The organism is Comamonas sp., assembly GCF_009360615.1.
Taxonomy (GTDB): domain Bacteria; phylum Pseudomonadota; class Gammaproteobacteria; order Burkholderiales; family Burkholderiaceae_C; genus Comamonas.
This window is the reverse complement of sequence record NZ_SPEY01000051.1, coordinates 112794-159815: the sequence shown is the minus strand read 5'-3', so window position 1 is coordinate 159815 and position 47022 is coordinate 112794. Positions and strand designations below refer to the sequence as shown.

42 protein-coding genes are annotated in these 47022 nt (G+C 59.8%); 30 read left to right on the top strand and 12 right to left on the bottom strand.

The features are described 5' to 3' along the window. The coding region (locus E2583_RS15305; RefSeq protein ID WP_291597063.1) for an AMP-binding protein at positions 1-1462 on the bottom strand (1462 nt) is incomplete at its 3' end. 186 nt (positions 1463-1648) lie between these two features. Between E2583_RS15305 and E2583_RS15300 the strand changes: the two genes are divergently transcribed. Continuing rightward, positions 1649-2632 (top strand): alpha/beta fold hydrolase, encoded by a 984-nt coding sequence (locus E2583_RS15300; RefSeq protein ID WP_291597061.1) that lies wholly within the window; start codon positions 1649-1651, stop codon positions 2630-2632. On the opposite strand, the gene E2583_RS15295 is transcribed toward E2583_RS15300, so the two are convergent. The 4 genes from E2583_RS15295 to hppD all read right to left on the bottom strand — a co-directional run bounded on the left by E2583_RS15295 (position 2572) and on the right by hppD (position 8694). Then, a complete protein-coding gene (locus E2583_RS15295; RefSeq protein WP_291597059.1) occupies positions 2572-5019 on the bottom strand; it encodes a DUF3772 domain-containing protein in 2448 nt (815 codons plus the stop codon). The genes E2583_RS15300 and E2583_RS15295 overlap by 61 nt on opposite strands. Positions 5020-5260: 241 nt before the next feature. Next, positions 5261-6139 carry a phenylalanine 4-monooxygenase gene (gene phhA, locus E2583_RS15290; RefSeq protein ID WP_291597057.1) on the bottom strand — a complete coding sequence of 293 codons (879 nt, stop codon included), beginning with the start codon at positions 6137-6139 and terminating at the stop codon, positions 5261-5263. 112 nt (positions 6140-6251) lie between these two features. Next, positions 6252-7331 carry a tripartite tricarboxylate transporter substrate binding protein gene (locus tag E2583_RS15285; RefSeq protein ID WP_291597055.1) on the bottom strand — a complete coding sequence of 360 codons (1080 nt, stop codon included), beginning with the start codon at positions 7329-7331 and terminating at the stop codon, positions 6252-6254. A gap of 241 nt (positions 7332-7572) precedes the next feature. Continuing rightward, positions 7573-8694, bottom strand: coding sequence for a 4-hydroxyphenylpyruvate dioxygenase (gene hppD, locus E2583_RS15280; protein WP_291597054.1), 1122 nt, complete (start codon positions 8692-8694; stop codon positions 7573-7575). Between the two features lie 219 nt (positions 8695-8913). Between hppD and E2583_RS15275 the strand changes: the two genes are divergently transcribed. The 10 genes from E2583_RS15275 to E2583_RS15230 all read left to right on the top strand — a co-directional run bounded on the left by E2583_RS15275 (position 8914) and on the right by E2583_RS15230 (position 18063). Then, entirely contained in the window at positions 8914-9396 is a 483-nt protein-coding gene (locus E2583_RS15275; RefSeq protein WP_003050977.1) for an Lrp/AsnC family transcriptional regulator, read from the top strand. A 131-nt stretch (positions 9397-9527) separates the two neighbouring features. Further along, entirely contained in the window at positions 9528-10250 is a 723-nt protein-coding gene (locus tag E2583_RS15270) for a GNAT family N-acetyltransferase (protein WP_291597053.1), read from the top strand. Positions 10251-10438: 188 nt separating this feature from the next. Continuing rightward, positions 10439-11320, top strand: a complete 882-nt coding sequence (locus E2583_RS15265; protein ID WP_291597052.1) for an HlyC/CorC family transporter — start codon at positions 10439-10441, stop codon at positions 11318-11320. 152 nt (positions 11321-11472) lie between these two features. Continuing rightward, entirely contained in the window at positions 11473-13116 is a 1644-nt protein-coding gene (gene lnt, locus E2583_RS15260) for an apolipoprotein N-acyltransferase (RefSeq protein ID WP_291597050.1), read from the top strand. A gap of 218 nt (positions 13117-13334) precedes the next feature. Then, positions 13335-13859 (top strand): bifunctional 3-hydroxydecanoyl-ACP dehydratase/trans-2-decenoyl-ACP isomerase, encoded by a 525-nt coding sequence (gene fabA / locus E2583_RS15255; protein ID WP_291597049.1) that lies wholly within the window; start codon positions 13335-13337, stop codon positions 13857-13859. Continuing rightward, a complete protein-coding gene (gene fabB / locus E2583_RS15250) occupies positions 13856-15079 on the top strand; it encodes a beta-ketoacyl-ACP synthase I (RefSeq protein ID WP_291597046.1) in 1224 nt (407 codons plus the stop codon). The genes fabA and fabB overlap by 4 nt, the downstream gene beginning before the upstream one ends. A 77-nt stretch (positions 15080-15156) precedes the next feature. Beyond that, positions 15157-15744 carry an HAD-IIIA family hydrolase gene (locus E2583_RS15245; RefSeq protein ID WP_291597044.1) on the top strand — a complete coding sequence of 196 codons (588 nt, stop codon included), beginning with the start codon at positions 15157-15159 and terminating at the stop codon, positions 15742-15744. 131 nt (positions 15745-15875) lie between these two features. Then, a complete protein-coding gene (locus E2583_RS15240; protein ID WP_291597043.1) occupies positions 15876-16616 on the top strand; it encodes a 1-acyl-sn-glycerol-3-phosphate acyltransferase in 741 nt (246 codons plus the stop codon). A 13-nt stretch (positions 16617-16629) separates the two neighbouring features. Then, positions 16630-17613: a M48 family metallopeptidase gene (locus tag E2583_RS15235; protein WP_291597041.1), complete on the top strand. Its 984-nt coding sequence runs from the start codon at positions 16630-16632 to the stop codon at positions 17611-17613. Positions 17614-17646: 33 nt separating this feature from the next. Then, entirely contained in the window at positions 17647-18063 is a 417-nt protein-coding gene (locus E2583_RS15230) for a rhodanese-like domain-containing protein (protein ID WP_291597039.1), read from the top strand. A 24-nt stretch (positions 18064-18087) separates the two neighbouring features. Here E2583_RS15230 and galE read toward each other — a convergent pair whose 3' ends face one another. Further along, positions 18088-19098 carry a UDP-glucose 4-epimerase GalE gene (gene galE, locus E2583_RS15225; protein ID WP_291597037.1) on the bottom strand — a complete coding sequence of 337 codons (1011 nt, stop codon included), beginning with the start codon at positions 19096-19098 and terminating at the stop codon, positions 18088-18090. A 78-nt stretch (positions 19099-19176) separates the two neighbouring features. Beyond that, positions 19177-19647 (bottom strand): peptidoglycan-binding protein LysM, encoded by a 471-nt coding sequence (lysM, locus tag E2583_RS15220; RefSeq protein ID WP_291597035.1) that lies wholly within the window; start codon positions 19645-19647, stop codon positions 19177-19179. A 170-nt stretch (positions 19648-19817) separates the two neighbouring features. Here lysM and E2583_RS15215 point away from each other — a divergent pair, with 170 nt between their 5' ends. The 5 genes from E2583_RS15215 (at position 19818) to rfbC (ending at position 24087) form a co-directional block, all read left to right on the top strand. Then, a complete protein-coding gene (locus E2583_RS15215; RefSeq protein ID WP_291597033.1) occupies positions 19818-20591 on the top strand; it encodes a type III pantothenate kinase in 774 nt (257 codons plus the stop codon). Positions 20592-20638: 47 nt separating this feature from the next. Then, positions 20639-21709, top strand: coding sequence for a dTDP-glucose 4,6-dehydratase (gene rfbB, locus E2583_RS15210; RefSeq protein WP_291597031.1), 1071 nt, complete (start codon positions 20639-20641; stop codon positions 21707-21709). Continuing rightward, positions 21706-22587, top strand: coding sequence for a dTDP-4-dehydrorhamnose reductase (gene rfbD, locus E2583_RS15205; RefSeq protein ID WP_291597030.1), 882 nt, complete (start codon positions 21706-21708; stop codon positions 22585-22587). The genes rfbB and rfbD overlap by 4 nt, the downstream gene beginning before the upstream one ends. A 61-nt stretch (positions 22588-22648) precedes the next feature. Continuing rightward, positions 22649-23539 (top strand): glucose-1-phosphate thymidylyltransferase RfbA, encoded by an 891-nt coding sequence (rfbA, locus tag E2583_RS15200; protein WP_291597028.1) that lies wholly within the window; start codon positions 22649-22651, stop codon positions 23537-23539. Beyond that, positions 23536-24087, top strand: coding sequence for a dTDP-4-dehydrorhamnose 3,5-epimerase (gene rfbC, locus E2583_RS15195; RefSeq protein ID WP_291597026.1), 552 nt, complete (start codon positions 23536-23538; stop codon positions 24085-24087). Before rfbA ends, rfbC begins: the two co-directional genes overlap by 4 nt. On the opposite strand, the gene E2583_RS15190 is transcribed toward rfbC, so the two are convergent. Continuing rightward, positions 24084-24950 (bottom strand): LysR substrate-binding domain-containing protein, encoded by an 867-nt coding sequence (locus E2583_RS15190; protein ID WP_291597024.1) that lies wholly within the window; start codon positions 24948-24950, stop codon positions 24084-24086. The two genes, rfbC and E2583_RS15190, sit on opposite strands and share 4 nt — an antisense overlap. Before the next feature lie 345 nt (positions 24951-25295). On the opposite strand from E2583_RS15190, the gene E2583_RS15185 reads away from it, so the two are divergent. From E2583_RS15185 to E2583_RS15170, 4 genes are all read left to right on the top strand, one after another. Beyond that, on the top strand, positions 25296-26345 hold the full coding sequence (locus E2583_RS15185; protein WP_291597022.1) for a putative 2-aminoethylphosphonate ABC transporter substrate-binding protein: 1050 nt from the start codon (positions 25296-25298) through the stop codon (positions 26343-26345). Positions 26346-26546: 201 nt separating this feature from the next. Beyond that, a complete protein-coding gene (locus E2583_RS15180) occupies positions 26547-27623 on the top strand; it encodes an ABC transporter ATP-binding protein (RefSeq protein WP_291597021.1) in 1077 nt (358 codons plus the stop codon). Then, positions 27620-29377: a putative 2-aminoethylphosphonate ABC transporter permease subunit gene (locus E2583_RS15175; RefSeq protein ID WP_291597019.1), complete on the top strand. Its 1758-nt coding sequence runs from the start codon at positions 27620-27622 to the stop codon at positions 29375-29377. The genes E2583_RS15180 and E2583_RS15175 overlap by 4 nt, the downstream gene beginning before the upstream one ends. Positions 29378-29470: 93 nt before the next feature. Beyond that, positions 29471-30586 (top strand): TIGR03364 family FAD-dependent oxidoreductase, encoded by a 1116-nt coding sequence (locus E2583_RS15170; RefSeq protein WP_291597018.1) that lies wholly within the window; start codon positions 29471-29473, stop codon positions 30584-30586. A 106-nt stretch (positions 30587-30692) separates the two neighbouring features. Here E2583_RS15170 and E2583_RS15165 read toward each other — a convergent pair whose 3' ends face one another. The 3 genes from E2583_RS15165 to E2583_RS15155 all read right to left on the bottom strand — a co-directional run bounded on the left by E2583_RS15165 (position 30693) and on the right by E2583_RS15155 (position 33401). Beyond that, positions 30693-31787: a TFIIB-type zinc ribbon-containing protein gene (locus E2583_RS15165; protein ID WP_291597016.1), complete on the bottom strand. Its 1095-nt coding sequence runs from the start codon at positions 31785-31787 to the stop codon at positions 30693-30695. 88 nt (positions 31788-31875) lie between these two features. Next, positions 31876-32259 (bottom strand): VOC family protein, encoded by a 384-nt coding sequence (locus tag E2583_RS15160; protein WP_291597014.1) that lies wholly within the window; start codon positions 32257-32259, stop codon positions 31876-31878. A 29-nt stretch (positions 32260-32288) separates the two neighbouring features. Continuing rightward, positions 32289-33401 (bottom strand): SPFH and helix-turn-helix domain-containing protein, encoded by a 1113-nt coding sequence (locus tag E2583_RS15155; RefSeq protein ID WP_291597012.1) that lies wholly within the window; start codon positions 33399-33401, stop codon positions 32289-32291. 388 nt (positions 33402-33789) lie between these two features. Between E2583_RS15155 and glyQ the strand changes: the two genes are divergently transcribed. The 6 genes from glyQ (at position 33790) to E2583_RS15125 (ending at position 41447) form a co-directional block, all read left to right on the top strand. Continuing rightward, entirely contained in the window at positions 33790-34728 is a 939-nt protein-coding gene (gene glyQ, locus E2583_RS15150; RefSeq protein WP_003068041.1) for a glycine--tRNA ligase subunit alpha, read from the top strand. Between the two features lie 87 nt (positions 34729-34815). After that, positions 34816-36930 carry a glycine--tRNA ligase subunit beta gene (glyS, locus tag E2583_RS15145; RefSeq protein ID WP_291597006.1) on the top strand — a complete coding sequence of 705 codons (2115 nt, stop codon included), beginning with the start codon at positions 34816-34818 and terminating at the stop codon, positions 36928-36930. A 142-nt stretch (positions 36931-37072) separates the two neighbouring features. Next, entirely contained in the window at positions 37073-38341 is a 1269-nt protein-coding gene (locus tag E2583_RS15140) for a flippase (protein ID WP_291597004.1), read from the top strand. 13 nt (positions 38342-38354) lie between these two features. Continuing rightward, positions 38355-39419 (top strand): hypothetical protein, encoded by a 1065-nt coding sequence (locus E2583_RS15135; protein WP_291597003.1) that lies wholly within the window; start codon positions 38355-38357, stop codon positions 39417-39419. Then, positions 39416-40375, top strand: coding sequence for a glycosyltransferase (locus tag E2583_RS15130; RefSeq protein ID WP_291597002.1), 960 nt, complete (start codon positions 39416-39418; stop codon positions 40373-40375). The genes E2583_RS15135 and E2583_RS15130 overlap by 4 nt, the downstream gene beginning before the upstream one ends. 13 nt (positions 40376-40388) lie before the next feature. Next, entirely contained in the window at positions 40389-41447 is a 1059-nt protein-coding gene (locus E2583_RS15125; protein WP_291597001.1) for a DUF1972 domain-containing protein, read from the top strand. Between the two features lie 6 nt (positions 41448-41453). Here the strand turns inward: E2583_RS15125 and E2583_RS15120 are convergent, their stop codons facing one another. Further along, positions 41454-42563 carry a glycosyltransferase gene (locus E2583_RS15120; protein WP_291597000.1) on the bottom strand — a complete coding sequence of 370 codons (1110 nt, stop codon included), beginning with the start codon at positions 42561-42563 and terminating at the stop codon, positions 41454-41456. Positions 42564-42713: 150 nt separating this feature from the next. Between E2583_RS15120 and argB the strand changes: the two genes are divergently transcribed. The 4 genes from argB to slmA all read left to right on the top strand — a co-directional run bounded on the left by argB (position 42714) and on the right by slmA (position 46990). Beyond that, on the top strand, positions 42714-43613 hold the full coding sequence (gene argB, locus E2583_RS15115; RefSeq protein ID WP_291596999.1) for an acetylglutamate kinase: 900 nt from the start codon (positions 42714-42716) through the stop codon (positions 43611-43613). A 157-nt stretch (positions 43614-43770) separates the two neighbouring features. Beyond that, positions 43771-44490, top strand: a complete 720-nt coding sequence (locus E2583_RS15110; RefSeq protein ID WP_003051054.1) for a response regulator transcription factor — start codon at positions 43771-43773, stop codon at positions 44488-44490. Positions 44491-44619: 129 nt separating this feature from the next. Beyond that, positions 44620-46119, top strand: coding sequence for a sensor histidine kinase (locus E2583_RS15105; protein ID WP_291596998.1), 1500 nt, complete (start codon positions 44620-44622; stop codon positions 46117-46119). Between the two features lie 175 nt (positions 46120-46294). Next, positions 46295-46990, top strand: a complete 696-nt coding sequence (gene slmA, locus E2583_RS15100) for a nucleoid occlusion factor SlmA (protein ID WP_291596997.1) — start codon at positions 46295-46297, stop codon at positions 46988-46990. The last annotated feature ends 32 nt before the right edge of the window (positions 46991-47022 follow it).

The window sequence follows — 47022 nt, the reverse complement described above, 5'->3', positions numbered from 1 at the left end:
TGACGTTTTCCAGCTCGTTCGGATAGACGTTGAAGCCGCTGACCACCATCATGTCCTTTTTGCGGTCGATGATGCGGGTGTAGCCCTCGTCGTCCAGCACGCCGATGTCGCCGGTGCGCATATAGCCGTCGGCCGTGAAGGCCTTGGCGGTTTCTGCCGGCTGGTTGTAATAGCCCTGCATGACGTTGGGGCCCTTGATGCACAGCTCGCCCGCCTGACCGTTGGGCAGGTCGCGGCCCTCATCGTCCTTGATGGCGACCGAGATGCCGGGCAGCGGCAGGCCGATGGTGCCGGTGAACTCCTTGTTGGTCACGGGATTGTTCGTGCCGATGGCGCAAGTCTCGCTCATGCCCCAGCCTTCGATCATGGCGCAGCCCGTGGTCTGCTGCCACTGACGCGCCGTGCCTTCGGACGCCGCCATGCCGCCGGCCTGGGAGATGAACAGTTGCGAGAAATCGAGCTGGCGAAACTCGGGGTTGTGGAGCAGGGCGTTGAACAAGGTGTTCACGGCGGGCAGCACGTGGAAGGGGCGCTTCTTGAGCACCTTGACGAATTTCGGGATATCGCGCGGATTGGGGATCAGGCTCAGGCTGCCGCCCAGTCGCATGGCAAACAGGCTCACGGTGAGCGCGAAGATGTGATAGAGCGGCAAGGCCGCCACGATATGGGTTTCGTTGGCCCTGACCCGGCCTTCCAGCGCCGGGGTGAACCAGGTGTGGGCCTGCAGCGTGGCGGCAACGATATTGCGGTGGGTCAGCACCGCACCCTTGGACAGGCCCGTGGTGCCGCCGGTGTATTGCAGAAAGGCCACCGTATCCAGCGTGGCCGTGCTGGCGACGAGCTTGCGTCCTGCGCCCTCGGCCAGGGCCTTGTTGAACAGCGTGACCTGGCGCGTCAGACCGGCACCGTCACTCAGAGGCAGATCGAAGGCCGGAACCATCTTGGCCAGATGGCGCACGGCAAAGGTGATCCAGCTGCCATACAGGCCGCCGAGCAGATCGCCCATGCCGGTCAGGCAGATATGGCGGATGGAGCTGCGCTCCAGCACCTGGCCCAGGGTGTGGGCGAAGTTCTCCAGAATGATGATGGCTGTGGCGCCCGAGTCCCTGAGCTGGTGTTCGAGTTCGCGCGCCGTGTAGAGCGGGTTGACGTTGACGCAGGTGAATCCTGCGCGCAGCACCCCGGCCATGCTGACGGCGAACTGCGGCACATTGGGCAGCATGATGGCCACGCGCGCGCCCGGCTCCAGGCCCAGGCTCTGCAGCCAGGCTCCCATCTGTGCGGAGAATCGGTCCAGCTCGGCATAGCTCATCCAGCGGTCCATGCAGACGGAAAAAGGTCGTTCAGCATGCTGGGAAAAGGCTTCTTCGAGCAGATGTACCAGGGAGCGGTACTGCCCGGGCTGTACATCGTGCGGCACATCGGGCGGATAGTTCTTGAACCAGGGTGCGGCAGCGTCCATGGAAGAGTGACCTTGCAGAAGCCGCCCGTCGTCCAGGGAAGAGGGGCGGCGGGTTGAACAACGGGAGCCAGCGTGCGAAACCTGCGCTGCGGATGATTCTGCGGATGCGGTCTGCCAGGGTCTACGGGGGCTTGTCCTAGGCGTGGACCGCCATGCTTGCTACGCTGCGCATGAGGAGGTGCCGCTTTGAATACCTGGTTCTGGCGCTGTGTGGTGACGGGCAGCTGGCTGGCGCTGCTGCTCTGGTGCAGCTATTGGTGGCCGCGCTCGGCCACCGTGGCCTTGGCGGGCGCGATGCTGATTGCGAGCGGAGCCGGTCTGCAACTGGGCACGCAGATGCTGATGATGCGGGCGGTGCTGCGCAGTCGGGGCGTGCCGCTGCCGCCTGCCAAGGTCGCGCTGCAAGCCTGGCTGTCGGAGTGGCGCTGGGCCTGGCGGCTGTTCGGCTGGCAGATTCCTTTTGGCGAACATGCCGAGCCCGATGGAGTGCCTGCGGATTGCCGGGGCGAGTCCATGCGAGGGCAGGTGGGCGTGGTGCTGGTGCACGGCTATTTCTGCAACCGTGGCGTGTGGGCCGTCTGGCTGCGCGGTCTCAAGGCACGCGGAATTCCCTGCATGGCCATGACGCTGGAGCCCGCGCATGGCAGTCCTGTCGATGCCATGGTGGACGATCTCGACAGATGCGTGAAGGAGATTGTCCAGCGCACGCATCGTGCTCCGCTGCTGGTCGCGCACAGCATGGGCGGTCTGGTGGTGCGGGCCTGGCTCAAGCGGCTCGATGCCGACGAGCGTGGGCGCCATGCGGCCCATGTGGTCACGGTGGCCACGCCCCATGGCGGAGCCTGGCTGGCTCGGTTTGCGCAGCGCCTGCCTGCCGTGGACATGCGCGAGGGCAGCGACTGGCTGCGGCGGCTGGGGCCGCCGCCCCCGGATGTGTCTTTCAGCTGCTGGTGCAGCAGCAGCGACAACATCGTCTTTCCTCCCGACCTGGCGATCCTGCCGGATGCGCAGTGCCACCAGGTCGACGATGCTGCGCATATGCAGTTGCTGTTTGACCCGCGTGTCTGGCAGCACTGCCTGCAGCTGCGGGCTGCGCTGCAGGAGTGTCATCAGGCTGCCGAAGGCGGTGCCTCCGCAGCCGGCCCCGGAGCACGGGGCTGCGGGTCCTGAATCAGGTGGATGTCGGTGGCGGAAACGAGGGCGATCTTCTGCTCGGCACAGCGCTGCAGCAGGCCGAACAGCAGGTCGCTGCGCGTGCTGTAGACATTGCGCGAGCTGGAGACATGGCCGAAGCTGGTGATGTTGACCACGCTGCCGTTGATGGAGTCCACATACATGGATGGTGCAGGGGTGCTCAGTACGGCCTCGTGCTCGGCATACAGGCCCAGCAGCACCTCGCGCAGATGGACGATGTCGGTGTTCAGCGGCACCGAGAACGCGATCGAGATACGGCCCAGCGCACCGTCCATGGTCAGGTTCTGCACGGATTTGGTGATGAATTCCGAGTTCGGCACGATGACGGTGGATTTGTCATCGGTCTGGATCTCGGTGGCGCGCACGCTGATGCGGCGGATATCGCCGACCTGGTCGCCGATGCGCACGCGGTCCCCGAGCTTCACGGGGCGCTCGGCCAGCAGAATCAGGCCCGAGACAAAGTTCTGCGTGATGGCCTGCAGACCAAAGCCGATGCCCACCGACAGGGCGCTGGCCAGCAGAGCCACCTTTTCAAAGCCTATGCCCAGGGCGGCCAGTGTCCAGAGGCCGGACAGCAAAATGCCCGTATAGCGTGCCACGGTGCTGATGGAGTTGCGTGCGCCTATGTCCAGCTCGGTCTTGGGCAGAAAGGTCTCCACCAGCCAGTGCTGCAAGGCACCGAACAGCGTCAGTCCGGCCACCAGCACCAGCAGGCCGCGCAAGATCGTCATCGGACGCAGGAAGGAGTCGCCCACGGGCAGCCCGTTGGTCAGCGTATCGGCCAGCACGATCAGGCTGCTGGAGTTGCCAAAGGGTGCGATCAGCGCCATCAGCCCCAGCAGCAACAGACAGACACGCGTGAAGGCCGACAGCAGAACGCCGATCTGTTCCAGACGCGACTGCTTGAGTCCCGTGCCTGCAGCGAAGCCCTGTCCGATACGGCTCTCGCTGGAGCACAGCCAGGTGAAGAGGTCGTCGGCAAACTTCATCAGCAGCGAGGTCGCCAGCACCACCACGGTGATCCAGACCATTTGCGTGGCTGCGAAGACCGAAAAGTTCAGGTAGCCGATCAGCGCCGCGATGAGCGCGGCCAGCACCGTCAGGTGTCCGCCCAGCCAGGCCAGCATCAGCCAGCGGCTGGTGGCCGCAGGACGGTAATCGTCACCATGGTGGGCGGCTTTTTCGCGCTCAGCCTGTTGCTGGCGCTTGCGTTGCTGGTTGATGACCATCAACACCGACATGATGAGCACGGCATAGATCAGTGCGATCAGTCCGTCCAGGGCCACGCTGCTGACGGCGCTGGTGCGTGCGGCTATGTCCACCGCGTTGAGCATCATCGAGAACCAGGTCAGGCCGGCGGCCCCCCAGGCGAAGCGTGTGAGTGACGGGGCGGCGATGTCGTCGATATTGAGCAGGCGCCAGGTGGGACGTTTGGGCACCAGCAGGCAGGCGCTGACGGAGAGGAAAAAGGCTGCGACAAATGAGGATTGAATCCAGGCGTCGGCCACGGTTTGCAGTCGCGGCGCAATCGCGTCGATGGAGCGCAGGCTTTCGATGAACACCAGACTGGCCAGGCCCGGCAGCGCCGAGCCGACCACCAGCATCCATACGGCCAGGCCGGTCCGGCGCAGCCGCCCGTTGGGTGCGTGCTCGGAGGCTGCAAATTTGCGACCGGCATAGCGCAGGCCGATGCGCAGCGGAAACATCACGAACAGCGCCAGGGCAATGCCGGCCAGCGTGGCTGACCAGCCATGTTCGGCAATGGCCGCGCCAAAGCTGGCTCGACCCTGGCGTGTCAGCGCCGCAATGCGTTGAAGGTCGGTGGGCAGATGCTCGGCAAACTGTTTCCACAGCGAAGGCGACAGCGGCGACGCCACCTTGCGTGCAATCTGCGCATTGAACTGCTGCGTGCGGATTTTCTCGATGCTGTCCGTGGTCTGCTTGGCCTCCATGGACAGCAGCTTGCCGCGCTTGAGCGCGGAGTCCAGCTCGCTGTGCTGTTGGGCCAGATCCTTGCGCTGCAGGGTCAGCTCCGGGGATTCCTCGCTGCCTTCGGCCACCGGCCCCAGCTGGGCAATGCGGGCATCGATCTGCTTGAGCAGCGGCTCCAGCGCCGTGACGGCACTGTCGGCGTCGCGTTTGGACTGCAGCGCTTTCTCGGACAGGGCCTGCAGGGTCTCGGAGGTGTCGGCATCGTCCAGCGACTGGCGTACCTTGTCCAGCGCGGTCGATGCCTGTTGAATCTGGGCGATGGACGTGGTCTGGATGTCGCCATTGGCAGGCAGCTCGGCCGCAACGGCCAGACCTATGCAAAGTTGGAGCGCTAAAAGCCAGCGCAGCAGTGGGTTGCAGCGGTAATGCATTGTGAAGAAGTGAGTGGGCGGCAGTTTGCCTCTGGCGCTCACTATAGGTGCAATGCAGCGGGCAGGGTTTCAGGGCGCAGCCGGAAGGAGCCGTGCCTGCGGCCTGGGTGCCCGGCTTCGAATGCTACTGAAAATGGAGCGATATGCGCTTCATCGACAAGGCATGAGGCCGAATTTCCATCCGGAAACCCGGCGCAGGGACTCGCGCTGTGCGGGGCGCGCTTCGGTATACATCCGCTGACTAAATCAGCTGTTCGCCGGGCAGCAACTCCTTGGCGCCGATGGTGGGCAACTGGCGCAGTTGTTCGTACAGCGGCGCAAAGTCGGTATCCGCCAGGTTCAGCAGATGGGGCATATCGTCGATCACGAAATAGGTCTGCTGATAGGTGTCGATCTTGTAGAGCGTGCGCATGGCGCGCTCCAGCTGCAGCGGAAGTCGATGGGGCTGCGGGCTGTTGACGCTGTACTCCAGCTCGCCCACGGAGCTGAGAATGCCGGCGCCATAGGCACGCACGCCGCCGTTCTCGCGGATCAGGCCGAACTCCACCGTATACCAGTACAGGCGCGACAGCATCTCGCAGGCGCCGAGCTCGGCCGCCTTGAGGCCGCCCTGACCATAGGCCTGGATGAAATCGGCCATGACGGGGTTGAACAGCAGCGGCACATGGCCGAAGAGGTCGTGAAAGATATCGGGCTCGACGATGTACTCGAACTCCTCGGGCTTGCGTATCCAGTCCGTGACCGGGAATTTGCGCTGGGCCAGCAGCGAGAAGAACGGCACCTCGGGAATCAGGCCCGGCACGCCCACGATCTCCCAGCCCGTGGCCTTGAACAGGCGTTCGTTGACTTCCTCGAAGCGTGGAATGCGTTCCTTGGCGCCCAGCGACGGCAGGGCGTCAATGAAATGCTGGCTGGCACGGCCTGGCAGCAGGGCGGATTGGCGCTCGTAGAGACGATGGTAGGTGTCATGCTCGGCCTCGGTGTAGGCCGCATAGTCCTGCGTGCAGGTGTAGTCGGCATGGGCTCGTGTGTAGTCCCCGCGCGGCGGGCGGTCGGACTGGCCGTAGACGACGGGTGCTGCGCCCACGGCGCCTGCGGTGCTGCTCTGGATGTGGTTCATGAGGCACTCCCTGGGGTGAGGGGTCGCAAAGACTGCGGCCACGGCTCATGGCCGGGTCGCAGCGGAGTGAAGGGAAAGCGGGAAAAACGAGAAAAGCGCGCCCGGGGCGGCCTCAGTGCATCTGCACCTGGGTGCGCTTGAGCAGCTGCCCGTAGCGCGCATGCTCGGCCTGCACCAGACGGGAAAAGTCCTGCAGGCGCAGGTCGTCGCGCACCACGCCCATGGCATCGAAATACTGCTGTACCTCTGGCCTTTGCAGCGTCTGGCCAAAAGCTTCCGACCAGCGTCTGGCCTGGCTGTCCGTGATGCCTGCGGTGGCAAAGATGCCGAACCAGGTGCTCAGATTCATGCCCTTGATGCTTTCGTCCAGGCTGGGCACCTCCGGCAGAGCCGGCAGCGGCGATCGCCAGGTCACGCCAATCGCCTTGAGCCTGCCGGCGCGCAGATGGGGCAGGGCCGAGGCGATGTTGTCGAACATCAGATCGGCGGTTCCCTCGAGCAGTGCCGACAGCGCCGGCCTGGCCCCGCCGAACGGCAAATGCTGCAGCGGCACCTGGGTCAGCGACTGGAACCACTGGCCCGCGATATGGCCGATGCTGCCGTTGCCCGCCGAGGCATAGCGCAGGGGCTGACGGTGCTTGGACATGAAGCGCAGCAAATCCTCGGGCGCATAGATGCGCCATTGCATGGCCAGCTCGCTGCGCATGACCAGAACATGCGGCATGCGGGCCACCAGCGTCAGCGGCTGAAAGTCGCGCAGCGGATCGTAGGGCAGCTGAGGGTTGAGCCAGGGCAGGATGGCATGGGTGGCCACGGCGCCCATCAGCAGCATGGGCTCGCGTGCGCCTGCCCGGGCCACCATGGCGGCACCCGTCGCACCCCCTTCTCCCGGGACATTGAGCACGTTGATATTGCCCAGGGCCGTGGTTTCCTGCGCCAGCTTGCGCGCCGAGCGGTCCAGCGGCCCACCCGCCGCATAGGGGACGACCAGCGAGAGTTCGTTGCGGCTGCGGCTGGAATTCGAAGGCAGGGCACTCGCATCCCTTGCAGCGTGCGCGCTGTGCCCAAACACGGTCGTGGCCGAAGCCGCCGCCAGCGACAGGGCCTGGCGACGGGAGAGCAGGGGCGCGTCCGGCCCCGGTGCTCTGCAGTCCTCGGGGGCTGTAGCGGGGGGCTGATGGAGGCGCGACACTTGATCCTTCCGGGCGTTGAGGCGGGCTGCGGGGATTCACGCCGGGCGTGAATGCGGCAGTGCAGCATGACGGAAAGTATAGGGACGGAAAGCGCGCGCCACATGGTCCGTTTGACGGAGTGGTAACCATTGGTATCTTTTTGACGCACATCGTTGCACCAGGTCCCCGTCCGGCCACACTGCCAGCGAACGCGAGTGGCGGGTGTTGGCCGGGGCGGTGCATGATCGGCTCCGTCGCAGCTCAGGCCTTGAGCACGCCGCGGCGCATCTGGTCGAGCTCCATGGTCTCGAACAGCGCCTTGAAATTGCCCTCGCCAAAGCCGCTATTGCCCTTGCGCTGGATGAATTCGAAGAAGATGGGGCCCAGCTGGTTTTCACTGAAGATCTGCAGCAGGAGTTCGCCGGGCTGGCCGTCCACCAGGATATTGCGCGCCAGCAGCTCGGAGATGGGCTCCTGCAGGTCCGGGATGCGCTTGGGCAGCAGTTCGTAATAGGTCTCGCTGGTGTTCAGCAGCTTGATGCCGTTCATCTGCAGACCGTCCACGGTGTCATAGAGGTTGGTCGATCCCAGTGCGATGTGCTGGATGCCTTCGCCGTGGTACATGTCCAGATATTCCTGGATCTGGCCGGCCTTGTCGTTGCCTTCCTCGTTGATGGGAATGCGGATCTTCCCGCAGGGGCTGGTCATGGCCTTGCTCTTGACGCCTGTGGCCTGGCCTTCGATGTCGAAGTAGCGGATCTCGCGGAAGTTGAAGATGCGCTCGTAGAACTCGGCCAGCTCGGCCATGCGGCCGCGGTAGACGTTGTTGGTCAGGTGGTCGATATAGGTCAGGCCCAGGCCCTCGGGGTGGAGGTCGGCACAGGGCAGAGGCTCGAAGTCCACGTCGAAGAAGCTGATGTTGCCCAGATCGCCGTCCTTGGCGCCGTTCTTGCCGCGCCATTTGTCGATGAAATAGATCAGGGAATCGCCAATGCCCTTGATGGCGGGAATGCTCAGTTCGCCGGGGGCGGCCTGCTGGGCGTAGCCCCAGGCCCCCAGTGAAGTGGCTCGCTCGTAGGCGTACTTGGCGTCGTTGACGCGGATGGCGATGGCGCAGACGCTGGGGCCGTGCAGGCGCGCGAAGCGCTGGGCAAAGCTGTCGGGCTCGGCATTGATGATGAAGTTGATCTCGCCCTGGCGATACAGGGTCACGTTCTTGCGGCGGTGTCTGGCGATCGCCTGGAAGCCCATGCGCTCGAACAGCTGGCCCATGGCCACGGGATCGGGGGCGGCGTATTCGACAAACTCGAAGCCGTCCGTTCCCATGGGGTTGTCCCAGGTCTGGAAGGGGCTGGCGTTGCTTTGGGTCAGTGGGGCGTTCATGGCAGAGGTCTCCATCGGATAGGGGCACAACACATGAAGAACAGGTGTCGACGATGGATTCACTGTAGGACAGGCAGCAGACAAGCTTCATGCAAAAATGGCTTGGCGACAAACCCGTCAATGCATGAAAATTGCATGGAAATATGATTTCATGCAATTTAAATGGTTATCAAGGGTTAACCATTAAGAAAAACTGCGCTGTTTTTATAATCTGCCGCCATGAGTCCCATGCACACCATCGACAAACTGGACAAGGCAATTCTGCGCCGATTGCAGGCCAATGGCCGAGAAACTTATGACGTCATCGGGGAGCAGGTCGGCCTCTCGCCCAGTGCCGTGCTGCGCCGAGTCAAGCGGCTGGAGGAAAACGGGGTCATCGACCGCTATGTGGCCCTGGTACAGCCCGAGACTGTGGGCCTGGGCCTGACGGCCTATATCAATGTGCGTCTGGAAAAATATACCGAAACCAGCAAGCGCAATCCGATGGATGTGTTTCGCGCCAGCGTGCAGACCTGGCCCGAGGTGGTCGAGTGCGTCTCCCTCACTGGCGAGATGGACTATCTGCTGCGGGTGGTGGTGGCGGACATGCAGCATTACAGTCGCTTCATCATGGACACGCTGCTCAAACACCCCAGCGTTCAGGACTGCAAAACCAGCTTTGTCATGGACCGCGTCAAGGTCACGACGGCCGTGCCGCTGTAGTTCTTCTCAGCGGATCGTGGCATAGCCGGAAATAGACGCTAAGGTGTTGAATTAACGCCAAATCCTTACAAGAATGTTGCAATGCAATATGGTGCTTGTGAAGATTCGGGTTTTTACCTATATTTCAGGCTATGAACCTCCCCAAAGACTGGTTGACATCGCCCTGGAAGGCCGGCTCCGGCTGGCTGCGAGACATGGGCAAGGCCCATGGCGCCGAGCGTCGCTCGCCGTCCTTGGTGCCTATCCGTTCGCTGAGTCCGCGCCATCGCGACCGCATTGTCAAGCATCTGCTCAAGCTGGATGCGCGTGACCGCTATCTGCGGTTCGGCTATGCGGCCAACGACGAGCAGGTGCGTCGCTATGTCGAGCAGCTTGATTTCGAGCGCGACGATATTTTCGGCATCTTCAACCGTCGGCTGGAATTGATTTCCATGGCGCACCTGGCCTTTGCCGGCCATCCCGAGCATCAGAAATGCGCGGAATTCGGCGTTTCCGTGCTCAAGAGCGCACGCGGCAAGGGCTTGGGTGCACGCTTGTTTGCGCGTGCCGTGCTGCATGCGCGCAGCAAGAACGTGAGCATGATGTTCATTCATGCGCTGTCCGAGAACACGGCCATGCTCAAGATTGCGCGCAACGCCGGTGCCACCGTCAAGCGCGAGGGCTCGGAGTCGGAAGCCTACCTGGAGCTGCCGCCTGCCGACTTCGAGACCCATGTCAGCGACCTGGTGACCGAGCATCTGGGCGAGATGGACTACCAGCTCAAGAAGCAGGCTGTCAATTTCTGGACTTTTCTGGCCGGTGTGCAGGAAGTGCGCAAGGGCGTCCAGGAAGGTCGGCACAAGTCGGGCGAGTAATCCGTCTTGTGAAGCCGGTTCGGCAGCAGAGCAGCATAGACAAGCGCTGTCTGCTATCAAAACAGTTTTGCCTGAACTCGCCCAGAGATAGCGGTTCATGGCTTTTGTGAGCTGGCAAGCCGTCTGCCAACACAATCCGTTATTCTTGGAGACTTGTTTGACTACCGCACGTCCTGCACTCCAAGACAGTGTCCGACCCCCATCCTGCGCGCCTTCCCGAGAAGGAAGACAAGCGAAGCTTCCTGCAAAAGGTGGCTGAGTTCATCCATCCGGCACCGGAATCTCCTGATGAACTGATCGAAACCCTGGCCGAAGCCGAAGACAACCAGGTCATCGGCACCGAGTCCCGCGTCATGCTGGAGCGCGTGATCCGCATGGCCGACATGAGCGCCGGGGAAGTCATGGTGGCTGCGCCACGCATGGACCTCGTCAATATTGACGCTCCTTACGAAGAAATCCTGCACCAGGTTCTCACCACGGCACATTCGCGCTTTCCGGTCTACCAGGGCGAGCGCGAGAATATCATTGGCATTCTAATGGCCAAGGATTTGCTCAAGCTGCAGCGTTCTCCCACACTGAACATTCGTGCGCTGGTGCGCCCCGCCGTCTTCGTGCCGGAGAGCAAGGGCCTGAATGATCTGCTGCGCGAGTTCCGCGCCAATCGCAATCATCTGGCGGTCGTCATCGACGAGTTTGGCCGTGTCGCCGGCCTGGTGACGATCGAGGATGTACTGGAAGAAATCGTGGGCGAGATCGAGGACGAGTTCGACATCCCCGAGGACGAAGGCGATATCTTTGCCCTGGCCGACAACAGCTATCGCGTTGCAGGCGATGCCAGCATCGAGCATGTGAGCGAGGAGTTCGAGACTTCGCTGCATGCCAGCGATCCCGATGCCGAGTTCGACACGATCGGAGGGTTGATCGCCCATGAAATCGGCCATGTGCCCAGGCGCGGCGAGCAGATTCACCTGGGTGGCCTGGAGTTCACCGTGCTCCACACCAAGGGCGGTGCGGTGCGCTGGTTCAAGGTGGTGCGCGATCCTTCGCCGGACAGCCTGGTTCGCAACTGATCGCGATTTGCGCAAATCCGGGTCGGGCCTTGTGTGATGCCGGTGGAGATACTGCTTGTGCCTCTTGTTTCGCACCAGTCCTGGCCATACCTCGTATGCTTGAATTCACCCAACCATCCGGTTGGGTGTTTTGCTCGTGCCAGCCGACTCCTATGACCACCACTGCATCTTCCGTTGAGACTGCTGCTGCCAGACCACATGGCTGGATGAGCACGCTGTTGCTAGTCCTTGCCGGCGGCCTGCAGGCTCTTTCGCTAGCCTGGCCCTGGGCTCGCGGCCAGGGTGACGGCTGGTTGAGCCTGGCCGGAGGCTATGGCCGTCCGATGTGGTGGCTGCAGATTCTGTCCCTGGCGGTGCTGGTCCATGCACTGCTGGGGGCTCGCACCGCCGGCCGGGCGGCAGGCCGGGCCTGGCTGTTCGGCTTGGCCTGGCTGGCTGCCACCTTCTGGTGGCTATTCATCTCCATGCACACCTATGGCGGCCTCGCGGCACCTCTGGCGGTGGCTGCCGTTCTGGCACTCGCGGGCTTTCTGGGCTGCTATTACGCCGTGGCCGCATGGTGTTTCAAGCATCTGGTGCAGGTCCCTGCCGCGCTGTCAACCCTGGTTTTTGCAGCACTGTGGACCCTGGCCGAGCTGGCACGCGGCTGGCTCTGGACCGGTTTCCCCTGGGGGGCCGGCGGCTATGCCCATGTGGAAGGCCCCCTGGCCGTACTGCCGCGCTGGATTGGCGTCTATGGCACGGGCTTCGTGGCGTCCTGGGCAGCGGCCTGGCTGGCCCTGCTGGTCTGGCGTGCCCAGACCCGGTCCGCAGTGCTGAAATCCGGGCCGGCCCTGGTCTGCGCCCTGGCCCTGGGCCTGGCATGGGGAGGGTTGTGGTGGTCGCGCGACAGCGCCGTTGCCGCGCCCGGCCAGCAGACCGGCATGAGCGTGGAGCTGCTGCAGGGCAATATTCCCCAGGATGAGAAGTTTGAAATGGGCTCGGGCGTCGTGGTGGCGTTGCGCTGGTATGCCCAGCAGCTGCATGACGCCAGGGCGCAACTGGTCGTGGCACCCGAGACAGCCATTCCGCTGCTGCCCCAGCAGCTTCCCGAGGGCTATCTGGACTTCGTGCGTGCACCTTTTGTCGCCAAGGACTCCCGCCGTGCGGCGCTGGTGGGGCTTCCGCTGGGCAACTGGGACCAGGGCTTCACCAACACGGTCGAAGGCTGGCTGCCTGGGCAGGACCGTCCATATCAATACGACAAGCACCATCTGGTGCCGTTTGGGGAGTTCATTCCACCCATGTTCCGCTGGTTCACCGAGCTCATGAATATCCCGCTCGGCGACTTCAACCGCGGCGCACTGGGCCAGCCTTCCATGAACTGGGCGGGCGAGCGCCTGTCACCGAATATCTGCTACGAGGATCTTTTCGGCGAAGAGCTGGCAGCCCATTTCGGCCATGCGGCGACGGCTCCCACGGTGCTGGTGAATCTCAGCAATATCGGCTGGTTCGGGGATTCCGTGGCCATTGATCAGCATCTGTCAATCAGCCGCATGCGAACGCTGGAGTTCGAGCGCCCCATGTTGCGCGCGACGAACACCGGCGCCACGGTGGTGATCGATCACAGGGGGCAACTGGTGAAAGCACTGGCGCCGTTCGAGCGCGCGGTGCTGCAGGGGCGGGTTCAGGGGCGCGAGGGGCTGACGCCTTATGCGCGCTGGGTGCATGCCTTGGGCCTGACGCCTCTGACGCTGCTGTGCCTTGTGCTCTGTGCCTTGGCCTGGCGGCCGTCCAAAAGGCCGGGTAAGGCGTAGTGGCGCGCACGGAATAAGCCATGCCGGCCTCAGAGGCTGTGGCATTTGTGGCAGAGTCTTGGGCCTGAAAACGGGTATTGTGTCCCGGGTAGGGCTGCGAGCCTTGATAATCCCATGTTGTACCGCCCGCAGTGCGCGCGCGCAGAGGCTCGGGTCCCGTCACCCCAAATATAGAGTAACAGGTAGCTTGCACAGGCTGCCGCGGAGCAATTGAGAGAATGGCTGAATCTTTTTCCTACGAACAACTGATCGCTTCCGGTGAAGGCAAGCTGTTTGGTCCCGATAGCGGACGCCTGCCCCTGCCTCCCATGCTGATGTTTGATCGCATCACGCATATCGACGAGGACGGCGGTGCCCATGGTCTGGGCAAGATTGTTGCGGAACTGGACGTCAAGCCCGATCTGTGGTTCTTTGATTGCCACTTCCGAGGCGACCCCGTGATGCCCGGCTGCCTGGGCCTGGACGCCATGTGGCAACTGATCGGCTTTTACCTGACCTGGCTGCGCCTGCCCGGTCGCGGCCGCGCACTGGGTGCGGGTGAAGTCAAGTTCACTGGCGAAGTGGGCCCCGATGTCAAACTCGTGACATATGAAATTGATATCAAGCGAGTCATCAAGCGCAAGCTGAACATGGCCATCGGCGACGCACGCCTGCTGGCCGACGGCAAGGAAATTTACGTGGCCAATGACCTGCGCGTGGGTCTGTTCCTGCGTGAAGGTGATGCCAAGGGAACGGCAGCATGAGCAAGAAGCGGGTAGTGATCACCGGCGCGGGCATTGTCTCGTGCATCGGCAATGATCTGGCAACGGTGGAGGCCTCGCTGCGCGAGGGCAAGAGCGGCATCAAGGCCATGCCCGAGTTCACGGAGCTGGGCATGCGCTCGCAGGTGGCAGGCATTCCCGAGATCGATATCGAGGCGCGCATCGACCGCAAGCAGCTGCGCTTCATGGGCGATGCTGCGGCTTATTCACAGATCGCTCTCGAAGATGCGATCCAGCAAGCCGGTCTCACGCCCGAACAGGTGAGCAACCCGCGCACCGGTCTCATCATGGGCTCGGGCGGCGGCTCGCCGGCCAATCAGATCGAGGCAGCCGATACGCTGCGTGAAAAAGGTATCCGCCGCGTCGGCCCTTACCAGGTCACACGCTGCATGAGCTCCACGGTGTCGGCCTGCCTGGCCACCAACTTCAAGGTCAAGGGCATCAACTACTCCATCACCTCGGCATGCTCCACGTCGGCCCACTGTATCGGGGCCGCAGCCCAGCAGATCGCCTGGGGCATGCAGGATGTGATGTTTGCCGGCGGCGGCGAAGAGCTGTCCTGGGGCATGTCGCTGCTGTTCGACGGCATGGGAGCCATGTCCAGCAAGTACAACGAGACACCCGAGAAGGCCTCGCGTGCCTACGATGCCAACCGCGACGGTTTCGTGATCGCCGGCGGCGGCGGTGCGGTGGTGCTCGAAAGCCTGGACCATGCGCTGGCGCGCGGTGCCCACATCCTGGCCGAAGTGGTGGGCTTTGGTGCCACCAGCGATGGCGAGGACATGGTCGCGCCCTCGGGCGATGGCGCCATCGCCTGCATGAAGCAGGCCATGGAAACCGTGGATGCGCCGATCGACTACATCAACACCCACGGCACATCGACCCCCGTGGGCGACATGCAGGAAGTTCGCGCCATGCGCGAGCTGTTCGGGGACCAGGTGCCTCCGTTCTCGTCCACCAAGTCGCTGACCGGTCACTCGCTGGGTGCGACCGGTGTGCAGGAGGCGATTTACTGCCTGATCATGCTGAACAAGGGCTTTATCGCAGGGTCCGTGAACGTGGAGACCCCCGACCCGTTGCTGGGCGACATGCCTCTGGTCACCCGCACCCGCGATGCCGAACTCAAGACCGTGCTGTCCAACAGCTTCGGCTTTGGCGGCACCAATGCCTCCCTGGTGCTCAAGCGCTGGGAAGGCCGGTAAGCTGCAGCCTTGGATCGCAAGCCCGCTTGGCCTCGAGGTAAGCGGGCTTTTTTCTGTCATCGTCTACCGTCTCTCTCATGAAGATCGCAATTCTTGACCGTGATGGCACCCTGAACCAATGGGGTGCACAAGGCTTCATTGGACGGCCCGATGAATGGGTTGCAGTCCCCAGTGCGCTGGAGGCGGTTTCGCGCCTGAACCGCGCCGGCTGGCATGTGGTGGTCGCCACCAATCAGCCGGGGCTAGGCCGCGGACTGTTCGATGTGATCGAGCTCAATGCCGTGCATGCCAAGATGCATCGGGAGATGGCTGCCGTCGGTGCGCGAGTGGAGGCTGTATTTTTTTGCCCGCACTCTCCCGATGAAGACTGCCAGTGTCGTAAGCCTGGCGCGGCGCTGTTCGAGCAGATCGCCGACCGCTACGGTGCGGAAGGCCATGAGATCTGGGCCATTGGCAGCGGTGTCGAGCATCTGCAGGCGGGTCAGGCCCTGGGGGCCCATCTGGTGTTTGTGGAGTCCACTGCCAGGCCCGAGTTCAGTGGCGATGCCGATCTTCCCGAAGGCAGCGAGCGCTATCCCGATCTGGAGGCCGTGGTGAACAGGCTGCTGCCGCTTGGGGGGGATGAGGATGCTCAGCCCCTGGATTCGGCGCCTGCCCCGCATTGAGTTCGGGTTTCAGGTCAAAATAGACTCAACGGCTTGAAAGAGCAGCGCAAGCTGCTATGTTTCTTGTCGATAACCGTGCCAAATCAATGGGCCAGGCCTCAGGTCTGCGCTCACGTCCTTCGATTGCTGTCATGTCTCTGATTCGCTCTGTCCTCCACATGCTGTGGATGGCCATTACCGTCATTCCCTACACCTTCGCAGTGCTGCTGGCCAAGTGGACCAGCGGCTCATCGACCAAGGCTTACAGCGCCGCCCGTGCCTGGCTCAAGCTGTCGGTGGACAGCGCCCGTGTGATCATGGGGGTGAGGTATCAGGTGGAGGGCATGGAGAATCTGCCTACCGATCCCAAGCAGGGGGTGGTGTTGCTGGTCAAGCACCAGTCCACCTACGAGACGTTTCTGATGCCTTCCATCATGCCGCGTCCACTGGCCTATGTGTTCAAGAAGGAGCTGCTGAAGCTGCCGTTCTTTGGCTGGTCCATTGGCGCACTGGACATGATTCACATCGACCGTGCCCAGCGTTCGCGCGCCTTCCACAAGGTGGTGGAACAGGGCAAGCGCCTGCTCGATCAGGGTATCTGGGTCATCATGTTTCCCGAAGGCACGCGAGTCAATCGTGGCGAAGTGGGAGAGTACAAGACCGGTGCAACCCGTCTGGCCATCATGACGGGTGTCCCCGTGGTGCCTATTGCCGTTACCTCGGCCAAGTGCTGGCCGCGCAAGGCTTTCATCAAAAAGCCCGGCGTGGTGGATGTGTCCATCGGCAAGCCCATTGCTTCGGTAGGTCGCAAGCACGATGAACTGATGGCCGAGGTCGAGGCCTGGATCGAGTCCGAAATGCGGCGCCTGGACCCCGAGGCTTACCGTCGGTAAAGCGCAATTGCCCATGTCCACAGGCGATCGCTTGCAGCAAGCTTGGCAATGGCTGGTGCCGCCTGTGGTGGAGGATGGGCAGGGCGGGCTCATGCCGCGCAAGCGCGGGCGCAGCGGCCCTGTGGTCACTGGGCAGCGTCTGGATCAGGCCGAGCTGGAATTTGAGAGAAATCAGATAGAAACTCCTGCCAGCATTGCGGTGGATGCTATTGATTCAGAGAAAAACGAGGCAGTGACATTCCTGGCGCATCCGTCGGCCAGCCACCGTGCCCGCTTGCAGGGGCGTGACGTGGCCTATCTGCTGCGTCGCTCGGCGCGCCGCAGCATTGGATTCAGCGTAGGGCAGCAAGGTCTCGAAGTCACCGCACCGCAATGGGTGGCCATGCGCGAGATCGAATCTGCGCTGCAGACCAAGGCAGGCTGGATCGTGCGCAAGCTGCAGGAAGCCGGCCAGCGACAGCAGATCAAGCAGGAGGCCCGCATTCTCTGGCAGGACGGGGGCGTGCTGGACTATCTGGGGCAGCCCATGACCTTGCGGCTGACAGGCGGATCAGCCTCCCTCCCGCGCACCAGCCATGCGCATCGAGAGCAGGGAGCCGGTGGCTCGCAAAGCCTGCATCTGCCTTTGTCCCCTGAGGCACCGGTTGCCCAGGTGCGTGCCGCCGTCCAGGCCTGGATACTGCGCGAGGCACGCAGCTATTTCACGGCCCGTATGCTGCACTATGCCGCATTCATGGATGTGCGCTGGAATGCGCTGCGACTGACCAGTGCCAGCACGCGCTGGGGCAGCGCCAACAGCAGCGGGGTCATTCGCCTGAACTGGCGGCTGATGCAGCACAGCCCGCAAATTATTGACTATGTGGTGGTGCATGAGCTCGCGCATCTGCACCACATGGATCACAGCCCCCAGTTCTGGGCGGTGGTGGCGCAGGTGCTGCCTGACTGGAAGCCGTTGCGCAGGGCGTTGAGAGACAGGCCTCTGCCCGTTTGGGAATAGGCGAAAGCGGCAATGAGCAAGACAAGGAACGATATGAGCAATACGACCCCCATTCAACCCGCTGCCGGCTATGCGGGTGATGTGCCGGCAGAACTGGCCTGGCAGTGGCTGCAGGCCGGTGAAGCCGTGCTGGTCGATGTGCGCACCGATGCCGAACGGGAGTGGGTGGGCAAGGTGCCAGGCGCTGTCGCCGTCGCCTGGAAGCAATGGCCCGGTATGGTCGCCAATCCGAACTTTGATGCCGAGCTGCGAGCGGCAGTCCCCGAGGGCAAGAAGGTGGTGCTGCTGTGCCGCAGCGGTGTGCGCTCTGTTGCGGCGGCCCAGCGCGCAGCAGGCCTGGGCATGGAGGCCTACAACATTCTTGAAGGTTTTGAGGGTGATCTCGATGCCAGCGGCCAGCGCGGCCGGCTGGGAGGATGGCGCAAGCGCGGCCTGCCCTGGCATCAGTAATGCACAGGGCTTGGCCGGCAGCTTCTAGGCAGAGCGGTAGCCATTGGGGTTGCGGCTTTGCCAGCGCCAGGTGTCGGCACACATGGTGTCCAGGTCATGCTCGGCTTGCCAGCCCAGGGTTTTGAGGGCGTGCTCGGGATTGGCGTAATAGCTTGGCAGGTCGCCCGGGCGCCGCTCGGTGATGCCGTACGAAATGGTTTTGCCGCAGGCTCTCTCGAAGGCGTGCAAAACATCCAGCACGCTAAAACCCTTGCCGGTGCCCAAGTTGCAGGTCATGACTCCGGGCTGAAGCTTTTCCAGGGCCATGACATGTCCACGGGCAAGGTCCACAACATGGAGGTAGTCGCGCACTCCGGTGCCGTCCGGTGTGTTGTAGTCGCCGCCAAAGATCTGCAGCTTTTCGCGTCTTCCCACTGCAACCTGTGCGATGTAGGGTAGGAGATTGTTGGGAATATCTGCCGGGTCTTCGCCGATCAAGCCGCTGGGATGCGCTCCGATGGGGTTGAAGTAGCGCAGAACGGCAACACGCCACTGGGCGTCCGAGTGCGCCAGGTCGGCGAGGATTTCCTCGGCCATGAGCTTGGTCCGCCCATAGGGATTCATGGCTGCAGTGGGGTGTCTTTCGTCATAGGGCAGGTATTGGGGAGTCCCGTAGACGGTGGCGGACGAGCTGAAGACCAGTCTGTGTATCGCCAGATTTTGCATTGCTCGAAGCAAGACCAGGGTTCCGTTGACATTGTTGTCGTAGTAGTCAACCGGCTGTGCGGAGGACTCGCCCACGGCTTTTTTGCCCGCGAGGTGCACGACGCTGTCGATGCCATGATCCCGCAATGCCTGCTCGAGCGCCGCCTGATCGCGGACGTCTCCATGGATCACGGCAATGGTGCGTCCCGTGATTTGCTCCACGCGGCGGATCGCTTCAGGATGGCTGTTGCTGAAGTTGTCGAAAATCACGACTTCATGGCCTTTGCCAAGCAGTTCAATCGCGGTATGGCTGCCGATATAGCCGGCGCCGCCTGTGAGCAGAGTTTTCATAAACGGCAGTCTAGCTTTTTCGACCATGAAAAAAGCGCTCGTCCGAGCGCTTTTTGCGGCTGTATTCACAGAGCCAGATTAGAGCGCCGGAATGCGCAGCTTCTGGCCGGGATAGATCTTGTCCGGGTTGCTGAGCATGGGCTTGTTGGCTTCAAAAATCACGTTGTACTTGTTGGCGTCGCCATAGTACTTCCTGGAGATGGCCGACAGCGTGTCGCCACGCACCACATCGTGGTACTGGGCTTCCGGCTCGGGGTTGGTAACCGTCATCAGGTTGTCCACGGACTGGACATTGGCGACATTGCCGCAGCACAGCGTCACCTTTTCCTTGATGGCCTGGGTGGGGGCGGTGCCGTTGACCGTGACCTTGCCCTGGGAGCCATCGAACAGAACCTGCAGATCGGATACGCCCAGATTCTGGGTGTTGATATAGCTGGCGATCGCCTGAGCCGCCTTGGCATTCAAGTCTTCGCCCGGGGCCGCCGCATGTGCGTCGCTGCCGCCAAACAGTTTTTCTCCGGCTTCCTTGATGAAACTGAACAGACCCATGGTTTCGACTCCTCAAAAGTAGTGGAAGAAAGCGGTTCACTTTAGCGGCAAATCGACATGATTCCTTGCAGGATATGGACTGAGCGCTTTCTTTGACAATTTCCTGCAGGCTTGTAATGAATGTGACAAGCCACTGCCTGGCACGGACAAAAGTGCTGATAATCCGCCGCATGACATTTTTGGCCATAGACATTGGCAACACCCGTTTGAAGTGGGCCATGTATGAAGATCATCGCCCAGGTGCTGCCTTGCTGGCCCATGGAGCGGAGTTCCTGGAACATATAGAGCGCCTGGCAGAGGGGGCCTGGGCCGGGCTGCCGGCTCCCGAGCGCATGCTGGGCTGTGTGGTGGCCGGAGAACCGGCAAGGCGCCGCGTGCACGAGCAGATAGAACTCATGCTGGGCTGGAATCTAGAGCCTCAATGGGTGGTGCCTTCCGCTGCTGAAGCCGGGGTGACCAACGGCTACGACCATCCTTCCAGACTGGGTGCGGATCGCTGGGTGGCCATGATCGGTGCGCGTCACCACATGTTGCAATTGGGCGAGGCCAAGCCTTTGATCACGGTTATGGTGGGCACCGCGGTGACGGTCGATGCCATGGATGCGCAGGGCCATTTTCTGGGCGGCCTGATCATTCCCGGGCATGGCATCATGCTCAGAGCGCTGGAAGGTGGTACGGCAGGCCTGCATGTGCCTACCGGTGAAGTCAGATGCTTTCCCAAGAACACCAGCGATGCGCTGACCAGCGGGGGCACTTATGCGATTGCCGGTGCGGTTGAGCGCATGTATCAGCATCTGGCGGAGCACTGCGGTGCAGAGCCGATGTGCATCATGGCGGGTGGGGCCGGCTGGAAAATGTCGCCCAGCATGACCCGGCCTTTCGAGCTGATCAACAACCTGATCTTTGATGGCCTGCTGGTAATGGCAGAAAAGCGTTGGGGTTGAACGCTTTGCTCTTTGAAATGATTCGAATTTGACTTGAGGTTGTTTCCATGATTTTTGTAACCGGCGGTGCAGGTTTTATCGGCGCCAACTTTGTTCTCGACTGGCTGGCGCATGGGAGCGAACCCGTGGTCAATATCGACAAGCTGACCTATGCGGGCAATCTCGAAAATCTCGCCAGCTTGAAGGGCGATGCCCGTCATGTGTTTGTGCAGGCCGATATCGGCGACAGTGCCACACTGGCGCAACTGCTGGCGCAGTATCAGCCACGTGCCGTGGTGAACTTTGCGGCCGAATCGCATGTGGATCGCTCGATTCATGGCCCCGAGGATTTCATCCAGACCAATGTGGTGGGCACTTTCCGCCTGCTGGAGGCGGTGCGTGCCTATTGGAGCGGTCTGGAAGGCGAGGCCAGGTCCGGCTTCCGCTTTCTGCATGTCTCCACCGACGAAGTCTATGGCACGCTGGCGCCCACGGACCCCGCGTTTACCGAGGAGCACAATTACGAGCCCAACAGCCCGTACTCGGCCAGCAAGGCGGCTTCTGACCATCTGGTGCGTGCCTGGCACCACACCTACGGCCTGCCGGTGCTGACGACCAACTGCAGCAACAACTACGGCCCTCTGCACTTCCCCGAAAAGCTGATCCCGCTGGTCATTGTCAATGCGCTGGCTGGCAAGCCGCTGCCCATCTACGGCGATGGCATGCAGGTGCGTGACTGGCTGTATGTGCGGGACCATTGCAGCGCCATCCGTCGCGTGCTCGAGGCCGGTCAGCTGGGCGAGACCTACAACGTGGGCGGCTGGAACGAGAAGGCCAATATCGACATCGTCAAGACCGTGTGCAGCCTGCTCGACGAGCTGCGCCCGCGCGCCGACGGCAAGGCCTATGCCGAGCAGATCACCTATGTGACCGACCGTCCCGGCCATGATCGCCGCTATGCGATCGATGCGCGCAAGCTGGAGCGCGAGCTGGGCTGGAAGCCGGCCGAGACCTTCGAGACCGGCATTCGCAAGACCGTGCAGTGGTATCTGGCCAACCCCGAGTGGGTGGCCAACGTGCAGTCGGGCGCCTACCGTGACTGGGTGCAGAAGCAGTACACAGGCGAGGCTTCGGCATGAAGCTGCTGCTGCTGGGCAAGAACGGTCAGGTCGGCTGGGAGCTGCAGCGCAGTCTCGCGCCATTGGGCGAGGTGATTGCGCTGGACCGGCAGACGGGTGGCGATATCAGTGATCTGTCGGTGTTGGCGAATACCATTCGCGGCATGCGCCCGGATGTGATCGTCAATGCCGCGGCCCATACGGCGGTGGACAAGGCCGAGAGCGAGCCGGATCTGGCTCGGCGCCTGAACGCCGAGGCACCCGAGGTCATGGCGCAGGAAGCCAAAAGCCTGGGCGCCCTGCTGGTGCACTACAGCACCGACTATGTGTTCGACGGCTCCGGCAGTGGGGCACGCAAGGAGGGTGATGCCACCGGGCCGCTATCGGTCTATGGCCGCACCAAGCTCGAAGGCGAGCAGCGGATTGCGGCCACGCATTGCCGCCATCTGATTTTTCGCACCAGCTGGGTCTATGCTGCGCGTGGCGGCAACTTTGCCAAGACCATGCTGCGCCTGGCGCAGGAGCGTGAAGCGCTCAGCGTGATCAACGATCAATGGGGGGCCCCCACCGGCGCCGATCTGATTGCCGACGTCACGGCCCACGCCGTGCGGCATGTGAGCGCCCATGAAGACGATGGCGGTCTCTACCATCTGGTTGCGGCAGGAGAAACCAACTGGCATGCCTATGCCAGCCATGTGATCGAGCGCGCTCAGAATCTGCGCCCGGATCTGGGCTGGAAGGTGCAAAGCATCGCCGCCGTGCCGACATCGGCGTTCCCGACAGCGGCTGTAAGGCCCTTGAACTCGCGCCTGGATACGCACAAGCTGCAAGCGACCCTGCAACTGCACCTGCCTGCATGGCAGCATGGCGTGGAGCGCATGCTGCGCGAGATCCTGTAATTCTCAAAACTCGCTTCGAGCGCTGATCGGTACAGCGCTGGAGGCCATTCATCGATTCATCATGACGATACAGCGCAAAGGCATCATTCTGGCTGGCGGCTCCGGCACCCGTCTGCACCCCGCCACCCTGGCCATCAGCAAACAGCTGCTGCCCATCTACGACAAGCCCATGATCTACTACCCGCTGAGCACGCTGATGCTGGCGGGGATCCGGGACATTCTGATCATCAGCACGCCGCAGGATACGCCGCGTTTCGAGCAACTGCTGGGCGACGGCAGCCAGTGGGGCCTGAATCTTCAGTACGAGGTGCAGCCCAGCCCCGACGGCCTGGCCCAGGCCTTCCTGATTGGCGAAAAATTCCTCGACGGCGCTCCCAGTGCCCTGGTGCTGGGGGACAACATCTACTACGGTCATGACTTCCAGCCGCTGCTCAAGAAGGCCGATGCGCGGCAGACCGGTGCCACGGTGTTTGCCTACCATGTGCAAGACCCCGAGCGCTACGGTGTGGCCGAGTTTGATGCTGCAGGCAAAGTGCTGTCGCTCGAAGAAAAGCCCAAGCAGCCCAAGAGCAACTATGCGGTCACCGGCCTGTACTTCTACGACGAGCAGGTGGTGGAGCTGGCCAAGCAGGTCAAGCCTTCGGCGCGCGGCGAGCTGGAGATCACGGACCTCAACGGCATGTATCTGCAGCAAGGCAAGCTCAATGTCGAGCTCATGGGTCGTGGCTATGCCTGGCTGGACACCGGCACGCATGACAGCCTGCTCGAAGCGGGGCAATTCATCGCCACCCTGCAGCAGCGCCAAGGCCTGAAAGTGGCCTGCCCGGAAGAAATTGCCTATCGCCAGAAATGGATTGATGCCGCTCAACTGGAGAAGCTGGGCCAGGCGCTGGTCAAGAATGGCTACGGACAATACCTGCTGCAGGTGCTCAAGGAAAAGGTGCGCGTATGAAGTTCACGCCTTTGGCGATTCCCGATGTCTTTCTGATCGAGCCCAAGGTGTTTGGGGATGCGCGTGGCTTTTTTCTGGAAAGCTTTCGCCAGGACCTCTTCAACCAGGCCACGGGCACGAGCCACGCGTTCATACAGGACAACCACAGCCGCAGCAGCAAGGGCGTGCTGCGCGGGCTGCACTACCAGCTGCCGCCCCATGCCCAGGGCAAGCTGGTGCGTGTGATCTCGGGTGCGGTGTTCGATGTGGCCGTGGATATCCGTCGCAGCTCGCCCACTTTTGGTCAATGGGTGGGCGCGGAGCTGAGCGCCGAGAATCACCGCCAGCTCTGGATTCCACCGGGCTTTGCCCATGGCTTTGTGGTGCTCAGCGACACGGCGGACTTTGTCTACAAGACCACGGCCTATTACGCGCCCGTGTCGGATCGGGGCCTGCTCTGGAACGATCCGGACCTGGGTATTGCCTGGCCCCAGCTCGATATCGAGTTTTCCTTGTCCGAAAAGGACAGGAATCAGCCCGCATTCAAGCAGGCAGAACTGTTCGATTAGCGCGTCCTTGATTCGGCCATCTGCAGAAATGGCTGGATCAGCTGTGCATCGCTTCGCTCGCGCAGGCAGTACAGGTATTCGGGCAGGCAAGGCACCTCGCCTTCCAGATCGAGCACGACGAGGTCCGGGTGTGCCGATGCTTCGTGCCGCGCAAAAATACTGATACCCATCTGGCGGATCACGGCCTCGCGTATGGATTCTCGGCTGGCAATTTCCAGCACCCGTTGCGGGATCACCTGGGCCGCTTCCAGCATCTGCTCGGTCATCTGTCGGGTCACGGAGCCGCGCTCGCGCAGGATCAGCGTGTCCTGGGCCAGATCCCTGATATCGACGGACTTCTGCCTGGCCAGCACATGCTGCCGGTGCACGACCAGGGCCAGCGGGTCGCGCCCCAGCTCCAGGCGCAGCAGGCGCGGGTCGGTGTCCAGGTGCGAAGAGGTCGCCAGATCCACCTGGTACTCCGCCAGTGCCTGAATCATCTGGCGCGAATTGCCATTGACGATACTCACCTCCACCAGCGCATACTGCTGCTGATAGCGCTTGACGATGTCCAGCACATAGTAGGGTGCGGTGGCGCCTATGCGCAGCTGGCCCTGGTTGACATGACCCGACTGGCGCAGCGCCGATTCGATCTGGGCAGACTGCAGCAGCAGCTTCTCTATCCCGGGCAGCAGCTTCAGGCCCGCATCGGTGATGGCCAGCCTTCCGCTCTGGCGCGTGAATAGCTCGACCTCATATTGCTCCTCCAGGGCCTTGATCTGCGCTGTGACCGTGGGCTGGCTCAGCCCCAGCTGGCGCGCAGCCTGCGTGATGCTGCCGAGACGGGCGACCCAGAAAAAGGATTTGAGCTGTGTGGCAAACATGACCAAGTCTTCAAGAAAGCAGTCCCCGGATTTCAACATGAACGCTGCAGCCGGCAATGCGGATGGTTTGCTTTGATTTCGATAGCTGCTTGTGCTTATATATGTTTGTATATAAATGGTTTTATATATAAATATGAGGTAGATAAAGCGCAATATGCTTTTGAATCAATAGCGTATCGATGACGGACGCCGGTGCGGCGCGCTGACTACAAAGTTTGCTGATGACACCCTTGGCAGATTTCAGTTCTGTGACACCAGCGTTTCACAGTGAGTTTCTACAGTTCCCTCATGCCGCAAAGGATCGCGTTGGTCGGCGGCAAAGATCAATCCAAGGGACTGTTATCCATGCGTCACGCTTTTGCACCCGCCACTCGCCGCTTCACCTTGAGCGCCTTTGCCACGGTTGCCACGGCCTTGTTGGGCCTGGCTTCCGCCGCCCAGGCCAGGACCGATCTGCTGGTGTATTCGGCCCTGGAGGCCGACCAGATCAAGGCCTATAAAGCGGGTTTTGAAAAAGCCCATCCCGAGATCGAACTGAAGTTCGTGCGTGACAGCACGGGCATCATCACCGCCCGCCTGCTGGCCGAGAAAGCCAACCCTCAGGCCGATGTGATCTGGGGCGTGGCCGCCACTTCGCTGATGCTGCTGGACAAGCAAGGCATGCTGCAGCCCTATGCGCCCAGGAACCTGGCCAGGGTGCGCTCCAGCATGCGCGATGCAGCAGCCACGCCGAGTTGGGTGGGCATGGATCTGTGGTCGTCCGCCGTCTGCTTCAACACCGTGGAAGGCCAAAAACGCAAGCTGCCCACGCCAGCCACCTGGGTCGACCTGACCAGACCCGAGTTCAAGGGTGCGATCACCATGCCCCATCCGGCGTCCAGCGGTACGGGCTATCTGATGGTGGCCGCGTGGCTGCAGATGATGGGCGAGGACAAGGGCTGGGCTTATATGGATGCGCTGCACCAGAATATCGGCGTGTACACGCACAGCGGCTCCAAGCCCTGTCGCCAGGCCGGCGCGGGCGAGTTTCCCGTGGGCCTGAGCTTTGAATACCGCGCCAACAAGACCAAGAAGGATGGAGCGCCCATCGACATCGTCTTCCCCCGGGAAGGCCTGGGCTGGGATGTGGAAGCCACCGCCATTCTGAAGACCAGCAAGAAGCAGGAGGCTGCCAAGGCCCTGGCCGACTGGGCGGTGACGCCCGATGCCAACAAGCTCTACGCAGCCAACTTTGCCGTGCTGGCCTTGCCCGAGGCCCAGGAAAAGCACGAGTTCATTCCGGCCGATCTGGAAAAGCGACTGGCCAGGAACGACTTCAACTGGGCAGCGGCTAACCGTGATCGTATCTTGGCCGAATGGTCGCGTCGGTACGAAGCCAAGGCGGAGAAGAAATAACACCCCCTGAGGCGCTTCGCCTTGGCGGCGCCGCGCCTTCCCCCTCTCTGGCGCTGAGCGCCGGAGGGGGACGATAGCCTCGCTGCGGGGTTGCCCTTGCTCGCTGTCACTGGCGAAACGGGTCTGCACATGCAGCGGTGGGCATTTCGAGCGATACAGATCGGAACGACCTTCGGATTGTTTGCACGTTGAAAGAGATACATGCTGCGCATTGACCATATTGCCAAGCAGTACCGGGTCCAGCCGGTGCTGCGCGACATTGACCTGCTGGTGGAGGGGGGCGAGTTCGTCAGCCTGCTGGGCCCTTCGGGCTGCGGCAAGACCACGCTGCTGCGCATTCTGTGCGGCATCGAGCAGGCCGACGCGGGCCGCATTCTGTTTCAGGGCGAGGACATCACGCGCTGGCCCGCCGCGCGCCGGGGCTTTGGCGTGGTGTTCCAGAGCTATGCGCTGTTCCCCAATCTGACGGCTGCGCAGAACGTGGCCTTTGGCCTCAAGGGCCATCCTGCCGGGCAGGTCCAGGCCAGGGTGCAGGAGCTGCTGGCTCTGGTCGGCCTGGGCGCGCAGGCGCAGCGCTATCCCGCGCAAATGTCGGGTGGCCAGCAGCAGCGCATTGCGCTGGCCCGGGCACTGGCGCCGTGCCCGCGTCTGCTGTTGCTGGACGAGCCGCTGTCCGCGCTGGATGCCCAGGTGCGCACCGAACTGCGCAGCGAGATCCGCCAGCTGCAGCGCCAGCTGGGCATTGCCTGCGTGATGGTCACGCATGATCAGGAGGAGGCACTGTCCATGGCCGACCGTGTGGTGCTCATGCACCAGGGCCGTATCGAACAGCAGGGCGCGCCCGAGCAGCTCTACGCCAGGCCCGTCAGCCACTTTGCTGCGGGCTTTGTGGGGCGCATGAATCTGCTGCCCGCCGTGGCCGAGGCTGGCAACATGGTGCGAGTAGGCGAAGGACGCCTGGATTGCGCCACGGCGGGGTTTGCTGCGGGAGATGCCTTGCTGGTGGGGATTCGCCCTGAAAGCGTGGTGCTGCACCCGGCGCAGCCCACTGCGCTGCCCAATCTGCTGAGGGCGCGGGTGGTGGAGACCTCGTTCATGGGCTCCATGGTGCTGGTGCGTGTCTACAGCCCCACGCTGCAATGCCAGATCGATGTGCAATGGCCGCTGCGCCATGACACCCCGCTTCCCGACTGGTTGCAGGGCGAGGTACTGGCGGAACTGCCCCCAGCCGCGCTGCAGGCGCTGGCACCCCCCGAGAATCTGCGGAGGATCGCATGAGCTTGCGCACCATTGATTCGGCGTCTGGCCTCCCGCTCGACCCGGCGATCAGCCGTACACAGCGAGGTGGCTCCGCAGCGCCGCGGCAGACTCCTGTCTTCAACGGGGAAAAGCTCTGGCTGGGCGCGCTGGTGCTGGGCCTGCTGGCCCTGTTGCTGGTGGCAATCGGACTGCCTGTGGGCACGCTTCTGGGCCGCAGCCTTGTATCGGCTGACGGCCGCTTCCTGGGGCTGGCCCAGTACATCGCCTATGCGCAGATGCCGGGCGTGGGCCTGTCGCTGTGCAACAGCCTGTGGCTGTCGGCCGTCAGCAGCACCCTGTGTGTGGCCCTGGCCTATGCCTATGCCTACGGCGTGATGCGCAGTTGCATGCCGCTGGCGCGGCTCTTCCGCGCCGTCGCCCTGGTGCCTCTTCTGGCTCCGTCGCTGCTCATGGCCATCAGCCTGATCTATCTTTTCGGTGCCCAGGGTCTGCTCAAGAGCTGGTTGGCGGGCGGCACGGCCTACGGCCCGTTTGGCATCATTCTGGGTTCGGTGCTGTGGACGTTTCCGCATGCGCTGATGATTCTGTGCACCACGCTGGCCTCTGGCGATGCACGCCTGTATGAGGCCGCCGCCACGCTGGGCGCAGGACGCTGGCGCAGCTTCTGCCAGGTCACGCTGCCGGCCAGCCGCTACGGTTTGATGATTGCCTGGATCGTGGTTTTTGTGCTGGTGGTGACGGACTTCGGCGTGCCCAAGGTGATCGGCGGCAACACGCAGGTGCTGGCCACCGATATCTACAAGCAGGTGATCGGACAGCAGAATCTGGGCATGGGCGCGGTGGTGGCCATGCTGCTGCTGGTGCCGGCAGGCCTGGCCTTTGCGGCCGAGCGACATTTGCGAGCCCGACAGGCCGCAGCCATGAGCGTGCGGGCCGTGCCTCTGGTGCCACAGCCCTGCGCGGCGCTTGACCGCGCGCTGCTGGTGTATTGCAGCCTGATGGCTTTGGCGCTGCTGGCGATGATGGGCGTGGCCGTGCTGGCATCCCTGGTCAGCTTCTGGCCCTACAACTTGAGCCTGAGCTTCAAGCACTACCAGTTCGACATGATGGACGGCGGCGGCTGGGCCAGTTACGCCAACTCGCTGACCATGGCCGTGGCCACGGCAGTGATCGGTGCCTTGCTGAGCTTTCTGAGCGCCTATCTGGTGGCCAGGCCCGCGGGCTGGGTGCGCGCGCGCCAGTGGCTGCACGCGGTGGCCACGCTGCCCATGGCGGTGCCAGGGCTGGCGCTGGGCCTGGGCTACATCCTGTTCTTCAATGCGGGCAGCAATCCGCTGCACTTTATGTACGGGTCCATGGGCATTCTGGTGCTGTGCTCGGTGGCGCATTTTTTCTCGGTGGCACACATCACTCAGCTTACCGCCTTGCAGCAGCTGGACGCCGAGTACGAGCGCGTGGCCGACTCCATGGGCGTACCGTTCTGGACGCTGCTGTGGCGTGTCCATCTGCCCGTATGCCTGCCTGCCGTCATGCAGGTGGCCGGCTATTTCTTTGTGAATGCCATGACCACGGTGTCGGCCGTCGTTTTTCTGTATTCGCCGCAAACCACGCTGGCCTCGGTGGCGGTGCTGGCCATGGATGACGCAGGCGATATCGCCCCTGCGGCTGCCATGGCCACGCTGATCTTTGCCACTGCCGCCGCCGGTCGCGTGCTGATTGCCGTGCTGGATGCCTGGATGCAGAAGCGTACCCAGCACTGGCGTCATCGCTGAGGTTTCCCGCCACTTCGATTCGCCGTCCTCTCTGTGCTGCGCTGCGTCGGCAGTGCGGCAGGGTCTCTCTTTGTCTGTTTGAAGGCTTCTCTCATGAAACACTACGACCTCATCGTCGTCGGCGCCGGCATTGTCGGCCTGGCCCATGCCTATACTGCGGCCGCGCGCGGCCGCTCCGTGCTGGTGATAGAGCGCGACGGCACCTGCCTGGGCGCCTCGATTCGCAACTTCGGCTTTGTCACCATCACGGGCCAGCGCGCCGGTGCCCATTGGCGGCGCGCCTTGCGCTCACGCGATGTCTGGGCCGAGATTGCGCCCAAGGCCGGTATCGATGTCCTGCATGCCGGCCTGTGGCTGACGGCGCGCCGCCCTGCTGCGGCAGCGGTGCTTGAGGCATTCATGCAAACCGAGATGGGCGCGGGCTGCGAGCTGCTGACGCCCGCTCAGGCCGCGGCGCGTCATCCGGCGCTGCGCACCGAACCCCTGCAATCCGTGCTCTACAGCCCGCACGAGCTGCGCGTGGAGTCGCGCACCGCCATCCCGCAACTGGCACTGTGGCTGCAGCAGGATCTGGGAGTGGATTTCCGCTTTGGTGAAAGCGTGATGGAAGTGGCAACGCCGCGTGTCACCACCTCGCGAGGCACTTACCATGCCGAACGCGTGGTGGTCTGCAACAACGCCGATCCAGGCGGGCTATTCGCTGGCGAATGGACTGACAACCAGGTGCAGCTGTGCCAGTTGCAGATGCTGCGCGTGCAGCCGCAAGCGGGCTTCAAGCTCGAAGGATCGGTCATGGGGGATCTGAGCCTGGTGCGCTACGAGGGCTATAGCGCGCTTCCTGAAGCCGCTGCACTGCGCGCCGAGCTGGAGCGTGAGGAGGCCGAGAGCCTGAAGCACGGCATCCACCTGATTGCCGTTCAGAGCGCCGACGGCTCGCTGGTGGTGGGCGATTCGCACCACTACGGCCGCGCACCCCGGCCTTTTGCCAGCGAAGCCGTCGACCAGCTCATGCTGCGACATATGAACGAGGCACTGCATATCGACAACGCCCGGGTCGTGGAGCGCTGGACGGGCATCTACCCCTCCAGTGCCGAAGCCCCTTGTTTTGTCAAGGCACCTGATGCAGCGACACGCGTGGTGGCCGTGACCAGCGGCTCGGGTGCGAGCACGGCTTTTGGTCTGGCCGAGGAAGTCTGGATGGCCTGGTAACTGCTACGAGTTGAATAGCTGCTAGCGCTTGCGGGCTGTCATATTTCAAGAAAATGAAATCAAAAACTATATCTGACAAGCGCAAGCAGCTATCAAAGCATGAGCGTCACTGCTGCACAAACAGCGGTGCAATCAGCATGACGAGAACGATGGCGGCCAGCACGGCGAACAGGATCTTGACCCAGCTGTAAGGCCGCTCGCCCGCAATCTGGCCGGTGTAGCCATTGGCCACGATCTGGTAGGTCTTGCTGCCATAGGTGTAGCCGACCAGCCAGACCGGTACCAGCGTGTGCTTGAAGCTGCGGCCCGAGTACTGGCGCTGGACCTGCAGATTGCGCTGCGTGTCGCCCGGCACCTGGCGCGAGCACATGCTGCGCAGCTGGCTGTCCATGTCTTCCTCGTTGATCCTGGCGGCCTTGGAGAGGTCCACCTGGTAGCGCTCCACCGTCCAGCCGCGCACGAACTCCGGGCTGTAGGGCTTGAGGTCGGTGGTGGTCGGAAAGGGCTCCACCTGGCGCAGCAGATGGGCGTGCACGCCCACGGTGCCTGGCACCAGTTCGTCGTCGAAGAAATGCTGCAGGCTGCCCGATGCCGGCTCCCAGCGCACATGCTGGACCTGCCGTGTCTGCAGATTGCCGTTGGCGTCGCGATAGGACTCGGTGGTGTAGTAGTAATAGCCGGCCTCTGCCCACCACTGGGCGCTGGCATGGGCGTCAAAGGTCCAGTAGGGCAGATAGACGCCGTGCAGCGTGTCCGTCAGCGCGGCGCTCTTGAGCTTTCCGGGCGCAAACCAGCGGCTGCCGTACCACTGGCGGATCTTGTCGCGAATCTGGCCGTCGCTGATCTTGAACGGCAGGATGCTCTGCGGCGTGATGGCGTCGCTGCGCTCCTCATGGGCGACGATGGCCGGCGAGCCGCAGAAGTCGCAGCGCTGGGCCACGTTCTTGCCGAGAAACACCGAGATGGCGCGGCAGTTCTGGCACTGCACCTCGTAGCGTTCGTCCGAGCCCCAGCCGCGACCGCTGGCCGGGTTGCGCAAGGCCTCGGCCAGGTCCTGCTCCACCACGGCGCGTCCCAGCTCGGGCTGCGTCTGCTCGCTCCAGGGAACGACGGTGCCGCAGTAAGGGCATTTGAGCGACTGTGCCTTGGCATTCCACTCCAGATTGCCGCCGCACTCGGGGCAGACATGCTTGCCCACCATGGAGGGCGGCGCTGTCTCGGAGGCTGGGGTGAATGCAGATCCGGAAGTGTGAGGGGGGGGAGCGGGTGTGGCCACGGCAAAAAAGGGTTCAGGCGGCAGCAGCGACGGGATGGGTTTCGTAGAAGGTCACGCAGTTGCCGTCCTCGTCGAGAAGACTGAATTCCTGGGTACCCCAGGGCTGCTGGCGCAGACCGCCATTGGGGTGAACCGCATTTTCGGCCAGACACTGCGCATGCAGGGCGGCAATCCCCGTCACCTGGATGCGGCAGCTGGTCTGCCAGGGAATCTCCGGGTCCCGGCAGGCCCAGAAATGCAGCTCCGGCTCGCCCAGCGAGACGATGGCGTATTCACCCGGTTGAGCGTGAATGGTTCTTGCGCCCAGCACGCGGGCGTAGAAAGCCACGGTGCGCGCCATGTCCAGCGAGGCCAGCACCGGCGTGGTGCTGAGGAAAACCGGTTTGTGTTCACTCACGACGTGCCACCGAGACTGGGGATTGCGGATCAGCCGCGCAGGAACTCGTCCAGCGCGGCCTGGGCGATGCGCCACTGGCTGCCGATCTGGCGGGCCTTGAGGTTGCCGGCCTGGATTTCGGCCAGCACATCGGCCTCGGCCACGCCCAGCACCTGGGCCGCCTGGGCGGGAGTCAGCACCTGCAGGCCGGCGGCGGCCGGTGCGGCAGGCGTCTGGGCGGCCTGGGCCGCGGCCGGCGAGAAGGGGTCTGCCACCGCCGCGGCCGGCGTGCCTGCCGCAGCACCGCCGCCCTGCATGCCCTTCATCATTTCCTGGGCCATGCCGAAGCCCATGGCCATGGTGGCCGGAATCGTGGCTGCGGCAGCGCCTTCGCCGCCGTTGGCCATGGCCTGGCCCATCTGGTACTTCACGTAGTCGTTCAGGTTGCCGATGGCGCCCATGCTGGAGCGCTTGTCGATGGCCTGCTCCACCTCGGGCGGCACGGAAACGTTTTCCAGCAGGAAGCTGGTGATCTCCAGGCCGTATTTCTCGCTGACGGCCGGGTTGATGAGCTGCAGCAGTGCGTCGCCCAGCTCGCTGTAGCGCTGGGCCACATCGAGTGCCGGAACCTGGGCCTTGGCCAGGGCTTCGGAGAAGATGCTGACAATGCGCGAGCGCATGGTGTCGGCAAACTCGTCGATGCGGAAGTTCTGGTCCGTGCCCGCCACTTCCTTGAGGAACAGGGCGGCGTTGGTGATGCGGAAGTCATAGGTACCGAAGGCGCGCAGACGGATCACGCCAAAGTCCTTGTCGCGCATCATGATGGGGTTGGAGGTGCCCCATTTGTTGCCCGTGAACAAGCGCGTGTTGATGTAGTAGACATCGCACTTGAAGGGCGAGTTGAAGCCGTACTTCCAGCCGCGCAGCGTGGACAGAACCGGGATGTTCTGCGTGGTCAGCAGATAGCGACCCGGGTTGAACAGGTCTGCAAACTGGCCTTCGGAGACGAACTGCACCTGCTGCGATTCACGCACGATGAGCTGGGCGCCGTTCTTGATTTCCTTGTCCTCATCGGGCCAGCGATACGACAGCGTGTCGCGCGAATCATCAGTCCATTCGATGATTTCGATCAGTTGCTTGGTGATGATTTTCATGAAATCCATGACGTACTCCGAAAGAGGATGACGGGAAAGGAATCATTCTAGGAGCCAAACCGCAACCGCCGGTTCCGGGATGCGTGGCAGCTGCTCGGAAATTGTTAAAAAGTGAGCGCCATACGCTTGCTATACAGGATCTTCAAGATCAATTGATGCTGTATCTGAGCCCTCGTAGGTGGTAAGTGCTAGCGTTTTTTTCACGGTTTTGAAATCACCGGCTCTGGGCTCTTCGTGAAAATGCCCGCTGTGGGGCCGCGCAGACAGACTGCGCCCGTGATCATTGGCACAGACTTAGAATCTACCGCTTATGCGGTCGATGCCGCCCAGAACACCTCTTAATGAAGATGCCGCCCGCAATCGCCAGTGATTGCGGACGTGCGAACGTATACAAGTCATGCTGACCTTCCAACAAATCATTCTGAAACTGCAGTCCTACTGGGCCGAACAGGGCTGTGCATTGCTCCAGCCCTATGACATGGAAGTCGGCGCCGGCACCTCGCACACCGCGACCTTTCTGCGCGCCATCGGCCCTGAGCCCTGGAAGGCGGCCTATGTCCAGCCCAGTCGTCGTCCCAAGGACGGCCGCTATGGCGAGAACCCCAACCGCCTGCAGCACTACTACCAGTTCCAGGTGGTGCTCAAGCCCGCACCCGACAATATTCTCGAGCTGTACCTGGGCTCGCTCGAAGCCCTGGGCTTCGATCTGAAGAAGAACGACATCCGCTTTGTCGAGGACGACTGGGAAAACCCCACGCTGGGTGCCTGGGGTCTGGGCTGGGAAGTCTGGCTCAACGGCATGGAAGTGACCCAGTTCACCTATTTCCAGCAGGTCGCCGGCATCGACTGCAAGCCCGCCACCGGCGAAATCACCTACGGCCTGGAACGTCTGGCCATGTATCTGCAGGGCAAGGAATCGGTGTACGACCTGGTCTACACGGATGGCCTGTCCTATGGCGATGTGTTCCACCAGAACGAAGTCGAGCAGTCCACCTACAACTTCGAGCACTCGAATGCCGAGTTTCTGTTCAGCGCTTTTGCAGCCCACGAAGGCACGGCCAACCAGCTGATCGACGCCCAGCTGGCCTTGCCCGCCTATGAGCAGGTGCTCAAGGCCGCTCATACTTTCAACCTGCTGGACGCCCGTGGCGCCATCTCGGTGACCGAGCGCGCTGCCTATATCGGTCGTATCCGCAACCTGGCCCGCGCCGTGGGCAAGAGCTATCTGGACAGCCGCGCGCGCCTGGGCTTCCCCATGGCGCCCAAGGCCCATGCCGACGAGGTGCTGGCCGAGCTGGCCAAGGCCGCAGAGCAGGCAGCCAAGAAAGCCGCATAAGCGACTTCAGGCTTCATTCCGACCCATATCCCAAAATTTCAGCGGCCAGCCTGGATCTAGCAAGCGCTGGCAGCTATCAAGATCATCATGAACGCATCGAATCTACTGGTTGAACTGTTTGTCGAAGAGCTGCCTCCCAAGGCGCTGCAAAAGCTCGGCGATGCTTTTGCCGCTGTCATCTTCGAGCAGCTCAAGGCCCAGGGACTGCTGGCATCGACCGAGTCGCGCCTGACGGCCTACGCGTCGCCCCGCCGCCTGGCCGTGCACATCACCGAAGTGCTGCCCCAGGCCGAAGACAAGGCTGTCTCGCAAAAGCTGATGCCTGTCTCCGTGGCGCTGGATGCCGAGGGCAAACCCACGGCCGCACTGCTGAAAAAGCTGTCGGCCCTGGGGGCCGACGAGTCCGCCGTGGCTGCTCTGAAGCGCCACGGCGAAGGCAAGGCCGAAGCCCTGTTCTACGAATCCACGGCCAAGGGCGTACTCCTGACCGATGGCGTGCAAAAGGCGCTGGACGAAGCACTGGCCAAGCTGCCCATTCCGAAGGTCATGCGCTACCAGCTGCAGGATGGCTGGACCAGCGTACATTTTGTGCGTCCGGCCCACGGCCTGGTCGTGATGCATGGCACCCAGGTGCTGATCGGCGTGAAGGCCCTGGGATTGACGGCCGGTGCGGCCACCCATGGTCACCGCTTTGAAGCCGCAGTGGACCCCGTGGTCATCCAGAACGCCGATAGCTACGCCGAGCAACTGCGTGAAGAGGGTGCCGTGATTGCCAGCTTCATCGAGCGCCGTGCCGATATCACCCGGCAGCTGCAGGCAGCTGCCGAACGCATTGGCGGCGGCGTGCGTCCCATTGACGACCCGGCCCTGCTGGACGAGGTGACGGCCCTGGTCGAGCGCCCCAATGTGCTGGTCTGCGAATTTGAAAAGGAATTCCTGGCCGTGCCCCAGGAATGCCTCATTCTGACCATGAAGGCCAATCAGAAGTACTTCCCGCTGCTGGATGCCAACGGCAAGCTGACGCATCAGTTCCTGATCGTCAGCAACATCCAGCCCCAGGACGCGTCGGCCGTGGTTGGCGGCAACGAGCGTGTCGTGCGCCCCCGTCTGGCCGACGCCAAGTTCTTCTTCGACCAGGACCGCAAGAAGACCCTGGCCAGCCGCGTCGAGCAAATGGACAAGGTGGTCTATCACAACAAGCTGGGCACCCAGGGCGAGCGCATCGCGCGCGTACGGGCCATCGCCAAGAGCATCGCCCAGCAGCTGGGCAACTCCGAGCTGGCCCGCCTGGCAGATCAGGCGGCCATGCTGGCCAAGACCGATCTGGTCACCGACATGGTGGGCGAATTCCCCGAGTTGCAGGGCATCATGGGCCGCTACTACGCCCTGAACGACGGCCTGGATGTGGCCGTGGCCGACGCCATCGAAGACCACTACAAGCCCCGCTTTGCCGGTGACGAACTGCCGCGCGGCGATGTGGGCGTCATCGTGGCGCTGGCCGACAAGCTCGAAACCCTGGTCGGCATGTTCGGCATCGGCAACCTGCCCACCGGCGACCGCGACCCCTTCGCCCTGCGCCGCCACGCGCTGGGCGTGATCCGCATGCTGGTCGAAAAGGATCTGGAGCTGGATCTGGAAACCCTGCTGGTCAGCACGCTGCCGGCCTTTGGCGACAAGATCCAGGACGCCACGCCCCAGCTGGTCGAATTCATCTACGACCGCCTGGCCAATATGTTCCGCGAACAAGGTTACAGCGCCCAGGAAGTGGAGGCCGTGCTGGCCCTGCAGCCCCAGCGCCTGTCCGACGTGCAAAAACGCCTGGAGGCCGTGCGTGCCTTTGCGGCGCTGCCCGAAGCTCCGGCCCTGGCCGCAGCCAACAAGCGTGTGGGCAATATCCTGAAGAAGGCGGAAACCGACGTTCAGCCCCAGGTGAACGAAGCGCTGCTGGTGGAACAGGCTGAAAAGGAACTGTATGCCGTGCTGCAGCAGGTGGCGCCCAAAGCCCAGCAACAGTTTGCAGCAGGTGATTACACCGCCAGCCTGCAAACCCTGGCAGCATTGCGTGCCTCGGTCGATGCGTTCTTCGAACAGGTCATGGTGAATGCCGAAGATCCGGCTCTCAGGGCCAATCGACTGGGGTTGTTGGCGACGCTGCATGAAGCCATGAATCGGGTGGCGGATTTGGCGAAGCTGGCTGTTTGAACATGCGGCCTGCCATGTATGTGGCAGGCATATTTTTAATATTAAGTAACCTATAGCATTGGTTGTGGTCTATTTTTTGATCTTCACTGCTAGGAACAGTTGCTTCTTATTAAATTAAGAATATTAATATTTGGATATTTGAATGTCCATAAAAAAGAATACCATCTGGAATTTAGTTGGAGCCGGTGTTCCACTGATATTCGCAGCTTTCAGTATCCCTTACGTAATTAGTAAAATCGGAGTTGAAAGATTCGGTATTCTAACTATAGTGTGGGTTCTGATTGGCTATTTTAGTCTCTTTGATTTTGGGCTCGGTCGTGCGCTCACACAAAGAATTTCTTCTGCACTGGCAAAGGGCGAAGAACAGAAAATCCCAGAGATCACATTTAATGGTGTCATTTTTACTCTGTTGACTGGGATTTTGGGCGGTAGCTTATTAGCTTGTTTCGCTTACCCGCTGGCTTATCTTTGGCTAAACATATCCACCCCTTTACAGACCGATGCTTTTTGGTCGTTTTTATGGACCACTTTTGGCATTATTCTGACCACCGTTTCTAATGGATTTCGTGGTGTGCTGGAGGCTTATGAGGATTTCAGAAGCGCCAGTATTCTGAAAATATTTCTAGGAGTTGCGAATTTTGTCACACCGGCATTGAGTGTCATTTTCTTTGGCACTAATGTTAGCACCATGGCCCTTATTTTGGTGCTGTCTAGATTATTAGTGGCTTTTTTCTATTTCTTGCAGGTGAGGAGGACTGTCGAAGTTGGTTGGAGGATGCAGAAGCTCAGCCTTCAGACGATTAGAGACATGCTGTCTTTTGGGGCGTGGATGACTGTCTCTAATACTATTAGTCCCATCATGGTAAATTTTGATCGATTTTTTATATCCAATGTTTTGGGTGGCTCTATGGTGGCCTTTTATACAGTGCCATTTGAGATCATAACCCGAATACTTATTCTGCCGACCGCATTGAGTACCACGCTTTTTCCTAGGTTTACAGCGACATTGCAGAATAATAAGATGGAGGCAAAAAATATATATATCAGCAGTTTCAACCTTACCGCATTGACTCTTGGCGTTGTTTGTCTCATAGGCGCTTTTTGCGCTAATTTTGGTTTGAAGATATGGGTTGGTGAGGAGTTCGCAGAAAAATCTACTCTAGTCAGTTGGATTTTATTAGCAGGAGTCTTCTTCAATGGTGTGGCAATGGTGCCCTTTTCCCTGATCCAAGCTAATGGCAGCGCAAAAGGAATTGCGAAGATTCACTTGCTTGAACTTGTGTTGTATGTTCCGCTATTGATCCTAATGATTCACAAAGCCGCCATTGTTGGTGCCGCTGCTGCTTGGACTATGCGTGTTGTTTTTGATTTTATTCTCTTAAGTATTTTCGCTAAAAAGATTTTGAAATGAAAACATATATTCAATGAGAGAATCTATTAAAAAATCGAGATGGATATTTAATGTATTTCCATCGTTGTTTAATTTTTGGCCCTTATTATTGATTTTTTCACAAAAAGCATTAATATTGCCTGGGTATTTTTTTTATTTTAATGGGGTATATAGAAATTATGCTAAAGATGTACTGATTATTATATCATTGTTAATTTTTGCAGGGCTTACTTATATACTCCAAGAGTCAAACCCTTATGCATTGATTCATCTTGCTGGATATTCTTTATTTCTTCTCTCGATACCGATAATTAATAAATCAGTCTTCAGTTATAAAGAAAATCTTGTAAAGGTGGTATCTTTCTTTACTTTTTTTAATTCATGCTTGGCTATATTAATTTATATTTTCTCCTTTGACATTTCTGAATACAGGGGGCTTAATAGAATTATTGGGGATGACGGAGTCGTAGCTAGAATATTTTACGAGTCGTCGAGTCTTATTGCCGTATTTTCGTTGGGGTTTGTAAGAAATAGGTTCATTAAATATATAGTATTTTTTGTCGTTTTATTTTATGCTATTTTCCTTGCGAAAAGTATTTTTGTGATTGGCCTTTATATATTAAATTATGGATTGGGGAAGATAATAGAATCAAAAATTTGGATGAAATTTATTCTAGCGTTCCTTTTCTTTGTGGTGTGCATTATTATTTATTCTTCTTTGTTTTATATAAGGCCTGATATTGGACTAAGCTTGTCTTTTAAGTTGAATCAACTGTATTCGATATTGAATGATGACTCTTCAGTAATATTGGGTTCTGGTTGGGGTTATGTCATTCAGGGAATTGGGGATAGCCTTGAGCAACCTTATCAAATCGAAATGCAGTTACCTATGCTCTTTCGGCAAATCGGCATTTCTGGGATGTTTTTTTATGTGGCTGGCATATTTTTATTGATTAAGTCTGTTAGCAAAACGTGGAGAGTTTCTTTCTTGAGGTCGCTGGTTTATTTTGCTATAGGACTTAACAATCCTTGGTTATTTCTTCCATCTTGGTATATGACGGCGGTTCTAATGTTTCAATATTTGGATGATAAAAGATGAAAAAGCATCTATTGATTTGCTGTCACAATGGAGCATCGTTTATTGAAGATCAGGTTGAATCAGTTATTCAGCAGGACTCTAAAATAGATTACTATCATGTATTTGATTTTTCGTCTAGTGATGGAACTCCGGAAATAATAATAAGTTTATTTGAGCGATATGGCTTGGAGAATTTTAAATTTTATAGATACAGAGACGCTCCAGGAGCATCTCGCTCTTTTTTTAGGGCATTTTCTGAGTTAAGTAAAGTTGTTGAGGACGAAGATTGTATTTTTTTTGCGGATCAGGACGATGTATGGTTGCCGGGAAAAATACGTGCAATGCAAGATATTTTTGAAAGAAAAATATCAAAAAATAGAAATCTTGCTATTTTCCATGGTGTTAAGGTTGTGGATTCTGATCTTGGCATAATAAAGGAGAATTTTTATACGGGAAATCCATATTCTATTCCACGAGATCTTTCGATTGACCGTCTTTTATTATGTAATCCTGTAATTGGTCATACGTTGCTAGTTTCTGGGGCTGCATTAAAAATGGTTAGTCAAGAAATGAATCATGCTGGATACATAATGCATGATTGGGCTTTGATGCTATGGTTGAAAAGATTTGGGGAAGTGGATTTTTACTTGGAAACCCCACTTTCTCTCTACAGGCAGCATGCCAATAATATTCTTGGAACGACAAAAAAAAGAAGCCTTAAAGAATCACTGTGTAGAGCTAACGATTTAGCGAGAGCAATAGTGCTTCAGACGGCTGAATTTTCTTATGATCTCAGAAAAAAGTATGACGTTTCGGGTGCCATATTTCTTGATAAGATTTTGATTTATATTTTTGAGAAAGATTATAGGAAATTTCTAATTTATCCGTTTTTGGCTCTTTTGGCTTTTTTTAGAGGGCCGACATTCGAAAGAAAGATGCTAGCTTTTTTTATCCTTGGACAGATATTTTTTTCATAAGAAGTGATTAATTATGAACTCAGAAAAAGTTATAAGGCTTGCATTTGTTGGATCTGTTGGGGTTCCTAATAGGTACGGTGGATTTGAGGCGTTCCTTGAACATTGTGGGCCTGAAATTGCCAAGAAGGCTGCTGAAGTGGTAGTTACCTGTGATGCCTCTGTGTATGAGAATGAAGACGGTGATTTTCAGGGGGTGAAAAGGGTTTTTATTCCTGTTAGGGCAAATGGTGGTGCTTCAATCTTGCATGATGCCCTAGCTTTCTTGAAGGTTTTTAGTCGATCTTCTCATATCTTCTTTCTTGGGGTGTCGGGCGGCTTGTGGTTTCCGATTTTTCGTTTGATGTGCGATCTTTCTGGTAAGAAAATCATTGTCAATATTGATGGTGTTGAATGGCGTCGCAGTAAGTTCGGAAAGTTTAAAAGATTAATTCTCCGCTTGCTGGATGGAATGTCGCAGATATTTGCTCATAAGATCATTTACGATAATGAAGGTCTGCGTCCTTACATATTGAAGCCATATGTCTCTAAATCTTCATTGATCGCCTATCCAGGAGATTATGTAAAGAAGATATCTGGTGTTCAGATGCAAAAAGGCCATGCACTGACAATTTGCCGAATCGAGCCCGAGAATAATCTCGATATACTCATCGAAGGGGCCTTGAATTCAAGGCTGGATTTATATACCGTGGTTGGGAACTGGAATCACAGCCCCTATGCAAGGAATCTTCGTGAAAAATATAGAGGGCAGCCTAAAATCAGGCTGTTAGACCCTATCTATGATGCAATGAAGTTGGCGGAACTGCGTCAGTCCTGTGAAATCTATTTACATGGTCACAGTGTGGGCGGGACCAATCCATCGCTGGTGGAAATGCTTTTTTACGATTGCCGAATTTTATGTTTTGATGTGAATTTCAATAGGTTTACAACGGATAATGAGCTTGAATATTTTAAGAACTCTGAAGATTTGGTAAATATCATTTCTATGCAAAGAGGAAATGTGTCTTCCCGAGATGCTTTGCGTAAAAGATATTCTAGGAATGAGATCGTAAGAAAATATTTGGCGCTGGTTTGATGGTGTTTAACGCCTTGGCATCCAGCGGAAAAATGCGAGCTTGCTGTAAAACATAAGGTAGCAAATAAAGCTGAAGATGAAGGAGGCCGCAGTTAGTATCTTGCTTTGGTAGGTGAAGATAGCTAGCAAGCAAGGTATGGCTGCGTAAATCCAGAGAAAAGGTGACGTAAGTCCGTTTTGCATAGGCTTCGAGAAATTGGCGAATATTTTTCGCGCCCAGCGTTTGTTGGCAAGCGAATGCAAGTGGAAGAAGTCCGGTTCAGTCGGGCTGTATCCTTCTCGGAGAGATCTCCGCAAGATGCTAAAGCCTACTTCGATGATGGGGTAGGAGCAGATGAGTAGACTGGTCCACGGAGATACAGAGTGATTTCGCTCGGGGAGCAGCACGGCAATCCATGCCAGTGTGAAGCCCAGAAAGTAAGCCCCTCCGTCTCCTAGAAATATCTTTCCCTTGGGCCAGTTGACAAAGAAGAAGCCTGCGACGGCACCTGCAATGATCAAGCAGGTAAATGCGAGGGGGATATCTCCTACCAGCCTTGCGATGATGCCGAAGGCCGCGAGAATAATCATTGCAGTGCCTGCAGTCAGCCCATTCAATCCATCGATGATATTGATGGAGTTGGCAACACCGCCAACAGCCACGGCCGTGAAGATGACGGAGATGATGGTAAATCCCAGCAAGAAGTCAAGGCCGGGGATATCGACGTGAGTGAGCGATGTGCCAGTAATACCCCAGCCCAGGACCCCAGAGGCCATGGTGGCAAGCAGACGGATTTTTACCGATACTTTTTTGGTCAGATCTTCCAAAAGGCCAAAAATGAAGGCGGGGAGCCCGGCCATGAGAATGGCGCTAAGAATCATTCTCTTTTCCGCTGCAGCTGCGCCATGACTCGAGGCGGCAAAGCCGGCAAAGACGCCGATTGCTATACCGATGCCGCCAATTCTTGGCGTTGGGGTGGTATGAACTTTTTGTACCCCATTGCTGGAGTCCATGGAAAAGCTGCCATGCCATTTCTTGGTGGTAACCAGCAACACGCAGGTAATAAACGAGGCCAGACCTGCAAGAAACGCGTCATACCTGAATAACTCTTGAACAGAGAAAATTATCGAATTCATGGAGGGAGTAGATGTGGAATCGTTTTAAGTTTTATATCGAGAAGGTAGCTGACTCGGGGAAGTTGGCATCTTGCTCGTCTCCAAGAGCATTTGCGGCACAATGCAGCCCATCTGACTTGAACATTGTCCCACGGGACAGAGCTTTGATCTATGACCACTATTGAACCCACCACCCAGATCGCTCCCCGCGACAAAGCTGAAATCCTCGCGCAAGCGCTGCCCTATATCCGCAAGTTCCATGGCAAGACCATGGTCATCAAGTATGGCGGTAACGCCATGACCGATCCTGCCTTGCAGGCCGACTTTGCGGAAGACGTGGTGTTGCTGAAGCTGGTGGGCATCAACCCGGTGGTGGTTCATGGTGGTGGACCTCAGATCGAGGCGGCGCTGGGCCGACTTGGCAAGAAGGGTGAATTCATTCAGGGCATGCGTGTCACGGATGAGGAAACCATGGAGGTGGTGGAGTGGGTGCTGGCTGGTGAGGTGCAGCAGGACATCGTGGGTCTGATCCATCAGGCGGGGGGCAAGGCCGTGGGTCTGACGGGACGCGATGGCGGCTTGATCCGTGCCAAGAAGCTCAAGATGCTGGACAACAAGGATCCGAGCATCGAGCACGATGTGGGTCAGGTCGGGGATATCGTTGCCATCGACCCCAGCGTGGTGAAGGCGCTGCAGGACGATGCGTTCATTCCGGTGATCAGCCCTATCGGTTTTGGTGAGGAGAACGAAAGTTACAACATCAACGCCGACGTGGTTGCAAGCAAACTCGCAACAGTGTTGCAAGCTGAAAAGCTGGTGCTTTTAACCAACACTCCGGGTGTGCTCGACAAGGCCGGCAATCTGCTGACGGATCTGACGGCGCGCGAGATCGATGGCCTGTTTGCGGACGGGACGATTTCCGGCGGCATGCTGCCCAAGATTTCCGGCGCTCTGGATGCTGCCAAGGCCGGCGTGAATGCGGTGCACATCATCGATGGACGTGTGCCGCACTCCATGCTGCTGGAAATACTGACCGACCAGGCCTATGGCACGATGATCCGCAGTCATTGACGAGCCTGTCTGGCCCTGACATGTGGTCATGCGTGCCGGGTCACATTTCACAGAAGGCGTTAACATCGCCTCAGGGCTTTCCCGGGCGGAGCTGTGCCCGGGACTCTGCCGCAAGCCGCCTTTGGGCGGCTTTTGTTTTTGAGCGAGGTAGGACTTTATGCGTTTGCTTCTGGTGGAAGATGATGTGATGGTGGCCAGCGGTATCAAGCTGGGTCTTTCCGATGCCGGTTATGCCGTGGACTGGGTGGGCAGTGCCGAGCGCGCGCTGGAGGTGCTGGCCCAGGAAGCGTTTGACGTGGCGGTGATCGATATCGGCCTGCCGGGGATCAACGGCCTGGAGCTGACGCGCCGCCTGCGCAGCAGCGACGTGGAGAGCAAGGCCATGCCGGTGCTGATCCTCACGGCGCGCGATGCGCTGCAGGACCGGGTGCAGGGCCTGGACTGGGGGGCGGACGACTACATGGTCAAGCCTTTCGAGCTGCCCGAGCTGCTGGCGCGCCTGCGTGCGCTGATGCGCCGCTCCCAGGCGGCGACGTCGGCGGTGCTGAACTTCGGTTGCATCGAGCTGGATACGGCGGGCCGCCGTGCCGGCGCGCGTCAGCTGCCGCAGGAGGGCGAAACCGAAGGCCGCTTGCTCCCCATCGATCTGGGGCCGCGCGAATGGACGGTGCTGGAGTATCTGTTGCTCAATGCTCCCAAGCCCGCCAGCAAGGAAAAGCTGCTGCAGGCCCTGACCGGCTGGGACCGCGAAATCACGCCGAATGCCGTGGAAGTTTATGTGTCGCGCTTGCGCAGCAAACTTGAGCCGCATGGCGTGGCCCTGCGTTCCATTCGCGGCTTCGGTTATCGGCTGGAGCTGATGCCCGAATCCGTTTGATTCTCGTTTTGATAGCTGCTTGCGACTGATTGATATGGCATCTGGTTATTTATATAGCTGAACCGGTTATTTATGAAGCGCTTGCAGCTGTAAAAACTGAATATTCGAAGTTTCATTCAATAAGCATTAATGACCGCCAATCTGCGCTTTCGGCTGCTGGTTCTGCTCTTGGTGCCGCTGATGCTGCTAGCGGCCATGGGCGGCTGGTTCAGCTACAGCGCGGCGGACGAGGCGTCCACCCAGCATGACCAGCGTTTGCTGCGTCTGCTGCCGGCCCTGGCCGACTCGGTGCTTGCGCCCTCGATTGCGGACGGCACGCCGCCGCTGGTGTCGCTGACGCCCAGCGTGGAGGACTTTTTACGCAATCAGGGCGATGAAGCGGGCTATGCCGTGGGCGACTTGCAAGGCAACGTGGTGGCGGGCGATACCTGGATCAACTTCGATGTGCCGGCGACCGGCACGGCGGAATTCCACAGCCAGGAGCATGATGGAGTGACCTATCGTGTGGCCGTGCTCAAGGCCGAAACCTACGGGGCCGGAGAGATGGTTGTCATGCTGGCCGACAGCAGCGACGTGCGCCAGCAATGGGTGCGTCAGCTGCTGATGCATGTGCTGCTGCCCAATCTGCTGCTGATTGCGGGCGCGGCCGTGGCCATTTACTGGTCGGTGAGTCGGGCCTTCAAGCCGCTGCACAAGCTGACCCAGGCGGTGGAGCGCCGCTCGCCCCGTGATCTGAGCCCGATTGACGAACAGACTTCGCCGGCCGAGGTGCGGCCATTGGTGCGCTCGCTCAATCGGCTGTTCTCCCTGGTCAACGCACAGGCCGAAGGCCAGCGCCGTTTCGTCGCCGATGCAGCCCACCAACTGCGCACGCCGCTGGCGGCCCTGCAGACCCAGGTGGAGGCCTGGGCCTTGAGCGGGCAGGAAGCCCGGCGGCTGGCCAAGCGCACGGGGGAGCCGGCGCAGGTCGTGCTCACGGTGGAGCAGATCGAGCAGTTGCGTGATGCCACGCGGCGCACTTCCCAGCTGGCCCGTCAGTTGCTGGCCCTGTCGCGTGCCGATGCGCGCAATGCCGAGGTGCAGCCGCTGCAGGAGGTCGATCTCAAGGAACTCTGCGAGAGCATGCTCGAAACCTTTCTCGACCGCGCCTCGGTCAAGGAGCTTGACTTTGGACTGGAGGTCGCGCCGGCATCGGTCTGGGGCCACAGCTGGCTGTTGCGCGAACTGGTTTCCAACCTGGTGGAAAACGCCATTAAATATACACCCCGAGGCGGCAGCGTCACCTTGCGATGTGGTCTGCGCCCGAGGCCCGTGGGCACGGACGATGCCACCTTGCTGCAGATGGCGGGTGTGCAGCAATGGGCTTTTGTCGAAGTGGACGACGACGGTCCTGGCGTGCCCGAGCAGGAGCGCAGCCAGATTACCCAGCGTTTCTATCGGGCCCAGGGCGTGGTCGAAGAGGGAACCGGATTGGGCCTGGCAATTGCCGACGAAATAACGCAATTGCATCAAGGCGTACTGAGTTTTGCAGACGGAAGTTTCGGTAAAGGCTTATTAGTAAGACTTGAAATTCCGGTTCAATCAGTTTCAGAAGGCGGTCATGGGGTATCTGAAGCTCTCAAAGGTTAATTTCTCGGTTACGCTTGCGTGTTGGTGAGAGCGGGGGTGAAAGTTGGGGTGGAGACCGCAAGCCTGCTGTTTATTAAGGTTGGTTTGACGCACCTGACGCCTGCCGGTAAGGATAGTCGTGTGCTTAACAGTGCAACTGGCTGTGAGAAAATTGCTAATAAATACTGAGTCGCCTATGTCTGAGTCTGAAGTCCTGTCGCCTGTTTCCAATATTGAAAGTTCTGCGGAGGACAGTCCTTCCGCCCCCGCCATGGCTCCTGCGCGCAAGCGCCCCAAGCCCGGAGAACGACGCGAGCAAATCCTGCAGGCACTGGCCTCCATGCTGGAAAAGCCCGGTGCCGATCGCATCACGACGGCGGCCCTGGCTGCCCACCTGAGCGTGAGCGAAGCGGCCCTGTACCGTCATTTCGCCAGCAAGGCCCAGATGTTTGAAGGCCTGATCGAATTCATCGAGCAGTCCGTCTTCACGCTGGTGCAGCAGATCGTGGGCCGCGATGTGCCCGAGGCTGCGCATGATCCGATCACGGGCGTGCGCAATGCCAACCGCGTAGTGGCATTGCTGCTGCAGTTTGGCGAAAAGAATCCCGGCATGGTGCGCGTGATGGTCGGTGACGCCATTGTGTTCGAGCACGAGCGTCTGCAGACCCGCATGAACCAGTTTTTCGACCGCATCGAGTCCACCTTGCGTCAATGCCTGCGTCCGGCGGCCGGCGCCATGGGGTCTGCGGCGCCGACAGCCGAGGCATCGGTGGCCGCCAGTGTGCTGACTTCGTTTGCGCTGGGCCGTCTGCAGCGTTATGCCCGCTCGGGTTTCCGCCGCCTGCCGACCGAGCATCTCGATGCCAGTCTGGCCATGATGGTCGTGGTCTGAGGCGCCGCTCGGGCCCCTGCACAAACGCCGCA

Excerpts from the sequence above, each read along its gene's own strand:
- E2583_RS15295 (WP_291597059.1), bottom strand. The coding sequence starts at position 5,019 with ATGCATTACCGCTGCAACCCACTGCTGCGCTGGCTTTTAGCGCTCCAA.
- phhA (WP_291597057.1), bottom strand. The coding sequence starts at position 6,139 with ATGAACCACATCCAGAGCAGCACCGCAGGCGCCGTGGGCGCAGCACCC.
- hppD (WP_291597054.1), bottom strand. The coding sequence starts at position 8,694 with ATGAACGCCCCACTGACCCAAAGCAACGCCAGCCCCTTCCAGACCTGG.
- E2583_RS15275 (WP_003050977.1), top strand. The coding sequence starts at position 8,914 with ATGAGTCCCATGCACACCATCGACAAACTGGACAAGGCAATTCTGCGC.
- E2583_RS15270 (WP_291597053.1), top strand. The coding sequence starts at position 9,528 with ATGAACCTCCCCAAAGACTGGTTGACATCGCCCTGGAAGGCCGGCTCC.
- lnt (WP_291597050.1), top strand. The coding sequence starts at position 11,473 with ATGACCACCACTGCATCTTCCGTTGAGACTGCTGCTGCCAGACCACAT.
- fabA (WP_291597049.1), top strand. The coding sequence starts at position 13,335 with ATGGCTGAATCTTTTTCCTACGAACAACTGATCGCTTCCGGTGAAGGC.
- fabB (WP_291597046.1), top strand. The coding sequence starts at position 13,856 with ATGAGCAAGAAGCGGGTAGTGATCACCGGCGCGGGCATTGTCTCGTGC.
- E2583_RS15245 (WP_291597044.1), top strand. The coding sequence starts at position 15,157 with ATGAAGATCGCAATTCTTGACCGTGATGGCACCCTGAACCAATGGGGT.
- E2583_RS15240 (WP_291597043.1), top strand. The coding sequence starts at position 15,876 with ATGTCTCTGATTCGCTCTGTCCTCCACATGCTGTGGATGGCCATTACC.
- E2583_RS15235 (WP_291597041.1), top strand. The coding sequence starts at position 16,630 with ATGTCCACAGGCGATCGCTTGCAGCAAGCTTGGCAATGGCTGGTGCCG.
- E2583_RS15230 (WP_291597039.1), top strand. The coding sequence starts at position 17,647 with ATGAGCAATACGACCCCCATTCAACCCGCTGCCGGCTATGCGGGTGAT.
- galE (WP_291597037.1), bottom strand. The coding sequence starts at position 19,098 with ATGAAAACTCTGCTCACAGGCGGCGCCGGCTATATCGGCAGCCATACC.
- lysM (WP_291597035.1), bottom strand. The coding sequence starts at position 19,647 with ATGGGTCTGTTCAGTTTCATCAAGGAAGCCGGAGAAAAACTGTTTGGC.
- E2583_RS15215 (WP_291597033.1), top strand. The coding sequence starts at position 19,818 with ATGACATTTTTGGCCATAGACATTGGCAACACCCGTTTGAAGTGGGCC.
- rfbB (WP_291597031.1), top strand. The coding sequence starts at position 20,639 with ATGATTTTTGTAACCGGCGGTGCAGGTTTTATCGGCGCCAACTTTGTT.
- rfbD (WP_291597030.1), top strand. The coding sequence starts at position 21,706 with ATGAAGCTGCTGCTGCTGGGCAAGAACGGTCAGGTCGGCTGGGAGCTG.
- rfbA (WP_291597028.1), top strand. The coding sequence starts at position 22,649 with ATGACGATACAGCGCAAAGGCATCATTCTGGCTGGCGGCTCCGGCACC.
- rfbC (WP_291597026.1), top strand. The coding sequence starts at position 23,536 with ATGAAGTTCACGCCTTTGGCGATTCCCGATGTCTTTCTGATCGAGCCC.
- E2583_RS15190 (WP_291597024.1), bottom strand. The coding sequence starts at position 24,950 with ATGTTTGCCACACAGCTCAAATCCTTTTTCTGGGTCGCCCGTCTCGGC.
- E2583_RS15185 (WP_291597022.1), top strand. The coding sequence starts at position 25,296 with ATGCGTCACGCTTTTGCACCCGCCACTCGCCGCTTCACCTTGAGCGCC.
- E2583_RS15180 (WP_291597021.1), top strand. The coding sequence starts at position 26,547 with ATGCTGCGCATTGACCATATTGCCAAGCAGTACCGGGTCCAGCCGGTG.
- E2583_RS15175 (WP_291597019.1), top strand. The coding sequence starts at position 27,620 with ATGAGCTTGCGCACCATTGATTCGGCGTCTGGCCTCCCGCTCGACCCG.
- E2583_RS15170 (WP_291597018.1), top strand. The coding sequence starts at position 29,471 with ATGAAACACTACGACCTCATCGTCGTCGGCGCCGGCATTGTCGGCCTG.
- E2583_RS15165 (WP_291597016.1), bottom strand. The coding sequence starts at position 31,787 with ATGGTGGGCAAGCATGTCTGCCCCGAGTGCGGCGGCAATCTGGAGTGG.
- E2583_RS15155 (WP_291597012.1), bottom strand. The coding sequence starts at position 33,401 with ATGGATTTCATGAAAATCATCACCAAGCAACTGATCGAAATCATCGAA.
- glyQ (WP_003068041.1), top strand. The coding sequence starts at position 33,790 with ATGCTGACCTTCCAACAAATCATTCTGAAACTGCAGTCCTACTGGGCC.
- glyS (WP_291597006.1), top strand. The coding sequence starts at position 34,816 with ATGAACGCATCGAATCTACTGGTTGAACTGTTTGTCGAAGAGCTGCCT.
- E2583_RS15140 (WP_291597004.1), top strand. The coding sequence starts at position 37,073 with ATGTCCATAAAAAAGAATACCATCTGGAATTTAGTTGGAGCCGGTGTT.
- E2583_RS15135 (WP_291597003.1), top strand. The coding sequence starts at position 38,355 with ATGAGAGAATCTATTAAAAAATCGAGATGGATATTTAATGTATTTCCA.
- E2583_RS15130 (WP_291597002.1), top strand. The coding sequence starts at position 39,416 with ATGAAAAAGCATCTATTGATTTGCTGTCACAATGGAGCATCGTTTATT.
- E2583_RS15125 (WP_291597001.1), top strand. The coding sequence starts at position 40,389 with ATGAACTCAGAAAAAGTTATAAGGCTTGCATTTGTTGGATCTGTTGGG.
- E2583_RS15120 (WP_291597000.1), bottom strand. The coding sequence starts at position 42,563 with ATGAATTCGATAATTTTCTCTGTTCAAGAGTTATTCAGGTATGACGCG.
- argB (WP_291596999.1), top strand. The coding sequence starts at position 42,714 with ATGACCACTATTGAACCCACCACCCAGATCGCTCCCCGCGACAAAGCT.
- E2583_RS15110 (WP_003051054.1), top strand. The coding sequence starts at position 43,771 with ATGCGTTTGCTTCTGGTGGAAGATGATGTGATGGTGGCCAGCGGTATC.
- E2583_RS15105 (WP_291596998.1), top strand. The coding sequence starts at position 44,620 with ATGACCGCCAATCTGCGCTTTCGGCTGCTGGTTCTGCTCTTGGTGCCG.
- slmA (WP_291596997.1), top strand. The coding sequence starts at position 46,295 with ATGTCTGAGTCTGAAGTCCTGTCGCCTGTTTCCAATATTGAAAGTTCT.